The sequence below is a fragment of the Gracilibacillus dipsosauri genome (assembly GCF_003176895.1).
In the GTDB taxonomy this organism is placed as follows: domain Bacteria; phylum Bacillota; class Bacilli; order Bacillales; family Amphibacillaceae; genus Gracilibacillus; species Gracilibacillus dipsosauri.
In genome coordinates this window covers 115,344-171,906 of the sequence record NZ_QGTD01000004.1, presented here as the reverse complement: position 1 = coordinate 171,906, position 56,563 = coordinate 115,344, and the positions used below count along the sequence as shown (strand labels likewise).

Here is a 56,563-nt window from a genome sequence, read left to right as displayed (position 1 = left end):
TGAAGCGAATATTGAATTTGTGGCAGATGTCCGCGCCATTCCTGCTAGTCGTAAGCACCCTCAGTACACAAAGGATAACATGAGAAAATGGCTACAGAATGCCGGAATAGACTATCATCATTTTCCGTTGCTTGGTGGAAGACGGTCTCGATCAGGAATAATAGGAGAAAGCCTCAATGCAGGTTGGCGAAATCAATCTTTTCATCATTATGCTGATTATACATTAGGTGATGAATTCAAACGAGGTTTAACGCAACTTCTACGAACGGCAAAAAAGTGTCAGCTTGCTTATCTATGCTCGGAAAAACATCCAGCCCGATGTCACCAATTAATAATTAGTAACTTTGCAGGCAAATGGCTGGAATGTGTATCATCTGATGGATAATTCAAATGGTCGAACAGAAATCATAGCACATGAACTTGGCAGATGGGGAGCAAATCCAATCATAGAAGAGGATGGAACAGTCGTCTATCCAAAATAGAACCAGATACCCTCTATCAAGGTACCTGGTGAATGAAAATCTATACTAGATCACAGGCCTCTGCTGGCATCCAATGAGCATCTTTTCCATCCCATTTCACATTACAGCCTAAAGGATTGGTTAATGGGGTTGTAATACGTTTACCAGCTAAGTGCTCACTAAGCGCATTTTCTAAATCATTCACGGTCGCCTTTTCTGACTGTCGCGGGTTGTCGAGACCTCTTCCTGTGTAGATCAATTCTCGGTTTTGATTAAACACGAAAAAGTGTGGAGTTCTTAATGCTCCATATGCTTTTGCGATTTCTTGTGTGGAATCATGTAAGTAGATCCAAGGGAATTGATTTTCCTCCATGCGCTTCACCATGCCTTCAAAGGAATCATCAGGATTGGTGTTTGCACTATTGGAGTTAATTGCAACAAAGGATACACCATTTTTTGCAAATTTCTCCGCTGTTGCCCTTGTAACTTCATCTGATCCGATTACAAATGGACAATGATTACATGTGAAGAAGACAACTAAAACCTGAGCATCATGAAAATCTGACAAGCTGTATGATCTCCCGTTTGTGGCAGGAAGCTTGAAATCTGGCGCCTTTTGCCTTAATTCTAACGTAAATGCCATTAAAAATCCCCTCCCATTGTACTGTATATGAAAAATATACCAGATTATCAGAAAAGGAACAATAGCTTATGTTGGGGCTCATGAATCCAATTACATTGGCCATACTAACATTAATAAGCCGATTATTTGTTTTTCATAACGACAGGTTTGATAATAGTATTTGCAAGACTTGAATGTAATGAGAAGGAGTGGATTTGGTTGAAAACAAAAGCGGTGATCATAAAACAATATGGTAGTAAAGAGGTGCTAGAGGAAGGTTCCGTAGACTTACCTGAGCTAGGAAATCATCAAGTGCTAGTTCGAGAAAAGGCCACTTCCATTAACCCGATAGACTGGAAGCTTCGAGAAGGTTATCTGAAGCAAATGTTTGATTGGGAATTCCCGATTATTCTTGGTTGGGATGTCGCTGGAATCATCGAAGCGGTTGGATCTGAGGTAACAGAATGGAAGGTGGGGGATGAGGTATTTGCTCGTCCTGACACGACGCGTTTTGGAACCTATGCCGAGCATACCATTGTCGATGAACATTTGTTAGCTAAAAAGCCTGCTAATGTTTCCTTTGAGGATGCTGCAGCAGTTCCATTAGCTGGTTTAACTGCTTACCAAGGTTTATTTGATCATGGTTCCTTACAAAAAGGAGAAAAAGTGTTAATCCATGCTGGGGCTGGTGGTGTCGGTACCTATGCGATTCAATTAGCAAAGGATGCTGGTGCTTATGTTTACACAACGGCGAGTGAAAAAAATCATGAGCTGCTAAAATCTTTAGGAGCGGATGAAGTAATTGATTACCGAAAAACAGATTTTCAAACTGTTTTAAAGGATATAGATTTGGTACTAGATACGATGGGTGGAGAAGTACAGCATAACAGCTTTGAGGTTCTTAAAGAGGGAAGCGGACGTTTAATTTCCGTTTTAAATGAACCAGATCAAGACAAGGCAAAGCAAAAGAATGTTACGGCCAAAAGTATTTGGCTTCAGCCTGACGGTCAACAGCTTAGTATCCTAGCTAAATTATTAGAGGAAAACCGGATGAAAAGTGTTGTTGGCAGTACATTCCCACTCTCCCAAAAAGGGCTATATGATGCACACGCCTTGAGTGAAACCCATCATGCCGTTGGTAAAATCGTAATTACGGCTGATTAACAGTCTTATAAGAAATAAGCTCTATCATTCAAGGTAGAGCTTATTTCATGATTAGCTATTTTTACAAAGGAAAACTAGGAGCTAAACACTTTCTTTCTAATGATTATTTCAGCGATAGCTAGGTTGAGCACCCAGCATAGCCAGACCGCAATTGTATATGAAAGGCTATAAGGAAGGTTAAGTGCATTATGCGAAATTGCTACCAAAATATAGATGGTTATATTGGCAAATGAAAGAAAGAAACTTCGAAGTATCCATTGCCTATGTAAATTGATTTTCTTCCTTCTAATCGCCACATATCCAAGGATAGTTATTCCGAGCCATAATGTATTTAAAATAAGAAAGCCTAGCGTACTTGGCCACCCCCCTGTTGCAAAAAAACTAACATAGACACCTGGTAGGAAATTGAAAAGAATAGATAAAACATAGATTCGACCATTCCAGCGATGGAAACGGATTGATTGAATCCGAATTTTTTTGATCACTCCTAGTGGCCCAGTCAAAAGTGAAATAATCGCAAGAATAATATGGATACGAATCATGATTATCCATAAGGATTCATTCGTTAGTATTTGATCCTTCCTGGCAATAAACTTTACAAATTGAGGGTCTACAATAAAATTCTTTGATAATGTATGAAATATCCACATGAGTGGGATAAGGAGAATCAGTATTCGAATAGATTTGTTCATAAGCAAGCTTCCTCCATAAAAGTTAGAAAAATAGGTGACGATTTGTCATCAAAAATAATGCAGCAACAATGGTTAAAAAGGTGAACCAACTATAGCAGATTAGTGGAGTTCGATATGTCAATAAAAGCTTCTCAAGCTGTTTAGTAAGAATAACCTTTTTTAGCTTAGCATGTATTATTCCTATCATGGCACCAATAAGGACAAGTAGTAGGATGGATGTCACAACCCATATGACAGACGGGTAGGGTGGATACCCTATAACCATCCATCCACCAGTTAGGAGCAAAAAGGCTAAAGCATAATGTCCAACTCGAGTGAAGGCGAGAGTGGTTTTTAATCCGATTCTTAATTCATTGCCTGTAAGAGTATATAGCCACCTCAATATTATTGGAAGGCAAAGAAAGCTACCGAGGAGTAAGGCGCTAAGTACATGAGCAAATATTAAAAGTAAATACATGACGACCGTCCTCTCACAAACGATGTCCTGCTAATTTAGATGAGGGAAGCATACCGGCCTTTGCTTCCCCATGCATCTCATGACCATTGACTGAAACAGTACATTTTAGTGTGAGACGCATTGGCTTCGTTACTTTCATAGACCATCTTAATTGACTTCCATCCAACACAAGATTATCTAAGATGATCGAATCCCCTCCTTGTGTTGCTTTACCTGCTAGTTGTCCTTCTTTCATATATAGATTAAATAATACAGATTGGTTACCTACTGGGGTTGCAATCGTGGTATCCCATTTTCCAATAAAACGCTTTATTTCATTAAGCTGGATAGTCGTATCGATTACTTTTTCAGATTCTACTTGCTTAATTTCTTTAAGTTTTTCTCCTTCTTTTTTCCAAACTGTGCCTCTACGTTCATATTCAAACAATTGTTCTACAGCGAGTGCAATTTGTGGCCCTAGCTCTCGTTCCACAAGGTACAAAGCCACATCTAATCCTGATGTAACTCCACCTCCAGTTACTAAGTCGCCATCGTCTACGACACGAGCTTTTACGGCAATCGTGTTTGTTGCGGTTAAAAGATCCATTCCCATATGATGCGTAACGGCATGGCGACCCTCTAATAAACCATTCATGGATAAAATAATTGAACCACCACAAACGGTAGTAATCAAAATATCTGGTGTCATCAACGCTTTTTTCAGAAGGCTGCTTAAATCTGTGTCAGCTGCTTTCTTTAATCTAGCAGGAATTTCATCCATTGTTCCGGAAGCTCCAGGAATAAGGATAAGTCCTTTGCGCGTTAAATCAAGCTTACTACTCGCTTGAAGGGTGATCTGATTTGATCCACTTAATACTGTACGCTCTCCTTCAGCAGATACAAGCTGTAGGTCAATGTCCTTTTTGGAGAACATGGCAGCAGCTTCAAACACTTCGAATGGTGCAATTACATCGAGTAAATCAAACCCATCAAATAATACAATTTGAATATTCATCGTTTTCCCTCCCGAATATTCCTTTTTAATGAGATTTATCAGTCTTTGATACTCTGCTTCTTCCAATTGCCCTTTAGCTAACCGCTTTTTAAGTTCTAAGATAGTATTTTGGTCAGTACGATAACGTTTTTGAATTTCAAAAACTCGAATAGCTACAAAACAGAAAAGCGTAAGACAGAATAAAAAACCATATGGAAAGAAATCCATTGAATAACCTCCTTTAGTTAATGATCATCTGAACCACATGGAAAGAATAACAATAAAATGTCTCAAATGAGGGTACAAAAATATCACAAAATCATCACAATACAACCTACTGAATTTGTTGCTTAATGCAAAAATGATAAACTTAAGATAAATGAAGTGGAGAGGGTAGGAACGATGATGGAGAAATTAGATACCGTTCTGGTCGTAGATGATGATGAAAGTATTGTGGCGCTATTAAGAGACTTTTTGGAGAATGCGTCCTTTTATGTGAAAACTGCTTTTAACACCGACGAGGCATTAGCTGTGTTTCATCAGAGTGTTGTTGATTGTATGATCCTTGATATCATGATGCCAGGTCAGAGTGGTTTTGATTTATGTAGGGAGATCCGGGAACAAAGTAATATCCCTATTCTTTTCCTAAGTGCTCGAAGTGACGATGTGGACAAAATTCGCGGCTTGGCACTTGGTGGGGATGATTATATAGTCAAAACGGCTTCGCCAGGGGAGATTGTTGCAAGGGTGAAGGCGGTTTTACGGCGATCTGGCTATAGAAAGGAACAGAAAAAGAAGGTTTTATCATATGGGTCGCTTCATTTGGATATGGCCTCGAGAGAAGTATTACTGGATGGTGAGAATATCATGCTCACACCTAAGGAATATGAGTTACTAAAATTATTTGCCGAACATCCCAATTACGTTTTTACTTATGATCAATTACTTGAAAAATTTTGGGACGGGGTCGGTGATAAACATACAGTTCGTGTTCATCTAAGCCGTCTTCGTGAGAAGATAGAGCTTGATCCAAATGATCCAAAATTCATTGTCAATGTATGGGGTGTTGGCTATCGATTTAAAGGAGAATAAAATGAAAACTATTCGTATTCGAAAGTTTACCATGCTAAGCTTATTCCTCATTCTTTTATTGCCATGGATATTTTATGTAGCTGCCAACTTTTTGGAAACAAAGTCGTTCAATATTAGTGGGGATGAAGCTAATCAAAAAGATATAGAGACAGTCGTTCAACAGATTGAGAAAAACTCAGGAAATTGGACAGATTCCGCTTGGCAAAACCAAATAAGCCAACAATTAGAAAAGATAAATATGGATGTGGTGATTCTATCTCCGTCCGATCAAGAAATTTTCCAAACAGATGATGAGGAGGTTTCAAAATTTAGGGTGAAAGAACATTTTTCAATTCTACAGGACGGAAAACTGCTCGGAAGGGTAGTGATATATCAATCAAATTCGAGAGTGATTCCTTTGATCGCAGCATTTGTAGGATTAATGCTTTCTTTTTTTATAGTTGGATTTGAAATGCGAAGATTTATTCTCAAACCGCTTGAGGAAATGAGCGTTAGTGCTCGAGAAATTGCGAATGGAGATTTGGATGTCAAGTTGCCATCGTCCCATATCACGGAAATAGCTGAGGTGAATGAAGGGTTTAAAGTGATGGTAGGCGGTCTTAAGGAAGCTTTCCAGAAGCAAGTGGAACTGGAAGAAGAGCGTCGTTTTGTAGTTGCTGCTGTTGCACATGATTTACGAACACCGTTATTCGCTTTAAGAGGTTATTTGGATGGATTGGAGCAAGGGATTGCGGATTCCCCAGAGAAAATGGCGGAATACCTGTCGGTTTGTAAAGAAAAATCAGCACAATTGGGTCGACTGGTAGAGGAACTTTTCACCTATACAAAGGCGGAATATTTAAACATTGAGCTTGAAAAAATAAAGGTTGACCTAGCCAGTATAGTACAGAGGTCGATTGGGAGTTTGGAAACACAAGCTGAAAGAAAGTTCATTTCTATAAGAGCTGGGGGTTTTGATGAGAATTGTCTGGTTATGGCAGATATACACTCATTAGAGCGTGTGCTAAATAACTTATTAGATAATGCGGTCAGATATACTCCTGAACACGGTAAGATAATGATCGATTGTTATAAGTGTAAAAATAAAGCTTTCTTTACTATCCGGGATACAGGAGCGGGCTTTACTTCTGAGGAGCTACAACGTGTGTTTGAACCTCTTTATCGTGGGGAAGCATCGAGAAATCGTTCAACAGGTGGAATAGGATTAGGATTATCGATATGTAAGAGATTGATGAAAAGACACGGAGGTGATCTGCTTGCAGATAATCATCCAGACGGAGGAGCAATCTTAAAAGGGTGGCTACCTTTAGTTAACTAATGTACATCTTTTCATTGCACTAAACTCCCAAAAGCCTCACATTTCTTCAAATTTCGAGATGATCAATCCCTTATTGTTGGATGTCATGCTTTTGGTAAAAAAAATAATTCTAGTTTTATGGAAATACATATTTTTTTAGGTAAAGAAACATTGCGTAAACATTACAGTACACAAGATTACAAAAATGTTTACATGTACACATTTAACGTATACATGTTTACAAAAGTGTGTACATGTTGTAATATAAGGAAGTGTACACAAGTGTAAACAACATAAACATTTTCGTATACAAGTGAAGTCTTTCGTGAAAAGATTACAATTATCTTTCTTTTTTACGAAAACCATTGAAGGAATACAGATAATAAAATATTCTTTTTTTAAGGCTTTATTTTTAGAAAGAAGTCTAAAAGCAAATGATGAGAGGATGGATACATATGAGTCAATCAAGAATAGCAGCAATTGATGTAGGAAATGATTCGGTTAAAGCAATATTTGGAGAAATGGAAAGGGAAATTAACATTCCAAATATTGTTGCCATCGATACAGAAGACCGTCCAGTAATCGGAATTGAAGAGTTAGATCAGAAAGATCCTCTAGAAGGGTTGCACATTCGTATACACTCACCGGCATTAAAAGAGAATAACACTATTTATCGTGTTGGTCATTTGGCAACAAAGGCAGGAAATTCAACAGAGCTAGATCCTGGTAGCAGCAAATCACAGGAAGACCAAACATTAGTCATGTTATTTACTACCATTGCTTTAGATGCAGTAGAGGCTTTTAAGTCGAATACCAATCAAGTTGTTGATGCAAATTATACATTAGGAACAGGATTACCACTTCGAGAAGTGAAGGAAGGAAAAGATGCAGGCTATCGTTCCAAGCTGATAGGTTCCGTTCACCAGATCGAATTTCTAGTGACACCACAGCATCAAGGTAAGAAAGTAAACATCAAGTTTGATGAAGCAAAAGTATATCCGGAAGGGTTCGCTGCGTTTATTAACCTAGTGATGGATGAGGACTTGAAGATTATTAATAAGAAATTAATAGATAAGCAAATTCTTATTCAAGATATTGGCGGTTTATCTACCGATATTGCGGTGATTAGAAACAGAACTGTAGATGACGATAAAGCGCAAGGCTTTAACTTAGGAGTATCTGAATCACTGGAAACCATTCGTGAGGAAATTTTTACAAAGCATGGGGTCGAATTAGACAGTCGACGAGATGTCGTGGATATTATTACGAGAAAAAATGACCGAAATCACATCATGGTAAAAGGAAGTCGGACAAGCGTCCATGATATTACAGATAGAATTCTCTTAGAATTGGCAAAGAAACAATACCGTCTTTTACGAAATGTATGGCAAAAAAATTCACAAACCGAAATCTGTTATTTTGTCGGTGGTGGATCAAATGTCATTAAGGAATACTTAAAAACCTTAAACAACAATCTAGACGGCTACAATATCGAATTTTTTGAGGATGAAAAAGAAAGTATTTGGATGATGGCGAATGCTTACTATAAGCTGATTGCCGAATTTTTAAAGAAATCTAATAAAAAGGAACAGAAAAAAGCCTCTGCTCAATCATAAGGTGATAACATGAATAAAAATAATGAAATCAAAAGGGGTCAGACGATATCCTTTCGTATCCCTTCTGAAACTCCTGATTATATTTTAAAAGAATTACAGCATTTAAAGGAAAAAGAAAGACGGAATTTTTCGAGTAAAATAGCTGAGTTTGTCCTGAAGGGTGTAAATGAAGGGACATCGAAGGAACAAGAAACGATCACCATTCCACTTCCGAAACGCCTAACGAAGGCGCAACGTAATTGGATTAAGCATGAGCATTCCGAGGCATTGCTAGGAAGTATCATGTATCATCTGTTAAATGACCCAGTTCGCTCTACATCCCTACTCGCCTCCATGAATAGTAATGCTACAAATATTGATGAGGCATTATACTTACAGGAAGAGATGCTAGAAGAGTCTGAGCAACAAGAGCCAGAGCTTGAGAACGAGACAACTCGAACAAAAGTAAATCACAAAGAGCTTGACGATGATCTAGATGCGATTGATTGGAATGAAGCATTAAGCCAAACGCGTGATTCAGAAGAAGCAGAGGAGCCGGAAGAGGAAGACCTTGATGATCTCTTAGGAGACTTTTTAAGTAAGATGAATAAATGATTTATGCTAGAAAGCTTTTGAACGTCCGCTAATATGATTAGCGGACTTTTTTATGCGTTTGGAAAGTATAGAATTTTTGTAAGAAGTAATGCGACATAGCGAAAATTTTGAACAATTCTCATCTAAAACTAATGAACTTTTCATAAGACTCTCATTCTTCTCTCATTTTTCAAAACTATAATCAATTTGAAATAAAAAAGATAAAGTGGGAGGCTATCAAGTATGAAGATTGTTATTATACCGTCAGGGTTCAAGGAGTGCTTGAGTTCAGAGGGGGTTGCGAAAGCCATGAATAACGGGATACAAAGGTTTGATCCGAATGTAGAAACAATGGTGATTCCCATGATTGATGGTGGGGAAGGATTTGCTCATACGATTATAAAGCTAAAAAAGGGGGAACTGATTTACCGAGAAGTAATTGGTCCGATTGGTGAAAAGGTTCGGAGCCATTTCGGAATATTTCAGGAAAATGGAAAAAAGACAGCAGTAATAGAAATGGCAGCTGTGGCTGGTCTAACGCTTATTCCTAGAAATAAGAGAAACCCTTTAAAAACAACTACGTTTGGTGTGGGACAATTAATAAAGTCTGCTTTAGATTTGGGTGTAGACGATATTTTGATCGGTTGTGGTGATTCAGGGACATCGGATGGAGGAGCGGGTATGGCAGAAGCCCTTGGAGTTCGTTTCCTTGATAAATATCATCAAGCATTAAATATTGGTGGTGGGGGAGACTTACATTCCATTGAAAATATCAATATCTCAGGCATAGATCCGCGGCTTTCTAAGGTAAAAATCGATGTGGCATGTAACTGGTATAACATTCTTTGTGGGCCAAGAGGCGTAGCGCGTGTGTTTGCTCCCCAAAAAGGAGCGAACCCTGAAGAGGCTGAGCAATTGGCGCGTAATTTAGAGTATTATGCTCAATTAATTTTACAGCAAATGGAGGTGGATGTAAGAACAACGCCAGGTGGAGGGGCATCGGGAGGCTTAGGAGCAGGTCTAATGGCATTTACTGGTGCTACATTACATCCCCGTTTTGACATTATCATGCAATATATACAATTAGAAGAACATATCAAAAATGCAGATTTAGTATTAACCGCTGAGGGCTGTTTGGATTATCAAACGCCGAATGGGAAAATACCAGCAGAAGTGGCACGGATTGCAGGAAATTTAGGAGTTCCTGTTATTGCCATTACGGGAACGATTGGGGAAGGAGCAAGCATCAATTATACGAATGGTATTCATGCATATACGAGTATTATTCAAAGTCCAACTTCTCTAGAAATAGCAATGAAAGATGCTTCAAGGTTAATCGCTGATAGTGCCGAGGCTGCTGTGAGGCAAATTCGCATCGGCTATCAAATGGCAAAACGTAAATATAAGCGAGAGATAATATGAATGCTACTACCAGAATTGAAAGAAGAAAATCTACTTCTTATCAGATATTCAAAAAAACTCTTTTAGCGATGCCTAACTATTCCTATATTCTCTTAAGCTTATTTATAGTAGTATGCTTTGCGATCTTCTTTACTAGTTCTTTAGATTACAAAGGCAAGGTAGCGCTGATTGTTTTTGTGATAGCGATGATCTTATGGATTGCGACAAAGCTTCCTGCGGGTTATGTAGCGCTTGGAGCCATACTATCGATTATTCTTTTAAAAGGAGCAGACGCTAGTCTCTTATATGATTCTTTTTCATTAGAGATTGTTTGGCTGATGATAGGGGCTTTCATCATCGGGGAGGTGATAAAGGTTTCTGGTTTAGCAAATAGAATAATCACTAATATTATGAAGAACTCTGCTACTTCCAATAGTGTTTTATTTCATGTGCTGATAGCTTTACTTCCATTATCTATTTTCATTCCTTCTACATCGGGGAGGGCGGCGATAACATTGCCTGTTGTAAAGGAATTAGCTCCTTTCATTCAAGACGATAAACATAAACAAGTCCTTGCGATGTTTGTGCCGACTATCATTCTTATGACAACTTCAGCAACCCTTATCGGAGCTGGTTCCCATCTAATTGGTGTGGAGATATTAGAGAAAACAACTGGTGAAACGATTACTTATTTAAATTGGCTCATTTGGGGAGTGCCATTTGCTATATTTATTAGTTTTGTCAGTTATTTAGCTGTGAGACTTTTATGGATGAGAGGAAAGTCTACCCCTCTACTTTCCTTAACGAAGAAGCATTCTATTTTTACAAAAAATGAAAAAATAACAGAAAAAGAAAAGAAGGCTTTAATTTTTATCGGGACACTATTCCTTCTATGGGTGACAGAGGGCATTCACGGACATGATATCGGTTTTATTACAATCATGGGAGCATTAGTGTTTATGTCACCTAAATTTGGTCTTCTATCATGGAAACAAGGGGTAAAATCCGTATCATGGAATTTGATCTTATTTGTATCGGCAGCAACAGCATTAGGAATAAATCTTGTGGAAACAGGAGTTGTAGACTGGATTGAATCCTCTATTTTTCAATTCGTGACAAGTTTTTCTAACTTTTCTGTTTGGGGAATGCTTTGTTTTATCTTACTTGTTTCCATTACTAGTCATTTGTATATTACTTCCCATACCACAAGAGCAATTGTTTTAGTTCCTGGGCTATTGATGCTTGGTACCTCGTTTGGTTTCAATGGAATCGCTGTTTTATTCTTGAGTTTAGTAGGGATGAATTATTGTTTAACCTTTCCGGTAAGTTCGAAAGCTTTGCTTGTTTATTTTGAAGAGGAAAAAATCAGTTATAAAGCAAAAGACTTAATGAGGTTAAGTTTCCTATTAATGCCGATATATTTTATTAGTATACTACTATTTTATTACACCTATTGGGATTGGACAGGTTTGACCTTATAATAATGAAAACGGAACTGCCATATAGACAGCTCCGTTTTCATCAAGATTTCTTCATTTTGTCTCTAAGCAGCAGCAGCGCTTTTATTTTTTGTATAATATCTTTCACTTCTCATAATTAACGCCCCTACTACAACAAATGCCATAATAATGATTGCCATCACCACATATCCATTCTGGAATCCGATTGATCCATAAAGAGTACCCATTACGTAGGAGAAGATCGTAATTCCAACTTGTTTTGCGAAATTAAATCCAAGCATGTAGACGGTGGCTGATAGGCGAACATCAAATACGCCAGTGATATATTTCATAATCGAAACTAGCATTAAAGGCATTTCGATTGCTGCTAGTAACCTCCAGAATGCTAACATCCATACCTCTGTCAAATAAGCAGAACCAAGAACACGGACAAATAAAACGATTCCTGCTAGAATTAGTCCATTTTTAGCCCCGATTTTATTAATAAACCATGGAGCGAGAATCATAAAGCCTGCTTCCAGGAATACTTGTACAGAAGCAATACGGCTAAAGACAAGCTCTCCTCGAGATGCATCATCAAAGAAGCTAGCAAAATAGTTCGGGAATTGCTGATCAAAAACATCAAACATTGTCGCGATCCCGATCATCATGATACAGAATCCCCAGAAGCTTCTATTCTTAAATACATTCAAAATATTTTCCTTCGTAACCGGTGATTCCTCTTCTTCTACCTCTGGTGCATGAACCTTTTCTTTTTCTTCCTTTTTCACACGAAGTGCCCATAATAGCACACCAAGAATGACTGCAGATACGGTACACGCCCAAAAAATACTGTATGGATTTCGAACAAACATGATACCACCGATAAATGCAGCAGTACCACCTGCTAGTGAACCGAATAAACGAACATGTCCATATTCGTAGTTACTGGCACGGGTTGACCGTTCGATGTAGGCTTCGACAACACCGACACCGCCATTTAAACATAAACTTAAGTATGCCCCACCAACAATGGCGCCAAAGATTGCGTTCATTTCTAGTAGTGGAAGAAAAGCAAATTGAACAAATGGTCCGATAAATAAAAGGCATAAAACAACAAAACCGAATAAATATTTTTTAAGACCTAATTTATCTTGGATAAGACCATAGATAGGTTCCAAAATAAGTGCAGTCACGGCCATAGCAGAGAACACTAGACCTGCGACGCTAGTGCTGAGGTTCGCTGTTTTGTCTAACCAAAATGGTAAAAAGGCAAATATTAATGCCCAGATCATGAAATAAAAGTAATACATCCCGCCAAAGTTCCAGAACTTTAACTGTTTTATGTTTTTCATTGCTGACTACTCCTTCTTATTTTAAGACTTCTGGTGTTTGTGGTGTCCATCTATCATCAGGAACAGGTTCTCCGAAGATAGGATTCCCTTGTTCATCCCATTCTATCTTTTGAGCTCTTGCTTGACGATTCGGTTCATAAAGTGGATCACCAACTAAATCGGTATAATTTCTTGCGTGGTAGACTAAGATGGTTTCGGCGCCATCTTCAGATTCTGTAAAAGAATTGTGTCCAGGTCCGTATTGACTATTCTCTGGACAGCTTTGGAAGACTGGTTCCTGGCTTTTCGTCCATGAATTCGGATTCAATAAATCGTCATCTGCATTGGCAGTAAGTAATCCCATGCAATAATCAACACCAGTTGCACTTCCGGAATATGTGATAAAAACCTTTCCATTCTTGATTAAAACAGCTGGTCCTTCATTCACCCAAAAGCCTTTGATTTCCCAAGAAAGTTCCGGTTTTGTAAGCATGATAGGTTCTGTTTTTAATGTCCAAGGATTTTCCATCTTTGCAATATACAAATTGGAATGCCCTTTAATCTCTAAATCCTGCTGGGCCCATACATAATAGAGCTCGTCCTTGTGGTGGAAAATAGTTGCATCTAATGCAAAGGTAGACATGCCTGTCTCGACTTCCCCTTTTTCGACCCAGTTTCCTTCCATCGGGTTATCTGATGCGTTTTCAAGAACGTACATTCTATGGTTGAATGTATCATCATCAATGTTCGTGTCTGGAGCAGCAGCGAAATAAATATACCATTTGCCGTTTGCTCGATGAATTTCAGGTGCCCAGATTAATTCACTTAATGGACCGCTTTCATGCTTCCGCCAAACAGCCACTTCCTTCGCGTCATGTAGTTCATTAAGCGTTTTCGCTCTTCTTAATACAATTCGGTCATAAAGTGGATGAGATCCTGTGAAATAATAATAGCCATCTGAGTGCTTATAAACGAAAGGATCAGCACGCTGTAAAACAATTGGATTCAATATTTTCTCACACATATTTAAACACCCCTAAGTAATGAAATTAGAAAGATTTGAAATAGTAAAACCTTTTCATAATGAACAATATCTTTCTATATAAGTAATTTTGTAAGTAATAGTTTGTGCAATGAAAAGGATAACACTTATACGTATAAGTGTCAATTAAATTTTTCAATAAGTTATTTGTATCTTATATCTAGTTAAATAAAGAATTAGATATTGTTAATGTGGTGTGGCTTATCAGCTGTGGAGTGGATGATTCGTACAACTATTTGAAAGCGTTTTACAATATGTTCGTATAAGAAGGGAAGAAATCATTAGTCTTTTATATTTAGATGTAAAATAATTTGATATTAAAATATTTAATGTTAAAATAAATAAAGAATTACTCAACTATAAGATGTTGCAATGATAAGAAAGGGAGTGCTTATATTGAGACTGGAAGGCAAAGTTGGAATCATAACAGGCGGTGCTTCTGGGATTGGCCGAGGAATCGCTCTTGCTATGGCAAAAGAAGGTGCACATATTGCGATAGTTGATATTAATGAAGAAAAAGGCAATCAAACCCTGAGGGACATATCGCAATATAAAGAGGGTATGCTATTTATTAGAGATATTTCGAAGAAAGCAAACATCCATCCAATCATTAATGAGGTTATCGATAAATTCGGAAAGCTAGATATTCTTGTGAATAATGCACACGCTTCTAAGCAGGCTTCTTTTGTCGAAACAACGATGGAAATGATGGAGCTGTCCTTTGGTACAGGCTTTTATCCAACCTTCCATTTTATGAAGGCTGCATACCCGGAGTTGAAGAAATCGAAGGGGAAAGTGATTAACTTTGCTTCAGGTGCAGGAATTTCTGGTCAGCCAACCCAAACATCCTATGCTGCGGCAAAGGAGGCAATCCGTGCGATCACTAGAGTGGCTGCAAACGAATGGGGGCCAGAAGGAATTAATGTCAATCTTATTTCACCGATTGCTTTAACGGAAGGGGTAGAGGCTTGGAGTGAGAATCATCCAGAGCTATATGAACAAATGGTCAACAATATCCCGCTTCGTCGCTTAGGCCAACCAGAAGAGGATATCGGACGAACTGCTGTGTTTTTAGCAAGTGATGATTCCCATTATATTACCGGCCAAACCATTATGGTCGATGGAGGCTCTATCAAAATTTATTAATCGAGGAGGAAAAGAAATGGGACGTTTAGACAATGAAATTGCTATAGTAACAGGTGGTGCATCAGGTATTGGTGAACAAATCGTGGATCTTTTTAGTCAGGAAGGAGCAACTGTTATTGCAGCAGATATCAATGAAGCTGCATTAGAGAAGGCGAACAACAAGGACAATGTAGTTGGAATGAAATTGAATGTTGCATCAGATGAGGAATGGGCGCAAGTTGCTAAAGAAATTAAGGAACGCTACGGCCATATTGATATTTTAGTAAATAATGCCGGGATCTCTTCGGAGAAAGCATTCAAGGATATCGATTTAGAGGATTGGCAAAAAATGCTCGCAATCAATGGATTTGGCCCATTTGCTGGGATTAAACATATCGCACCATACATGTCGGAACAAAAGCAAGGCTCCATTGTAAATATTTCTTCGTATACTGCGCAAATCGGCCAAGGCTTTAACCATTACTCTGCTTCTAAGGGTGCTGTACGGGCACTATCCAGAGCAGCTGCTACCCAGTTTGGTAGAAGTGGAGTCCGTGTAAACACCCTTTTTCCGGGGATTATCGATACACCAATGACTCAAGGCTTATCTGAATCAAAGGAATTATTAAACCAATTAATACAAGCCACCCCACTACAACGATTAGGAAAGCCAGACGATATCGCAAAAGCCGCCTTATTCCTAGCTTCAGATGATTCATCTTATATTACAGGTGCTGAAATTGTAATTGATGGAGGCTTTTCTGCTCAATAGAATAAGCTAAAACCAGTCACGAGAGAGGTGGCTGGCTTTAGATGTTGGTTTAGTTAATTCTAGCTTACCACATTGACAACCCTCGTCATCTCCTATATTATAGTTAGGAAAAGAATACTCGAACGGAAGAGGTTCATAGCTGAAACCCTCTATAAAAAACTATGGATGTTACGAGAATGCCATGTCCATATTAGGATGTGGCTTTTTTGTACGTTAGGAAAAAATAAAATTTTTGCAAGAAGTAATGCCATGAAGCGGAAATTTTGAAGTCCAAAGTAGTAAAAAAGCTAACGCATCTGCTAAAAGGGAGCGAATGCGAGGTTTTCTAGTACGTTAGGGCGAGTGCCTAATATCCGAAGTGAAAATAGTTTAGCTATGAACTTTCTTGTCATGTTTGGGAGCAGGTACAAGGAGGTTTTTTTATGTCTGGGAGAAGTCATGAACAAGGATTACAAGACCTAAAGCAATTAGGGAATCAAGATACACAATATACGGATGATTATGCCCCTGAGGTGTTAGAAGCAGTGGATAATCTACATTCTGATCGCGATTATTTTGTAAAATTTAATTGTCCAGAATTCACGAGCCTATGTCCGATTACAGGTCAGCCTGATTTTGCGACAATGTATATTTCTTATATACCAAATCAGAAGATAGTTGAGAGTAAATCGCTGAAGTTATATTTGTTTAGCTTTCGAAATCATGGGGATTTTCACGAGGACTGTGTCAATATTATCATGAATGATTTAATTCAATTACTAGATCCTCGTTATATAGAGGTGTGGGGTAAATTTACTCCGCGTGGTGGCATATCGATTGATCCATGGTGTAATTATGGAAAGCCAGGGACGAAATATGAGGAAATGGCAACACATCGCCTAATCAATCATGATTTAAATCCTGAAAAAATTGATAATCGTTAAAGGGGATTGCATATGAAGCAGGACAAAGCAATTGTTGTTTTTAGTGGTGGTCAGGATAGTACGACTTGTTTGTTTTGGGCCAAGGACCGTTTCAAAGAGGTAGAAGCGGTAACCTTTGATTATGGTCAGAGACACGCTCTGGAAATTGAGTGTGCAAAGGAAATTGCAGAAGAGCTTGGAATCAAGCATCATATTTTAGACATGTCCCTTCTTAATCAGCTAGCACCAAATGCATTGACTCGTGAGAGCATGGAAGTAGCAGAAGGGGAGGAGGGGGAGCTCCCATCCACCTTTGTGCCAGGAAGAAATTTGCTTTTTTTATCCTTTGCGGGTGTGTTGGCGAGTCAAGTAGGAGCAAAGCATCTCGTGACAGGTGTCTGTGAAACGGATTTTAGTGGTTATCCAGATTGCCGTGATGTTTTTATCAAATCATTAAACGTTACGTTAAACCTTTCCATGGACGATAATTTTGTTATTCATACGCCATTGATGTGGCTCGATAAGGCGGAAACGTGGGAGCTTGCAGATCAACATGGTGCACTGTCGTTCGTTCGGGAGAAAACATTGACATGCTACAACGGAATAAAAGCAGACGGATGTGGGGAATGTCCAGCATGTAAGCTTCGTAACAAAGGGTTGGAGCAATACTTAGAAGCGAAGAAAACGGAGGAATTATAGTATGTTAAGAGTGTTTCTATATTTACTTTCTATTGTAACGGCAAATGTCGTCACAGCGGCATTGATGCCATTGCAATTTGGTATTTTTATTATTCCAATGGGAACCTTGTTCATCGGAGCAACTTTTATTTTTCGTGACCTGGTTCAAAACAAGTATGGAAGAGGGAATACTTATTTATTTATTCTGACCGCATTAATATTATCTGCTATCGTTTCAGCATTGCTAGGTGATTCATTAATGATTGTCGCGGCATCTGCACTTTCATTTATTATCTCAGAAACAGCAGATACTGAGATTTATACGCGATTGAAGTTACCGATCGCCTGGCGCGTGTTTTACAGTGGAATAGTCGGTGGCTTTTTTGATTCTGTTGTATTTGTCCTAGTTGGACTAAGCCCACTTGGAGCTGGAATGCTTCCTTGGGAGGCTGTGACAGCAGCGATCCTTGGACAAATCATCGCCAAAACAATCATTCAGATGATTGGTGCGATCATATTGAATCAAGTATATATAGTGAAACAAAAAGATATGGTAGCAGAGTAAAGTAGGAGAGTTGTCCGATAAGGATGACTCTTTTTTCATGAAATTGGGGTAAACTAAATATACTGTTATAATAAGATGAGGTGATGGAATGGAAAAATCTTTTGTACGAGAATCATTAGCAATTAAGGTATGTCATGTATTCATTTCCGATACGAATAATCATGGAACACTTTTTGGTGGCAAACTAATGAGTTATATTGATGACATTGCATCCGTTTCCGCGATGAGGCATTCAAGAAAACCTGTTGTTACAGCGTCTACTGACTCAGTTGATTTTCTAGCACCTATAAGCACTGAAGAGTCAGTCTGTTTAGAGTCCTTCGTCACATGGGCAGGAACTAGCTCGATGGAGGTTTTTGTCAAAGTGATAGCCGAAAACCTTTTAACAGCCGAGCGAACCATTGCGGCAACAGCTTTTTTAACTTTTGTAGCCGTTGGGGAAGATGGGAAACCAGTTCCAGTCCCAGGCGTTATACCAGAAACAGAAGAAGAAAAATACTTACACCGAACAGCAGAACAACGTGTCGAAGCAAGGAAACAAAGAAAAGCATCAAGTAAGGAATTAGCACAGTATATGGATAAAAGTAAGCTGTGGGAGTAGTTGCAAAAAAGTAGGAGCAACTTGCAAAAAAATTCGCTCAGCTGCAAAAAAGTGGGAGCAAGTTGCAAAAATATTCACACAGACGCAAAAAAGCGGAAGCAACTTGCAAAAAAAATCCACGCAGCTGCAAAAAAGCAAGACCCACTTGCAAAAATCAAAATCACAGCCTCCCTCGTTACGACGGAGGCTGTGAATAATTAAATCTCTCTCTTCCTCTTTCTCTTAAACAAGAAAGTACTTGCTCCTATCAGTAGTAAAATCAATCCACCTAATAAAAAGTTGAACGTACTAGTCGAGGTATCTGGTAATTCCTTCTCTTCCTTAGCGTCAACCATCGTTTCCATATCTTCTTCAAATACGGTAAATGTGCTAAAGTGATCGATTTTTGCTGTCACGTTGCCATTCTTATATTCTCCGCCTACTACTTCCCATTTCTCTAATTGTGGATTTAAATAGAAGATTTTTAGAGAATTTGAGTGTTCGGCCACGGCTTTGTTGACAACAAAGGAAACTATGATATTAGAATCAAATTCACTTATTTCCTTGTCGCCTTGAATGATGTTGAAATCATAGACGGCACTTAAGGCATCTTCTATTTGTTCTAATTTTTGGAGAATAATGTCCACAGCTTGATTGCCGTTTGTAAAAATGGATGCAGGTATTTGAAGGGTGACGTCCTTCTTTTTTATCATGATTAACGCATGAAGTTGCTTTAACAGCTTCACTTGCTCCTCTGTTAAAAAAATGGCTATCGAAGAGCTATGTTCGCTTAAATCAATAATTAATTCACCATTATATGCTAATTGGTCGAAAATGGCATCATTCACCGTGGCCTGATTATCCTCTACCTTTGGCTTGGTTATAACATTGGGTTCAAGCTCCGGTTTTTCCTGACCTGGATTTTTCGGAGTTGGTTCATCATCCGGCTTTTCGATGTCTGGTTCCTCAGGGGTTTCCACACCTTTCAGAGTTAATTCACCAAAAACTGATGTATCCTGATAGCTTGTGCCTGTGGTGTCATTCCAAGTTGCGATACTTTGGCGCGCACCTTCATTTCCATCATTAATTTGGACATCGAATCCAATTTTTGTTTCATTTACTGGTGTGATTGTTTTAAAAGGAATCTTAACCTCAACGATATAACCATCATGCGTTTGGTTTGTTGCAGACTTAACCCCTTCGGCAATACTTCCAGGATTAAAAGATGCTTCGTTGTCAAAATTAACTCGGTATTGCCCGTCATCCACTTCGTAATAAGAAGTCTTCCCATTGTTCTCATCGACAAAGACTTCAATGGAATCCTGCTCCCAGGCATTTTCACTTGTTTTATCAAGTGCAGAATCCTTTACTTCTACTAGTACATATAAATTTTCCTTATCCCAGAGTGCTTTTGCAGTACCATTTGCCCCTTGCCATGCCATTTGATACCGATTCACCTGAAGCTCGGCTGCATTGCTCCATGAATCATCAACTGTACCATCGATCTTTGGAGCCCCGAATGCTGCGGTGCCTTGATTTGCTTCTTTTTCCTCTGGCTCATGCTCAGCGAGGAATTTTTCTGGATCGATGACGGCATAATAGGCTGGTTTTGCTTGTAAATTTTTATCAAACAATAATGGGCTTTGTTCTGCTCTCCAGCTTGTAGCATCATTCAATCCCCAGAAGGTAACACGAGAAATATGCTCCTTGTGTTCCTTATAGAGCTTAAACAGCTGGGCATATAAATAGCCCTGCGCATTTGCCTGTCCCTCCGTAAGTTCATTATTAGTACCAGCTGTAATGTCTAGCTCAGTCACCCCGACTTCTACACCGAGAGAAATAAATTTCTCTAAAGAACGTCGGACATTTTCAGGGTTTGTATTCAAATTATAGTGTGCCTGCATGCCAATGCCATCAATCAATAGCTCTCCGTTATTTTCTGCTCCATAGTTTTCGTTAATCTCTTTGACCATTTGGTAGATTGCTTCTGCTTTATTTTGATTATCATCATTATAATCATTGTAGTATAGTGGAATATTCCAGTCGTTTTCTTCTATTACTTCTTTTGCTGCACGAAAAGCCTGTTCAATATAATCAGGTCCAATAGCCTTATACCAGCCAGATTGGCGTAAGGATGCCTTCCAATCAGATGGATTCGGAGGATTATCGTTCATCGCCTCATTCACGACATCCCATGAGATTACATTTGGACCAAAGTGCTCCACTGTTGTTTGGACATGCTTTCTTAGATTGTTTAGTGCCTCTTCTCTGCTCAATGGTTGACCATTTTCGTCAGAATGGAGCCATTCCTCTGACTGCTGGTGCCAAACAAGCACATGTCCATGGATTTGAAAGCCTTCCTCTAGTGCTTTGTCTACAAGCTCATCTTCTGCTGTAAAATCAAATTTTCGCTGCTCATTATAAGCATAGGCTGGCTTCATCGCATTCTCGGCTGTTACTAACTGATGGTGCTTTTTTAAGAGCTCGAGTCGAGAGCCTTCTAATTCTGCGGTGGAAATAGCATTACCGATGAGAAAATCATCCTTATAGACATCCTTTATAGAAGGTAAATCCTTCTCAATATCCGTACCACCAGAATTAGCTGGTTCAAATGTAATATCATCCATATAGAAGGAAGCTGTACTGCTTGTGCTCTCGACATAAATGGTTAAGTAACCATCTCCTGTACTATTATATCGATAACTCCCTTGTAGCTGTACCCAACCATCTTCTGTAGTGATCGTTTTTCCATCCAAATTATGATAGCTTGCATTGTCACCTTGCCCAACCTGTGTGGAAAGCTGTAACTCAGTGCTTTCTTCTGAGAGCAGCTTCACCCACACAGAAATGTTGTATTCCTCTCCCGTATCTATATATGGATCGACTCGCAATGCGGGACCGTGCCATGTCTCTGTTCTTTCTTCTACTTTTAGTGCAAAGGAACCGCCTTCTGTGTGATTAGCTTCATCGGTTACAGCCAGAACTTCTGTACCAGATCTACCCTCGATTCCTTCCATTGATTGGTCCTCATAATCGATGGTCGAAAATTGTTGGACAGGAGGCTCTTGCTCCTCTGGTTTTTCTTCTGGAGCTGGACCACCAATCCATTGCGCGATTTCCTCGAGCGTTGTATCCATTAAGACATAATGTCGACCCATTGCATAAGGACTGCCATCTGGATAACCTACTTTAAAGGCATATTTTATACCATTTTCTTTATTAGCTGCTTCTGCTTCCCCGTTGTAAGTACCATATGGATACGCCATAAGTACAGGATCTTTGTTAGTGATAGATTTCAAATATTGATTAGCTGCAGCAATTTCAGCTGATGCTTGCTCTATGGCAATCTCTTGATGCCAAACGTACTCTTGATCATGTGTTTTCGAATGGTTTTCTAGACTGATGCTTTCTTCATTTACAAGACTTTCTAACTGATCCTTTGACATGCTATAATCTCCATCAATCCAATCACTAACAACAAATAGCACGGCCTGCATGTTATATTGCTTCAAAATAGGTAGTGCGTTTGTTACGAAATCAGGAGTAGCATCATCAAAGGTTAACAAGATTGGTTTTTCTGGAGCTTCTTCCTCCCCATTCATGATACGAACATATTGCTCTGACGATAACGTATTATAGCCATTCTGATGCAAATATGCCATGGTTTCTTTAAATTTTTCCAAACTAGTATCTGTCCATTCAATTGTCGGATTCTCCACGATCCGATGATAAAGAAGGACAGGGATATCTTCCTTTTCCTGTGCATGGATAGTAGAGGGCATCCATCCAGCTGGTAAAACTAATAAAGATATAAGCAGTAATGATGTCATTTTCTTAAAATTCTTACTCATTAAGCAATCTCCCTTCTTTTTAAACGCTTACATAAGAACCACAACTCTTATTATATCGTTTTGATTTTTAACAGATAACCAGAAAAATTAAAGAAGCTTCTTTAAAAATTTTAGAAATTTCCATAGAATAGATATTACCTTACATAATTCTGTCAGAGGAGAGATGAAATGAACCCACCAATTATTCGAAAATTATTAACAGGCAAAGTGAAAAAATTAGGAAGTCCAGAAGCTAAAGACAAAATGGATCGTGAATGGGAGAGTGCTATTTTTAAGCAAAGTGTAGAAGGGAGGAAGTGGCTTAGCAAAACGGGACTAGCAGGTGATGAGGTAGCAGATACGAAAAATCATGGTGGTCTGGAAAAAGCAATTTTTGCCTATTCAACCCATCATTATGACTATTGGCGCAAAGAACAAGGGATAGAAAAGATTGGAATAGGTGCAATGGGGGAAAATTTAGCGGTAGAATCTTTAGATGAACAGCGTGTTTGTATAGGAGACACCTACCGATTTGGTGAGGCAGTTATCCAAGTGGCTCAACCGAGAAGGCCGTGCTGGAAGCCTGCAAGACGATATCGCATCATGGATTTTGCTCTGCAGATACAGGAGACAGGTAGAACAGGGTGGTATTTTCGCGTATTGGAAGAAGGCTATGTTCAAGCAGAACAGGAATTAATTTTGCTAGAGCGACCTTACCCTAAATGGACGATTGCTCAATGTAATGAAGTGATGTATCGTAAAAAAGATGATTTAGCTCTCGTAGAGGAACTAGCTTCCTGTCCATTCTTAGCGGAAAGCTGGAAGGAGACCCTGTCGAAAAGGTTGAAAGGAAAGAAGACATCCTCTAGTGATAAACGTGTATTTGGTCCAAATAAAAATTAGAAGTGAACCTTTCTATCTACTTACTTGTATAAGTAAGTAGAAGAAGGAAAGGAAGGACAATATGACATTAGGTTGGTTAATCAGTACAGTTGTTGTGGTGATCTTAGGAAATGTTTTCGCAATATTTATCGCTACGTTAAACAAAAAGGTGGTCAAGGATTCACAAGGCAAAATTGATTTTAAGAAAACAGATATTTATTTTCAATGGACGAGATGGGATAATATTAATATTGTAGTTGCAGGATATACGTATCTCTGCCTGATTGGTTTATGTATTGTTTTACTTCGCGGAGATAATATTGAAAGCCCTTGGGTGCAATTTTTTCTTCATCAGACCGCTATATTTTCTTTACTCACCATTATTTGGCTTATCTCTAGAATTGTTTATGTACTTAAGGGAATAAAAAAACGGTGGCCAGATGAATTTGAATAAGGCGGAGCAAGAAGAACAATACAGCCTTGAGGAATTGTTCGTTTCTTACAAAACCCCTATCTATCTTTTTATCTACCGTTACTGTCAGGAGGAGCAGCTAAGTATTGATATCGTCCAGGATACCTTTTTGCGTTTTCATAAATATCAACATCAATTTGATGCGAGAAAATCCTCGATCAAGACCTATTTATTTCGCATGGCCTATCAATTGATGATTAATCGGTTGAATAAGAGGCAACGCTGGAAGAAGCTTTTGCCATTTTTATACCAGAAAGAAGCCCAACATGAAAGCATGTCGTCTATTGATAAACTTACGATCCAAGAAGCTATCAAGCAATTACCTGAGCATCAGCGTGCAATCATTTTATTAACCTATTATCATGATTTAAGTCAAAAAGAAATTGCGAAAATACTAGAAATACCTATTGGGACCGTCAAATCAAGATTACATGCTTCGTTGAAAAGATTAAAAGAGCTATTGGAGGGAACGGCATGAATAAAAAAGAAATACCAGAAGAGCTCAAAGAAAGGTTAGAGGAGTTTCATGTAGAAATCCCTCAGATACCACTGAAAAAAAACAAGCTAGATCAGCTAGCAGACTGGATCTGTAAGCCTGTGAAGAGTCCTTTGGAGTTCCTTTCCATACATGAGAAGTCTACGATCAAGCTTGGTTTATATCCATTGTTTGCGATATTCATCCTACTTCTACCTACGATGTTTTTAATCTAATCAAGGAACAATCCTACACTTCCCTTAAGACCATATAAAGTTTATAATAGTCTTTATATGAAAAGGAGTGTTTGCGATGCGTGAACAATGGTCATCCAAAATTGGGTTTATTATGGCTTCCGCTGGTGCTGCGATTGGACTAGGTGCCATTTGGAAGTTTCCATATCAGGCAGGACTAAATGGAGGAGCAGCATTTTTCCTATTATTCATTGTCTTCACCCTTGTGATTGGATTATCGATGCTAATATCAGAATTTGTAATTGGGCGTGGCGCGAAAAAAGAAGCGATCACGGCTTATAGAACCTTAGCGCCAAATAGCCATTGGAAAATGATCGGTCAGCTAGGTGTATTAGGCTGCTTTCTATTGCTTTCCTTTTATAGTGTGGTAGGTGGTTGGGTCTTGATTTATAGTGCTCAGTCTGTTGTTGGTCAAGTAATTAAGGATGGAGCGAATTATGAGCAATTATTTGGCGCTGTCACCTCCTCGCCCGTCATTACGTTAACAGGGTTAGCGCTGTTTTTACTCATTAATGTTGTTGTCATTTCTTTTGGAATAAAGAATGGGATTGAAAAAGCGAATAAATATATGATGCCATTATTGTTTTTATTTTTTATTATCCTTGTCGTTCGTTCCCTCACTCTAGAAGGGGCTGCGGAAGGGATCTCTTTTATTCTAAATCCAGATTTTTCTAGCCTAACAGGAGAGGGAATTCTCTATGCGCTTGGTCAATCCTTTTTTGCTCTAGCAGTGGGTTTTTCTTGTATGGTTACCTATAGCTCTTATTTAGGAAAAGAAGTGAGTATCCCGGCATCTGCTTCCTCTGTTGTCGTGATGAATATTTTCGTCTCCTTATTAGCGGGATTAGCTATTTTCCCGGCAGTGTTTGCCTTTGGAATTGAGCCTACAGAAGGGCCGGGCTTATTGTTTATTATTTTGCCGACAGTATTTGCTCAAATTCCTTTCGGGGAAGTATTCTTCTGTCTATTCTTATTATTATTTTTATTTGCGACTTTAACGTCCTCCTTTAGTTTATTAGAAATTATCGTATCTGCCTTCACGGAAAATGGAAAAAGATCGAGAAAGAAAGTGACCTGGATTTCAGGACTTGTTATGTTCATTGCGGGTATTCCAGCAGCCCTGTCCTCCAGTATTCTAAAGGATTTCATGGTCTTTAATAAAACAGTATTTGATGCAACAGATTATTTAGTGAGTAATATTTTGCTACCACTCGGAAGCTTACTTATTGCGATGTTTATCATTCATCGAATGGATAAAGCGCTGGTGGAAGAGCAGTTTAAGATGTCTAACAACCTATCCAATGGCTGGTATCGAATCTGGAGAGTTGTCATGACTTGGATTGTACCGGTCACGATTCTCGTAGTGTATGTGAATTTGATCGGGATATGGAAGTTATAACCATCTCAAGGAGAGATGGTTATTTTTTTATGACAGTGGTAGAGGAAAGATTAACAAGGTTTTGAATCGTATCACCTACTGGACAATGCTCCTCTAAAAATGTGACAAATTCCTCCACTTTTTCTTTTGGAGCATCAGTATCAATGTAAAAGGTTGAGCTTATTTCCGAATATCCTGGGCGCACATCCCCCTTATCGAAAAATCCGTCCAGATCAATATCCCCTTCTAATTCAACACGGAAATTCTTTAGATCAATATCAAATTTTTCAGCATACGTACGTGCCACAATCGATTGGCAGGATCCTAATGCAGAAAGTAATAATTCTACTGGGTTCATTGCAGTATCAGTGCCACCAAGGGATGCAGGTTCGTCAACCATCACCTTATGTCCTCGGGATTCCGTTTCTACTAAAACCTTTTCCTTTAATGTTGCTGTTGCTTTAAATGTGTGAATAGCCATGCTTGCCTCCTAAAGTAAGATGTGAAAAAGCCCTTCTCTAAAAAGGGGAGAAGGGCTGATTACCGATAGTATAATTGCTTTCCTTCTCATCTTTCGTATTAAAATACGTCTGAAGTTGGCACCATACTTTGAATAAAAGTTGGTTGCCGAGAGATCATAGGGTCAGTCCCTCCCCCTCTCTGGATGAGAAATATCCATATAGTTTCATAGACTATATCATGAAAAAAGAAAAACATCAACTTAGTGAAGAACAGGTTGTCGAAAAAATATATTTTGCTCATCTCGCTATGGAGAGGAGAGATAGTCAAGATAAAAAGATATATCTTGGCAATCTAGCTAGGAAGAGGAGCGTTCACCAAGATATATTGCAAACAGCCCCTCATATGCTAATCAAAATAGATTTATAGAAAAAAGAAATATTCGGAACATTAATGCAATCGATTGCGCTATAAAATAATTTCAGATATAATATGAATTGCTCGATTAAAAAAGTAATAGTATTTATATATCGTAACAAAAAACCATTTAGAACAAATGAAAGCTTATGTGCAATCGATTGCATTTTGAAAGCGGATAAATGAGAGGTTTAGGTTTAAGGAGGATATTATGTTAGCAGAAGAAATTAAGACAGAAGAAGAAAGCAATGTAAAACAACAATTACCGAATCTACCAATCAGTACGATATGGTTGATTAGTTTTGGTTTTTTAGGAGTACAAATGGCATTCTCCTTGCAAAGTGCCAACATGGGGCGAATTTTTCAAACGATTGGAGCAGATCCTACTAAATTAGGATTTTTCTTTATATTACCGCCACTTGCAGGGTTAGTCGTTCAACCGATTGTTGGTTATTTATCCGATCGAACGTGGATGCCGAGGCTCGGCCGGAGAATCCCTTATTTACTCGTTGGTTCCATTGTCTCTGTAATAGTTATGTGTTTATTGCCGAATGCGGGAAGCTTTGGTTTTGGGTTTGGTTCCATGCTTGCTTTAATGTTTGGGGCGGTAACGATTTTATTTATGGATCTCTCATCTAATGTTGCAATGCAGCCATTTAAGATGATGGTAGGAGATATGGTCAATGAAAAGCAAAAAGGATTCGCTTATTCGATCCAAAGCTTCCTATCGAATAGCGGGGCTGTTTTAGCTTGTATTTTCCCATTTTTACTAACTGCAGTAGGTGTTTCCAACACTGCGCCTAAGGGAGTTGTCCCACCATCAGTGGTTATTTCCTTTTATGTCGGTGCGGTAGTTCTAATCATTTGTAGTTTATTTACGGTATTTAAGGTGAAGGAATATTCCCCTTCGGAATATGCTCTTTACCACGGAATAAGAGAAGATGCGCATAAGAAAAAAACGAGTATGTTTGGCTTACTCCGCAGTGCTCCAAAAGTATTTTGGACAGTTACACTTGTTCAATTGTTTTGTTGGATGGGCTTTCAATATCTTTGGACATATGGTACAGGTGCTGTTGCGGCGAATGTGTGGAATACGACAGATCCTTCAAGCTCTGCTTATCAAGCTGCAGGTAACTGGTTCGGCATCTTGTCCGCAGTACAATCCGTAGCTGCAGTACTATGGTCACTTGTACTATCACGTATTTCTAACCAAAGAAGAAAGCTGGGTTATGCGATTAGTTTAGTGCTTGGAGGAATCGGATTTAGTTCCGTATTCTTTATCCATCATCAATGGCTTTTAGTTATCTCCTTTACCCTAATAGGAATCGCTTGGGCAGCCATGATGACCTTTCCATTTACGATTCTTACAAATGCATTAACAGGGGAAAATATGGGGACATATCTCGGTTTGTTCAATGGTAGTATTTGTTTACCACAAATTATTGCCTCTTGTGTAAGCTTTGCCATTTTTCCATTACTTGGGTCGTCGATGCCTGCCATGATCTTATTATCAGGAATTTTCCTCATAATTGGGGCATTGTCGGTTGGAACAATCAGAGAAACCTTAGCAAAATCGTAAGGGAACAGATAAGCATGGACGAACATATAAAAAAATGGATACATCCATTTTTTCAAATAGATTAAAAGATAAAGGAGAATAGAGATGCGGACTGTCAGTAGAAAGTGGTGGAAGGAAAGTGTTGTCTATCAAATCTATCCGAGAAGCTTCATGGATAGTAATGAGGATGGAATTGGAGATCTAAAAGGAGTAACATCAAAGCTCGACTATTTGAAAGACCTAGGAATCGATGTCATCTGGATATGTCCAATGTATAAATCTCCAAATGATGATAATGGCTACGATATTTCTGATTACCAAGATATTATGGACGAATTTGGGACAATGGCCGATTTCGATGAACTTCTAGAAGAAGTGCATAAGCGGGAAATGAAGCTGATTTTAGATTTAGTCATTAATCATACGAGTGATGAGCATCCATGGTTTATCGAATCACGCTCTTCAAAGGATAGTCCAAAACGTGATTGGTATATATGGCGTGATGGCAAAAATGGTAAGGAGCCAAATAATTGGGAATCGATCTTTAACGGATCTGCATGGAAATATGATGAAAAAACAGATCAATATTTTATGCACATCTTCTCTGAACGTCAACCAGATTTAAATTGGGAAAATCCTAATGTAAGAGAAGCATTATATGAGATGGTGAACTGGTGGTTGGATAAAGGAGTCGATGGCTTTCGCGTTGATGCTATTTCCCATATCAAAAAGGAACCTGGCTTAAAGGATATGCCAAATCCCAAAAATTTAGACTATGTACCATCCTTTTCAAAAATGATGAATGTCGAGGGGATTGATCCATTTCTATCAGAATTCGCACAAAAAACGATCCATAATTACGATATTATGACAGTTGGAGAGGCGAATGGCGTTAAGCTGGAGGATGCGGACAAATGGGTTAGTGAAGAGCATGGCTACTTTGACATGATTTTTCAATTTGAATTTTTAGGTCTATGGCAAAAGGATGGAGACGGCACTGTAAATGTGCAGGCATTAAAAGAAAATCTATCGAAGTGGCAGGCAGGTCTTGAAGGGAAAGGCTGGAATGCTTTATTTATCGAAAATCACGATCAACCTCGCCGAGTGTCCACATGGGGAAATGACCAAGAGCTTTGGAAGGAAAGTGCTAAAATGCTAGCTGCCTTGTACTTCCTCATGAAAGGAACCCCATTTATCTATCAGGGTCAGGAAATCGGTATGACGAATGTTCAGTTTCCATCGATAGAGGATTATAATGATGTCGGCATGATCAATTACTATAAGTTAGAAACAGAAAAAGGACGTCCACATGAGGATATTATGCAAGTCATCTGGAAGCAAGGACGCGATAACTCCCGTACTCCTATGCAATGGCATGCTGGGGCAATGGCAGGCTTCACTACATCGAATAAAACGTGGATGAAGCTGAACCCGAATTATGTGGATATTAATGTCTCGGATCAAATGAATGATCCTGACTCCATTTTGAATTTTTATAAGGCTTTAATCAAGTTAAGAAAAGAAAATGAGGTTTTCGTTTATGGAAGCTACAAGTTGCTGTTAGCCGATCACCCTAGTCTCTTTGTTTATACTCGTACATTTGGCGAGAATAAGGCATTAGTGATCAATAATTTCTCTGAAAAACATACGGAATGTAAGCTTCCGGCTGAAGTTTCTATTATTTCCTCACAGCCTGTTCTCCACAATTATGAAGTAGAAGAGGAGAAATTAGTAGAAAAAATGACATTAAAGCCTTACGAAACAAGGGTATATTTATTTAACTAAAAGAGTAGGAACCCGGATATTTTTCCGGGTTTTTTATTTTAACATTCACGCGATTATTTAAACACTTCTGGAATCATCGTAAATCCATCCACAATGGTGTCCTCTTCAACCTCAATCATTAAATACCGTCTTCCATCAATTTGTATTTGTTTAACAAATCGCAAATCCTGTGGACTTACTGCTACATTAGCTATCTTTGTATTAATCTTAATAGATTTTGAGGTGAATTTTGGCACAATGTTTCTCGCTTTTAGCTCATAACCCTTATCATCCACTACATTTTTAAAGGCTGTTTCGACCTTTTCTGTGTCCACATCCTCTAGGCCACTCGTCTTCAATACCTGCTCCACATCCCTGTAATCTAGCTTCGGTGGCTCTTCCTCTTCATTTTCCTCCACCACACGATTGATTTCCTCATACATACTAGCAAGGGTCGATGTATTAATTTGATGGCCAACAGCGTCGCGAACAATTTCCTCGAATACAATTTTATCATCCTTGGCAGTCAAGGTTTCCTCGGCATTTAAAACCTCCTCAATGAAGTGAGGATCTGGTTCATTCGCCTTCCCTGTAGCGTAGAGAATACGGTTCACATCAGCAGCATTTTCCGTAAAACAAGGGAATAGAAAACCGCCAACTGGTGCCTTAAGATTAATCACAGGGTCAACGACTACATTATATTTAAATTCCTTCTCTACATAATCAAATACGAGCTCTTTTTTTGGATCCTGTGTTTTATTTAAACTACATAGAATAAAGGAATGGGAATAGACAGAATCTCGTTTACTTTCCTCGGCATCATCATTCCCACGCTTCATTGGCTTTAAGTATTCTCCGCGAATGAAGGTGACGACAATATCCATTTCATACTGCTTTTCATCAAGCATTTTCTCCACTATTTGTAGCATTTGTTCCTTCCAGGCATCTGTTTCACTGCTTAACAAACCTTGATGTAGAATAAGCTGACTACTATTTTCGATACCGGATAGAAATTTCAGCTCAAATAACTTTTCATCGATTGTGCCTGTCAGCACTTTTTTGAAATTGTTCATAAATAATTCCTGCTGGTCTTGATCTAACATTTCAAAGGGCTGACTTTCCTGATGATAAATTTCGCTGGACTCCTTCATGATATACACATTAAAAATATCATGTATTTTCAATAAGTCATTGTCTAGCTTGAATTGCTTTCGTATATTGGCTATATCTTTTTTGTTCATTTTATTTCACTCCTAGACTGTTATTATAACTGAAAAAAGAATCGAAAACTATTAATCTAGCAATATATTTCAGAAGGATGATACAGTATAATGAAAAGGATAAATGTTATTTTTTGCTAAGGAAGAGGGATGGAAATGCAGGAATCGATATTATTAGTTGAGGATGATCAACAAATCCGAGAAATGGTGGCCAATCATTTGCAAAAAGAGAGCTATGAGGTTATTTCCGTCGATGATGGTCAGAAGGCCATCACGCTATTTTCGCAAAATAAATTTGATTTAGTCATATTAGATCTCATGCTTCCTACCTCTAACGGAATAGATGTATTACAGCAAATAAGAAAGGAGAGCCTCTTGCCTATTCTGATCATGTCCGCAAAGGATAGTGATGTCGATAAGGCGTTAGGGCTTGGCTTCGGGGCAGATGATTATATCGCAAAGCCTTTTTCGTTAATCGAAATGACAGCAAGGGTGAAGGCTGCATTAAGAAGATCGAAGCAATATAGTCAAAACCATCCACCAGAAATCGTTAAGGTATTCGATTTAGAGATAGATCTAAATAACTTTACTGTACGAAAAAAAGGTGACGAAATATCTTTAACTGCAAAGGAGTTTCAAATATTACGTCTTTTAGCAACCAATCCGAACCAAGTCTTTACAAAAGGTCAGCTCTATGAAAAGGTTTGGCAGGAAGCGTATTATGGGGACGAAAATGTCATCAATGTTCATATTCGAAGATTAAGAGGTAAGATAGAAGACAATCCCTCTTCCCCAAAGTATGTGAAAACAATTTGGGGAATTGGATATAAACTGGAGATGAGACAATGATCTATCTACTAATTGTGGTGATAGTCGTCCTGCTGCTGCTTGTTTTTAAGCTATATCATGAAAAAAAGAAGATAAGATATCAGCTTAGTTATATGACAGAAAAAATGAATCAGATTATTTCGAATCCATCTGCTGAGCGCTTACTTTTAATGACAGAAGAAAAGGAGCTTAGAAATCTATTAAACGAAATCAATCGCTTGCTGGATTTTCACCATCAATACATTGCAGATAATGCAAAGGTGAGGATGTCGATGAATCGGATGTTATCGAATGTCTCACACGATCTGAGAACTCCTTTAACCGTCATTTTAGGCTATTTAGAAACAATGGAGTATGACAAAAAATTGACAGATCAAAAGCGAGGTTCACTTCTAACTAAAGTACGTCGGAAGGCTTTGGAAGTGTCAGATTTGATCAATAAATTTTTTGATCTAGCAAAATTAGAGTCTGGTGATTGGCAGTTGGATATCCGTAAAGTTCATCTGAATGAGGTTTGTGCAAAAGCAATCGTTGGCTACTATGATACCTTAAGCTCCAAAGGCTTTGCAGTTGAAACTGATATTCCTCAGGAACCCATTTTCCTTTACGCAGATCCAGAGGCGATTACGCGGATACTAGATAATTTATTAACAAACGCGATTCGCTATGGGAAGGACGGAAAAATGGTAGGGATTGCTTTGGAGCAGGATGAAGACCATGTCTATCTAAAGGTATCAGACCGCGGAAAAGGAATAAAAGAGCAAGAGAAGCAACGAATCTTTGAGCGTTTATACACACTAAATGATTCCAGAAGTCGACAAGCAGAGGGTAGTGGAATCGGGCTAACGATAGCTAAACATTTAACCGAACAAATGAACGGACAAATTACATATGCCAGTACGCCTTATACGAAAACCGTTTTTACGGTTCAATTTCCTAAAGCCTTAAATGCTTCTTTTCTAACTTAAGAAAATCGTAAGAATTGCGTAATAGAAATGACGGTTTCCTCTGATATAGTGAAGCTAATCAAAGTAAGGGGGATGTTACATGACTTATATGCTTAGGACCAGACAGCTTACGAAGCTCTATGGAGGAGTAGAGGTAGTCTCGAAGGTGAATATGAATGTTCGGCGTGGAGAGATTTATGGATTTTTAGGACCGAATGGTGCTGGGAAAACGACCTTAATGAAAATGATCACAGGCTTAGTTCGCCCAACCGAGGGAGAAATAGAAATAATGGGGGAAAAGCTTCAGACTCAATCGTATGAAATGTTAAAAAAGATTGGAAGTATCATCGAATACCCTCGTTTTTATGAAAGGCTCTCGGCAGAACAAAATCTCGAGCTTCATTGTGAATACATGGGCTACTATAAAAAAGAAGCCATTGCTGAATCTCTACAGCTCGTAAACCTAGTTAATGTGGAGAAAAAGCCAGTTAAGGAGTTTTCCTTAGGCATGAAGCAAAGGCTCGGTATCGCAAGAGCGATTATTACAAAGCCTGAATTTCTCATCCTTGATGAGCCGGTAAATGGATTAGATCCAATCGGCATGCATGAAATCCGTGATTTGTTTTTCAAGCTTAGTAGACAATATGGTATGACACTTATCATCTCTAGCCATATACTTGCAGAAATGGAACAAATCGCAGATACGATTGGTGTGATTCGTGAAGGTAGATTAGTGGTAGAAGCTCCTTTAGAGGATATACGAAATAAACAAACGGATCATCTAGAGTTGATGGTTTCTAATCATACAGGAGCTGCTTTTGTACTTGAAAATGAATTGAATTTGACTAATTTTAGATGGCGTGAGGATAAAGGAGTGTTTCAGATTTATGATCATAAGGTTAATCAGAGTGACATTGTCGAGGCGATGGTTAGGAGAAGGATAAGGATTGATTCGATTTATCAAAGAAACCAGTCTCTGGAGGATTATTTCCTACAATTGATGGAAGGGGTTGAAGTAAATGGTTAATCTTATGAAGCTGGAAATGAGACGAGTTAACATAAGAAATGTATGGATTAGCTTTCTATCGATCAATGCGGGGATCATCGGTATACTACTTTTGTTTGAAATTGATCCTGAAATAACGAAGGAATTTTATACGAGCTATGATGATGTATTTTTCTTTTTGGAGTTGATGGTTGCCGCAGCATTTGTTATTTACGCCTCTGTACTACTCTCTCAGCTAATTGTCGAGGAGTTTAGAGATAAGACGGTCTCTGTTCTGTTCATGTATCCAGTCAACCGCAAAAAGTTACTATTTGCTAAACTTATGGTTGTTAGTATGCTAACCTTTCTATTTATCGTTAGCTCTGGCATCATTGTTTTTACTGGATTTTACTGGATAAATGAGATAAATAGCTACATATTGGAGCCCTTATCCAGCCAATTTTTACGTGAAAAAATCATTCATCTTATCGTGATGGCCATAGCCTGTGCAGGAATGTCTCTGATTCCTCTAGCATTCGGCATGATCAAATATTCTGTTCAAGCAACGATTACCTCATCCATTCTGATCATCGCCATCTTATCCTCCTCTGTAGGAAATGGAACGAATTTATTTTCCTTTATTGGTGTACCTATTTTCTTAGGAATGATTGGTTTTATGATTGCAGCTATGGTAATCAGTAAATCGGTGAGGAAGGATTTTTAATAACAGGAGGGTGATGCTAAATGATTATCTTAATCGGCGGAACAAGCTGTACGGGAAAGACCTTTCTAGCACAGAAGCTTTTAGAAAAATACCGAATCCCATATTTTTCAATCGATCACCTAAAGATGGGGATCTATCGAAGTGATCGTGATTGCGGCTTTACTCCACTTGACGAGGATGAGATCATCACGGAAAAATTATGGCCGATAATTCGTGAAATGATCAAAACAATGATAGAAAACAACCAAAGTGGGATTATAGAGGGATGTTATCTTTTACCAGAACAAGTAGAGGCACTAAGAAAGAAATACCCTGAGGATATTATCTCCTTTTACCTGATTTTCTCTACTCCTTATATTCGAGATCATTTTGATTCAGGCATTATCAAATACCGAAATGTGATAGAAAATAGAGGAGCTAAAGAAGATAGGCCCATCACTCAATTTATCGAAGAACACGATAAGCTGAAACGTAAATGTATACAAAATGATGCGAAATATTTTGAGATAGAGCAAAATTACGAAGAAGAGATGATGTTTGTTTATCAATTTATAGAAGAAAAAGGCCATTAAAAAAGGTTAAAACTGATACAACTCTAACAGTTTCTCACCGATTTTTTTAATATCTTTTTCTAATGCTAGCTTGTATCCATTTTCCGTCAAATCTCCTAATTCTCCTGCGAGCATTCCATTAATCATGCTTTTGAATTGATCAAAATGCTTTGCCTTGTAGACCGTTTTCCCGTTGGTTAACCATTTATTATAAATCGGAATATCTCGGACTAACACAGGAGTTTTCGCGGCCAATGCTTCAAGTAAGACAATCCCTTCTGTCTCTTCATGAGTCAAAAATAAAAATAGATCACTTCCACAGTAAGCATCCCTAATCTCCTGTCTATTAATATAGCCCGGGAAATATAGATTAGGGATATTTTGATTCATCGCATGCTTCACCTTTGCAGGAACCAATTTCAAAGGGGTGTAACCAAACCAATAAAACCGGTACTCTGGCATTTGCCTCGCGAGCTCAATAAAATCTAAGATTCCTTTTCGTTCCATAAAATGCCCAACAGAAAGGATGACCTTGTCCTGTTCAGATATTTGATATTTTTTTCTGAAGCGATTTCGTGCAGCAGTGGTTGGGCGAAAGAAGCTTGTATCAATCCCATTAGACAAGCTGAAAATAGGAGGATTTAACCTATAGCTAGATAGTATTTGTCGCGCATAATCTGTAGGAGTGATTATAATATCTGCTCGATTATAACAAAAGGTAATCCATTTCTTAAAAAGCGGTGCTAACCAATTGGAACCAATAAAGGAATTGCGAAAATCCTCCATTGTGGAATGGGCATAGTATACGACCTTCTTCCCCTTTTGCTTCGCCCACCAGCTCATCATTAGCGAGTTAGGAAAGATCGTATTGATATGGACGATATCGAAGTCCTCATGATGATTTGCTGTATGTGGAATATTCAAAAGCTCCAGTGCTTTCTTCTGATGGCGCATAGCTTGTCCGATTCCACTTTTGCTAATTAGCCTTTCAGAGCCAGCATATAATAACACTTTCATAATACATGTCCCCCTATGTAACAAAAGATGAAATGTAGCGAAATAATAGTTCCAATCCAAAGCTATAAATAGCAATGGGGAGAGGTTTTCCAATCAGAATAATAGCTGTAAACTTTTTAAAAGACATTTTCGTTGTTCCAGCAAGGTAACAAAGAAAATCGTCTGGTGCAATCGGCATAAAAATCGCCACACCAAAAAGTAGCGGAAATTGTTTATGCTCTACCCAGCTTCTATATTTATTTCGAAGCTTTTCTTTAAAGAAAAGGGTCAGTACGGTATGGCCATATTTTTTGGCTATGCAAAAAGCGGCTAGAGAACCTAAGCAGATTCCGATATAGTTATAAAGCAAGCCGAAGATTGGTCCGAAGATTAGAATTCCACCAAGACAACCAATCCCACCTGGTACTATAGGGAAGACCACCTGTACAAATTGAAAAAGGATAAAGAAGATGGGCGCCCAAATACCAAATGGATCTAGAAAGGCCTCTAGAGCCTCTTCTGAATAAAAAAGCTTTGTTTGTATGCCATAGATAAAAAAGGCAAGACAAACCACTAAGCTTAGAATGGTAAGGATATGATAAATCGTTTTAATGGTTTTTGGATTTAGTTTCATGAATTCAAGCTACTTTGATTAAAATTTGGCAGACTATCGTGATTTTTTGGGTGTTCCTTGATCGCCTGAAAATAAATGCTTTCGATGTTTTGAGCAAAGGCAGTCGAGGAAAAATTCCGCACAGCGCTTTCTACCGCGTTTTTAGAAAACTGTTGCCATACTTCCTTATCGGAAATAAGCCATTGTAATTTTTCTTTAAAATCCTCATAGGAGGAATACTGCCACCCATTTCGTTCATTCACAATAACATTGTCCAAGCAAGGATCCTCGCGACAAATAGCCGGTAGTCCACTTGCTAATGCCTCAATATAGGTTAGTCCCTGTGTTTCACTATTAGATGCACTAACAAAGGCATCGCCTATCTGGTAGTATGTCGCTATTCGCTCCGGTGATACCATCCCAGTAAAAATAACGCGGTCAGAGATATTCTTTTTATTAGCATAATTTTCAAGTGAATGTCTGTGAGGACCGCCCCCAACAATCAATAAAACGAGATTCTGTCGATTTAAGCGTGCAAAATAACGAATGATTTCTTCTAAATTTTTTTCTTTTGCTAATCTGCCGACAAACAATAAGAGCCGTTGGTTTGGAGATAAGCCGAGCTGCTGCCTAAGCTGTTGTTTCGTTCTATTTTGTATTTTTTTCGTGAATTGGTGTAAATAAATACCTGTTGGAATGACACTAATCTCTTGCGTAACCCCATAACCTTTTAATAACGATTGAACCTTATCGGTTGGCGCAATCACATATGTAGCATGCTTCAGTACTTTTTTGGTAAAGACGGCAACCATCGCTTTTCCCCATTTGCGATTAGGAGAAAAATAATGGGTGTAATCCTCATAAACGGTATGATAAGTATGGATAATGGGTGCACCACAATGTTTGGCTATATACTTGGCTAAACGGAAGGTGCTAAATTCGCATTGTGTATGGATGACATCCGGTTGCCATGCTATTAATTCATCAAGATATTTATCATTGGTGGATAAGGTGATTCTAGCACCTGGATATATTTTACCAATGCCTAATGAGCTTATATATGTCACTTCATTTTGCCGAAATGATTTCTTTTGGTTAGATAGGGTGAGTATACGAACATCATGACCTAAGTGCTGTAATTCCTTTTTTAAGTTGATGATAGATGTCACTACTCCATTAATAACAGGAGAATACCATTCGGATGTGATTAAGATTTTCATTGTAATCCCCCAATTTCTTCCCATCAAAAATAATCAGCTGGTGATGGATGAGTTAAGTACCTATGGAAACAATATGCATCCCCATCTCTAAATAGTATAGAAGAGTTTTTTTAAGGAGATATTAACCAAAAGTTAAATATTTGATAAATTTACTAAGCTAGGAACTGTAAAGCTTTCGTAAAAGATTTCATATTTTCTTTCTGTTTGGACAAAAATAGCTATAATAGTGATTGAAATACTTACTTATAGAAGGTGTTTGTTTGAGGAAATCGTTAAGTTGGATCATAATCTTACTCATGTTTTTGTTGATAAATACAATATGGGATGGGAAAAAGGAGGAAGCTGTAACTGTAATGAATAGGACAGAGGACTCTTTGTTGTCCCCTAATCGAATGCTGAACATTGCCCACCGTGGGGCTTCTGGTCATGCACCGGAGCATACGATGAAGGCCTATCAGCTTGCAATGGAAATCGGAGTCGACTATTTGGAAATTGATTTGCAAATGACGAAGGATGGCAGACTTGTTTCCATGCATGATCCCGATGTTTCGCGAACTACGGACGGAAGTGGTTTAGTAAGTGAGTATACATTAGCAGAACTTCAGAAGCTTGATGCGGGTGCTTGGTATAATCAGAACAATCCAGATAAAGCGAATAAAGATTTTGTTGGATTAAAAGTCCCTACATTAGATGAAATATTCGAGCATTTTGGGAAGAAAGCGAATTATTATATAGAGATTAAACAACCATCTCAGTCTCCAGGTATGATCTCTTCATTACTAAAAACATTGAAAAAGTATGATCTGTTAGACCCGAATAATCGGGAAGGATCTGTTATTATTCAATCCTTTAGTGAAGAGAGCCTACAGCAAATTCATCAAAGAGCCCCTTCGATACCTCTGATTCAGTTGAAGGGGGAAGCTATTACCAAAAAACAGTTGGAAAAAATAAAGGAATATGCCTCAGGAGTTGGGGTAAATGCGAAGTTAGTTGATAGAAAATTTGCCTCGATGGTGCGAGATGCAGAGCTCCTCTTACATGTCTATACGGTGAATGAAAAAGAACAAATGGTGCAGCTACTGGAATGGGGTGCAACAGGCCTTTTTACGAATTACCCTGATCGGTTGAAAGAGGTTTTAAAGGAGATTCATTAAAGGTGTGTTCACAGCGCACCATTTTTCCTATGAACCGAACTCGAGGCCAAAAAAACTAGTCGAACTCACAATAACGCAACCAGAAGCCACAATAAAACTAGATAAACTCACAATAATTCATCCAAATACACAATCTAATTAAATGAACTCAACATGTTACCAAACAAAATCCAAAAAACTCAGTTCCAGCACTTTAATGATAAGCCCGAAGGTGTATTTAGCCTGTAAGAAATTCCCTCCCCTTTCGATCCCAAAGCATTCAATTTCTGAAAGTAATGACGAATAATTTGATATATCAAACAAAATGAAACCGCTTTATAATAAATAGATAAAGAAGAAGGGGGAATATCGGAATGAAGAAAGTGAAGCAAGTTTTTGCAATTATTCTTGTACTTACTCTCTTGTTTGGATCATCTCATTTACAACATATAGAGGTAGCAGCAGTAATAGAGAATAATTTATTAACCAATGGGGGATTTGAAACAGATTTCTATCAGGATGCATCCTGGCAGGTGAGTGAAGTCAACTGGGACAATATAACAATCAATGCAACTGGCGAAGACTCTGTCGAAGGACATGCTGTTAATTACTGGGTAAAGGATACGGCAACAGAAGAAGAATCCTTCACCATTAGCCAAGTAGTTTCTTCCTTACCAGCCGGTAGCTACCAATTATCCGTTCGTTCGATGGGTGGCTCAAAAAACGAAGCTGGTGAGGTTGCGCTTTTTGCTGGCTCCAATAAGGCTGATCCAGTAGCAACAACTGGTTGGGGCAATTGGGAAACGAATAGTCTTACATTTGAAGTGACAGAGGATACAAAAGACTTGAAGGTTGGGGCTACTATTTCGGGAAAGCCGAACGCATGGGGGAACCTAGACAATTTCCAATTAGTCAGCATAGATGAACAAACCCCACAACCTGTTCCAGCTGATATTTTTGTGGAACGTGTAGAAGGTATAGCTAAGGATTTTATTAAAGGGGTGGATGTTTCTAGTATCCTTTCCTTAGAGCAAAGTGGTGTTACGTTTTATAATGAGAAAGGCCAAAAGCAGGATATCTTTACAACATTAGCCGAATCTGGCGTCAATTATGTTCGCGTTAGAGTGTGGAATAATCCATATGATGCAGAGGGAAATGGTTATGGTGGTGGAAATAATGATTTAGACAAGGCCATAGAAATTGGAAAAAGGGCGACTGCAAATGGAATGAAGCTTTTAGTTGACTTCCACTATTCCGACTTTTGGGCAGATCCTGCGAAACAACAAGCACCAAAAGCATGGCAGGGACTAAGCCTTGAAGACAAGAAGCAAGCTCTCTATCAATATACGAAGGATAGTCTACAAGCAATATTAAATCAAGGCATTGATATAGGAATGGTGCAAGTAGGAAATGAAACAAATGGAGGCATTGCAGGTGAAGATGATTGGACACATATGTCTGCACTTTTTAATGAAGGCAGTCGAGCAATTAGGGAAATAGATCCCAATATTTTAATCGCTTTACATTTCACCAACCCAGAAACAACTGGCCGCTATGCCAACATTGCCCAGACATTAGCAGAAAATGAAGTGGATTATGATGTTTTTGCAAGCTCCTATTATCCATTCTGGCACGGCAGCTTAGAAAATTTAACCAATGTGCTTAAACATGTGGCAGATACTTATGATAAACAGGTAATGGTTGCTGAAACCTCTTATACTTATACAGAAGAAGATGGCGATGGTCATGGAAACACAGCGCCAAAGGACAGTGGCCAAACCTTAAATTACCCTATTAGTGTTCAAGGACAAGCCAATGCATTAAGAGACGTATTCGAAGCAGTGGTGAACGTAGGGGAAGCAGGGATTGGTGTCTTTTATTGGGAACCAGCCTGGCTTCCAGTTGGTGATCCAGATCATATAGACATAGAGTCCAATCAAGCATTGTGGGAAAAATACGGATCAGGATGGGCGACAAGCTATGCAGCTGAATACGACCCAGAAGATGCAGGGGAGTGGTATGGTGGTAGTGCTGTAGATAATCAAGCATTATTTGATTTCTACGGAAAACCTTTACCTTCCTTAAATGTTTTTAAATACTTAGATACTGGTGCTATTAGTGAAAGGCAAATAGATCAAATTGATGATATTTCCCTTAGCTATCATCTTGGAGAAGAAATTACCTTACCCAGCACAGTTACCGTCCTCTATAATGATGGCAGTGAAGAAGCAATAGAGGTGAGTTGGGATCAAGAAGCCTTAGAAAAAGCTAAGGCTGGCGGTGAAGGTAGCTACACCATTACGGGAACGATTGATGGTGGTCTAACCGTACAAGCCTATCTAACGATTCAATCGAAAAATTATGTCCAGAATCCTAGCTTTGAAGATGCGGATACAAGTATGTGGAATCTCACCTTTGCTAATGGATTACCACCACATGCATCGATAAAGGAAAATAAGTCTAATTCCAAAACAGGTAATTATTCGTTAGATTTCTGGTCAGATTCAAACATCGATTTCAAAATAGAACAAACAGTTACTGGGCTAGAACCAGGATATTATCGTCTATCGATGTCGCTTCAAGGTGGAGATGCTGAAGATGCAGAGATGTTTCTTTTTGCCTCTACCAGTGAAAGGAATTATCGAGTAAATACAGCAGTAGATGGCTGGGTGAACTGGAAAACTCCGATAATGGAAGAAATTCTCGTAACAGACGGAAGCTTAACGATTGGTGCTAGTATCACCGCAGAACCTGGGGCATGGGGGACAATAGACGACTTTCAATTACAGAAGATAGCCGATTATCAACAAACCATTGACACAACAGCATTAAATGAATTGATTGAAAAAGCCAAAAAAGTGAAGAAACGAGATGTGACTGTAGCATCGTTCCAAGCATTACAAAAAGCAATCAAACAAGCAGAAGTATCTATCGCAACGATCACCACAGATAAAGAATTAAAACAGGCATTAGCAGAGCTTGAAAATGCAATTCGTGCATTAGAGGAAGCTTCCACCGAACCCGTTCCAGAAGATCAAGAAAAGATCACAGATAGCGAAAGGGAATCTGAAATAGAGGAAAAGGAAATGAACCGTGACCAAGAAGGCTTCGTTCATACTAGCGAAGAACGAGAGAAAGCCTTACCGAACACAGCAACGAATCAATATAATCTAATGGTCATTGGTTTTCTCTTACTATTGCTAGGCTTTACTAGTTATTTCTATAACCAAAGGAAAAACAAAATCAAGGCATAAACAAAACAGCTCCCCACCGATAATGTAAATCGGAGGGGAGTTTTTCAATAGAGATTAAAGCGGTGGATTCTCCACACCCAATTTACCCCAATCCTCTTTTGGTGGGCCATAAACCCCGAATGGCTTTAAACCAGCTTGGCGCATTAATACCGTGATTTGTCCTCGATGGTGGACAATGTGTTTAATTAATCCCATTAAAATCGTGGCATTGGATTCCTCTCTACCAAACGCATCTTGTACCTGTGATAGCGAATCATCTGTCCACTGCTCCTTTAACTCAATCGATACACGAGTACTTGTCTCCTTAAAAACTTCTGCGATTTTTCTTGCTGATGCTGGCACAGTATCTACATCTTCAACTGAATCGATTACAAGACCGAAATCTGATAAATATTCCGGTATGCTTGTCGTTAAATGCCAAGCAATTCTGCCAATGCTGCGACCCTCCGGATAAACTTGTTGATACAAGGATTCCTCTGTTAGGCCCTCCAAAACCTCTTGTGTGAGCATTGCTTCCCTTTCCCATTCTTTCCTAAAGTCCTCAATAGATAAATACATTTAAATTCTCCTTTACAGAACATTTGTTCCTATAAAATTATCACTTCCTAATAGTTATGTCAAGGGAGAAAACGTAAACAATTTGTAATAAATGAGTAAAATATCCTTCCGCCTAACTAAAAAATTGCTTGAAGCCAACCCTTTCCTCATTCCTCTAGTAGTAATATTTGAAGAAGATATTTCCATTTAAATGGCGAAGGAAAGGAATTCCTGTTTTAGACAGCTTATTATCGTGGTATGGATAGGTAAGCTGATAATTTATAGATCTCGCGTTTGTTCCTACAACAAATGTGAAGGAGGTCCCCCATGAGTATCCAAAAACAACTGATAGCTCAAGCTTAGCGGAGGTGATCGACAGATTACTGAATAAAGAATTGTGATTGATGCCTATGCAAGAGTTTCATTAGTGAGAATTGTGATCTTAAACGTAGAAGCAAGAGTAGTTATGGGATTACTTCAAGATGGAGCCAGTGAAAAATCGGAGAATGAAAGCCATTCAAAAAGGAGATTGTTATGATAGCACAAAAGCAAGAAAATAGTAACCAAAACTCACTAGGATACATTTTTATTGGTGGACTTGTTGGGGCATCCCTTGGTTTGTTATCTAACCCTGAAACAGCTCAAACCATCTGCAAAAAGATACAAGATTCAGAAGCAACACAAAGGCTAGCACAAGAGGTCGGAAGGAATGTACAGGGAATCCTTACCCAACAGGCTATGCTGGCACTAAAGCAAGCAGCACCTGCCTATTTAGGAAAAAATCGCTTTGCAGGAAAGCCAGAGGATCCATCCTATCAACAATTAAAACAAGAAAACGAGCAAATGAATGAAAGACTAGAACAAATAGAGGAAAAAATAGATCAGCTTTTAGCAGACAACCAATAATACGCCGTTTATAAAGGAGGATCTTATGGAGAATCCAGTAAAGAAGACGGCAAAAAAAATAACGAAACAAGCAGTTGAGAAAGCCCCTGATGCTTTAAAGGAGAAAGCGAAAGAGAAGCTCAAAGAAAAAGCAGAGGAAAAAATTCAAGAAAAGACGCAGGATAAAGCGGAAAAGGCATCGGAAAAGCTAGCAGAAACCGTTGAACAAAACGCGACAAAGGCTCATGACAAGGCAGCAGACGCAAAGGATAAAGTCCAGGATATTTTATTATCTGTGAGAGATAAGCTGAGTATGGTGAAGGAAGCCGGAGAAAGCTTTCAAGAAAGTATTTCCGAGGACGAATCGAAGCTAAAGAGCTACCGCGAGGTCAAGGGAATCAGTAATGTAAAGAACGCAAGCAATCTAAAGGGAGCAAGTGATATAAAGAGCTCGACAAAGGTAAAATCCTTAATGGATATTAATTAGTAAAGACTACTAGATTCTTAAAATACGACAAGTAAAGGAGAATAATCATGGCTGTTCAAAAAACAACTGATAGTTCAAGCTTGGCAGAGGTAATTGACAGAATTCTAGATAAAGGGATCGTGATTGATGCCTATGCAAGAGTATCAGTAGTAGGTATTGAAATTCTAACAGTAGAAGCACGTGTCGTTATTGCAAGTGTGGATACATGGTTGCGCTATGCGGAAGCCGTTGGGTTATTAAGAGATGAAGTAGAAGAGAATGGACTACCATCCCAACGTAATGAGCGCAGCAATACAGCGTTTGGTATTTAATCAAAGGGTGGCTACTAGCCACCCCCTGTTCTCAAAATGGAGGTAACCATGAAGATAAAAGAAATTATGAATAATGTCACAGATTTTTTTCAAGAGCATGTTGCACCGCCTCATAAAATTACATCTGTAGAAAAGCTAGAAGAGGGTGGATGGAGGGTAACAATCGAAGCAGTCGAGGAAAAGGAATATATGAAAAAATATGCGAAGGATGAAATGCTCGGGACATATGAGGTTTTAGTAGACAAGGACAAGGAAATTACGTCATTTAAAAGACTGGATATACGGTACAGAAGTGCTATTGGCGTAGAAAGCTAGAAGGGAGTTATGTAAATGTCAAACCAAGATAATGCTGGAATCTATATCTTTTGTGGGATACAAACAAACGAAAAAGAGGAATTTGGCCCTGTCTCGTTTGATGGAAAGGAATATGACACGTTTACGATACATTATCAGGATGCTGCCATGGTGGCGGCAAAGGTACCTATGAAAATCTACCCTCCAAATAAGGAGAATCTTTTCATGCATCAACAACTAGTATCTAAAGTGATGCAGAGCAAGGATGTAGTCATTCCGATTAGCTTTGGAAATGTATTTCATTCAACAGAGGATGTGGAGGTACTACTAGAAAACCTTTATCCACAATTTGCACGATTATTTCCAGAAATTAAAGGAAAAATGGAGCTTGGCTTAAAGGTAATTGGGAAAAAAGACTGGATAAAATCTCAAATGAATGAAAGTCAAAAAGTAAAGCGACTTACCAGACAAGTAAATGGGAAGTCGGCGGAAGCGAGCTATTATGAACGAATTCAATTAGGTGGAGCAACCCAAGAAGTCGTCTCCTCTCTTATTCGAGACATAGAAGCCGACATTTATGCCCCATTAAAAACAAAGGCAGAGGCAGCGAAGCTCAATGACCCGATCGGTGATAGGATGCTATTAAATGCTTCCTTCTTAGTAGATCGGGATAAGGAAGAGACCTTCGATCAGTTAGTGAATGAAGCCCATGAAAAATGGCAGGATAAAGTTGAATTTAAGTACAGTGGTCCGTGGCCTGCTTATAATTTTGTCCAAATTCACCTAGCAGTTGAGGAAAGTTGAGATCATGCTACACAAATTAGTAACAGCCCCTATGCGTCTTGTCAAAACAATCGGTGAAAAGGTACAGGAAGAGGTAGATCAAGAATTATATGACCTTCCAACCATTCAACAAAAACTCATTCATTTACAAGCCATATATGAGCAAGGAGATCTTCCAGAAGTAGAATTTAAGGTAAGAGAGGCTGACTTGCTAACAAAATATGAGAATGCGAAACAAAGAGAGTTAGAGCAATGGGAAGAGATGACAAAGAGAAGAGATTAAGGAGAAATACGATGGAACCATTCATTTATTTATATGCTTTTATTCCAGAGGAGGAAGTTGAGAGCAAACCATTAGCTAACATGGAAGGTTTTGATAGGCAGAACAACATTTATACGGTCACTATTGATGGGATTAAGGCAGTAGTATGTCGCCTCCATAGTGAGGAATATTCTGAAGAAGTCATCCAAGAAAAAATAGAAAATGATATGGAATGGCTTCAACAAAAGGCCTATTATCATCACCAAACTTTGATGAAGCTATACGAGGAGTACACGTTAATTCCATTAAAATTTTGTACGATTTACCAAAATGAGGAGAGCTTGCGTCAGAAAGTAGAAGAGAAATTAGACGATATGAGAGAAATCCTCACCCAATTGAAGGAAAAGGAAGAATGGAATCTAAAAATCTACTGTAATGAGGAGAGCTTAAAGAAGATAGTAAGCCAGGATAATCCCACGATTGCGGCAAAAAAGGAAGAAATAAATCAATTGCCGCCAGGAAGGCAGTTTTTTGAAAGGAAAAAAATCGACCAACTAATCATGGACGAACTAGATTTGGAAAAGGATCGGATATGTGAGGTGGCTCATGAGCAGTTAAATCAATACGCCGAGGATGCCGTCATTAAAAAGAATTGGAGCAAAGAAATGACAGGGCGAAAGGAAAATATGGCTTGGAATAGTGTTTTTTTATTAAAAAAGGATCAAGTGGAGCCATGCTTAGAAGAGTTAGAGCAAGCCGAAAAGGAATTAGAAACAAAAGGCTTCACTCTGGAGATAACTGGTCCATGGCCAGCCTACCACTTTGCAAGCTTTTAAGAGAGGGATGCCAACATGCCAAGAAAAGAATCCATAGAGAACAAGGAGATTGCCCTAATTGATATTTTGGATGTGATCTTAGACAAGGGGATAGCGATTAAAGGGGATTTAATCATTTCGATCGCAGGCGTCGATCTTGTTTATCTAGATTTACGTGTCTTGATTTCGTCCGTAGAGAAGCTTGTACAGTCCTATGAGGGAAATGGCGCAGTCGTTTCCTCACAGCAATTGGATAAGCAAAGGAGGGAACTAACCGATGCAACCGAGTAATCAAGCAAATGGCCGTATTAATTTAGACCCAGACAATGCAGAAGAAGGTCTTGCACAGCTTGTGATGACGGTCATTGAATTGCTTAGGCAAATAGTTGAGCGACATGCCATTAGAAGAGTTGAGGGTGGTCACTTAACAGAGGAACAGATCGAAAATCTAGGTGTTGCGCTCATGAATCTAGAGGAAAAAATGAAAGAATTAAAAGATATTTTCGGATTAGATGCAGAGGATTTAAATATTGATCTTGGGCCATTAGGAAGATTGATATGATAAGGAGGTGCTAATCTATGCCAGTAGAGAACCCAGTACAATCGAACACGATCGTCGATGTATTAGACAAAATCTTAGATAAAGGTGTCGTTATTGCTGGGGATATATCTGTTGGAATTGCAGATGTAGAGCTATTAACGATCAAGATTCGGTTAATTGTTGCCTCAGTAGATAAAGCCAAGGAAATAGGAATGGATTGGTGGGAGACAGATTCTTATCTCACTTCACAAGCGAATGATTCCAGTAAAGTATTGAGGGAAGAAAATAAAAGGCTTCAAGAGAGATTAGATCAGCTCGAGGAAAAGATAAAGTAAGTCTTAACAACCATCAAGGAGGGAAAATGAATGACTAAACTATCGACAAAAAAGCTACCAATTAAACGTACGATCACAGGTGGTGTAGTGGGAGCGACGATAGGCTATCTTGCGACACCAGAGAATGGCAAGAAGCTGTTAACACGGATAAAGGATACAGAATGGAAGGACAAAGGCAGACAAATAGGAAAAGCAACAAAAGGAAAGGTAGTCGATTTAAAGGAAGCAGGGATGCAGAAATCCAAAGAAACAATCCAAAAGGTGAAGGACGCCAATGTTTTTACAAATAGCCATGAGAATCAAGAAGAAGAAACAGAATTAGTGAATGAGGATAGCTTTATCGAACTAAAGGAAGAGAATAAAAGACTTCAAGAACGATTAAAGGGACTGGAAGAAAAAATAAATAATCTCACAGTGACAGAAGAGGACGAGACCAACACAAAGGAGCAAGCGAATAAAAATAATAAAACAACCAAAAAAACAACCTCCACAAAAAGAAAATCCACAAGCAATAAAAAGGCGAATACTTCCGTTACCAATAATGATGATACTAAATCCGAGTCAGGGGAGTGAAAGAAATGAGTGCAAAAGAAATAGATAGTATTCTAGCCTTTTTGGTTGAGGCTACGAATAAGCATCGCTTTTCTTTAGACATTACCTTAAATGTGAATGGATCTATCGTATCTGGAACGACAGTATCTGCAAAAGGATATTTTGAGGGTTTAAGTGATGCCTTTGAGGATGGAAATGATATTTCTAAAAAAATTAGTGAACAGCTCTCGCAAGCAAGTGAAGCAGTAGATGATGGTGGGAGTGAGATGGCTCAATTTATCCATTTGAAAAATGCCAAGGTCTATTGTGGAGATAGTAAACCAACCCCGTCAAGCGGTAAAATTCTTTGGCGAGGAAAATTACAGGAAATTGATGGTTTTTTTCTAGGTAAAATATCAGAGGCTAGGTCAAGCACTTCTTCTAAAACAAAATCATGACCAAAAGGAGATGGTTCCTTAAAGGAGGCATCTCCTTTAGATTATGGTTTCAAACGTTCCACCACATGTTGATTATATTTTTGAAGAAGCTTCCCAAATGCTAGTTGTTCTTCTTCCGACCAATCCTCTAATATCTTACCTAATCTTTCAAAACGTCTTTGTTTATTTTTATCAAGCTCCTCTTCTCCTAATGTGGTGATTTGATAAAAATAGGCTCTTTTATCCTGTGGATTAGGTATTCGTTGAACATAGCTTTTCGATTCAAGTGCTGCTGCTTGTCTACTAATGGTAGAGATATCTAATTGCAAGGCTTCTGCCAAGCTCTTCACCCCTGATGGTCCATTGGATGATAAGATTCGTAAGATAATATAAGCAGAGCGCTCAAGCTGATCATTTCTTTTCTCAGAAATAACGATCCTTCGAATAAAATCGGTAATTTCCTTTTCAATTAATTCAAGTGATGGTTGACTCACAGACCGATGCCTCCTTTCATTTATTAGGAGCTTATTTCTATTATATCAAACTTGACAAAAAATGATATTTAGTTGTATTATACAATAATATTGGTTGTAATGCGCAACTAAAATGGAAAGTTTAGATGAGGAGTTTTTAGATGTCCATTCATACCGCAACAGAGTCTTCCTTGGAAACAAAACCTAGTATTCTTACTCAGCCTAAAGCAGTGTGGGCTGTTTTTTTCGCTTGTATTATTGCTTTCATGGGCTTAGGACTTGTTGACCCCATTTTACCAGCCATTGCGAGTCAACTCCACGCATCACCAAGTGAGGTAACCTTATTATTTACGAGCTATAATGCGATTATGGCGATTGCTATGCTCGTTACAGGTACGATTACTTCGCGAATCGGGATGAAAGGTAGCTTGCTTGCCGGGATTATTATTATTGCTTTATTTTCTGCCTTGGGTGGCTTATCTAATGGAATTTGGGAACTAGTTCTACTACGAGGGGGATGGGGCTTAGGAAATGCGCTCTTTGTCGCAACGGCATTAAGTGCTATCGTCACACTTTCTCCAAGTGGGAATGCGAAAGCAATTATTTTATACGAAGCCGCGATTGGTCTTGGGATTTCCGTCGGGCCACTGATTGGCGGAGCATTAGGGGCGATTTCTTGGCGTGGCCCATTTTTAGGTGTAGCGTCCTTAATGATTATCGCCTTTTTAGCGTTGAGTCTGCTGATGCCAAGCACAAAACCTCGACAATCTTTAGCACGAAAAAAAGTCTCTCTATTGGATCCCTTTCGTGCATTGAAGCACCGCTCACTCTTTGTACTTGGCATGACGGCCGCATTATATAATTTTGGCTTTTTTACATTACTGGCTTATGCTCCATTTGTTTTACATTTAGATGAGCATGGCTTAGGTTATGTATTTTTAGGTTGGGGGCTATTACTAGCGATTACCTCCGTATTTATGGCACCTAAACTACAAAAATGGTTTGGCACGATAAGGTCTATGTGTATGATGTTAATTTTATTCGCTATGGTGCTTTTATCGATGGGTATCTGGAACTCTACCCAGTCACTACTTATTGTGGCAGTGATACTTGCAGGCGGTCTACTAGGAAATAACAATACATTGATTACAACAGCGGTCATGAATGCCAGTCCTGTAGAACGTCCAACTGCATCGGCCGCGTATAGCTTCTTGCGGTTTCTAGGTGGCGCGATTGCTCCATTTACGGCTGGGAAATTAGCAGAGATCTACAATTCAAGTGTTCCTTTTTATGTAGGTGCAGGCTTTGTATTTTTATCGGTCCTATTTATATGGATGAATCGAAGCCATGTCCAACATGTAGATGAGGTAGAAAGTTCTCATTAAGAAGCAGGCTGTCCTTCAGAGGACAGCCTTTTATGTTTACAGATTAACTCTGCCTATCCTTGCCCATTCCACAACGGAAAAAGGTTTGTAGCTGCATATAGCGATAAAGTAGGTGGGCGTGTCTCCCCTTTTCTGTACGATGGTTCACCATGGAACGAATTTGATGTAGAAAAGCTTTGTCACAAGCACATCGATTGGGATTTCGCTGATAGCATTCATCATGCCGCTTACAAGCTGCATCTACCTCATTAATAGGTGCACCAGGACCACTACAGCCGGGCCCACACCAATTGTACCCTTTTGGTATACATAGACGAGGCTTACTTTTTCTTTCGGAAAACAAAGGAATCACTTCCTTTCTGTTCTTAATGTAGTTTATTACATTGGATAATTGCTTGTATATGCTCCTATCTCCATCAAAATTATATTGGTCATGTTTGCTTCTGCTATCGTCAGGGAATAGGATTTATGGCAATATTTTAAGGAGGAGGAAGAAACAACATGAGTAATGAACGAAATGTGAATGGGGCAGACAATAAGAAGGAACAATTAGAACAGTTTACAACCGATGACCGTCATAAGAAAATGACAACAAATCAAGGGTTGAAGGTTTCTGAAGATGAGTTTTCCTTAAAAGCAGGGGAACGTGGTCCAACGATCATGGAGGATTTTCATTTCCGCGAAAAAATGACACACTTTGACCATGAAAGAATTCCTGAAAGAATCGTACATGCTCGTGGTTATGCTGCTCATGGTGAATTTCAAGTATATCATTCAATGAAGGAATATACGAAAGCAGGTTTCCTCCAAGATCCAGATAAGACAACACCAGTTTTTGTACGTTTTTCTACCGTTGCGGGTAGTAAAGGTTCTGGTGAATTAGCTAGAGACGCAAGAGGTTTTGCAACAAAATTTTATACTGAGGAAGGCAATTACGATTTAGTCGGTAATAATATACCAGTATTTTTTATTCAGGATGCAATCAAATTTCCAGACTTAGTGCATGCGTTAAAGCCTGAGCCACATAATGAAATGCCACAAGCTGCCACGGCCCATGATACATTTTGGGATTTCGTTGCTAATAATCAGGAATCGGCGCATATGGTGATGTGGGCAATGTCTGATCGAGCTATTCCTAGAAGCTTTCGAATGATGGAAGGCTTCGGAGTTCATACCTTTCGTTTTGTGAATGAAGAAGGAAAGTCCCATTTTGTTAAATTCCATTGGAAGCCCATTCTAGGTACGCATTCGGTTGTATGGGACGAGGCCCAAAAGCTCAATGGTAAGGATCCGGACTTTCATCGAAGAGATTTATGGGAAGCGATTGAAGCAGGAGATTATCCTGAATATGAATTAGGGGTACAGATGATTCCAGAGGAAGATGAATTTAAATTTGATTTCGATATTTTAGATCCAACCAAGCTCTGGCCAGAGGAGGATGTTCCTGTTCAACTGATTGGGAAAATGACATTGAATCGCAATGTGGATAATGTCTTTGCAGAAACAGAACAGGTCGCCTTTCATCCTGGACATGTCGTCCCTGGGATTGACTTTACCAACGATCCATTGTTACAAGGTCGATTATTTTCTTATACAGATACACAGCTGATCCGTTTAGGAGGACCGAATTTCCATGAGCTTCCGATAAATCGTCCGGTATGCCCATTTCATAATAATCAGCGGGATGGTTATGGCAGACAGACGATTAATCGTGGACCAGTAAGCTATCATAACAATTCACTGGCACAGAACACGCCAGAAACATCGACAGAAGAAGAAGGTGGCTATAAGCATTATGATGAGAAAGTCGATGGTCATAAGATCAGGGCAAGAAGTGGAAGTTTTAAAGATCATTTTTCTCAAGCTACCCTATTCTGGAATAGTATGAGCAAGGCGGAGAAGGAGCATATGATCAATGCCTTCAGTTTTGAGCTTGGGAAGGTAGAGAATACCTCTGTAAGGGAGCAGGTTGTGGAGATGTTTTCCCATGTAAGTACTGAGCTCACACATGGATTTGCGAAGGCAATAGGGGTAGAACCACCTAAGGAAAAAGAGATCACCGTGACAAAGTCCTCCCCAGCACTAAGCCAGGAGAATACAGCAAAAAGACCAGAAACACGGAAAGTTGCTGTAATAGTCGGAAAAGGCTTTAATGGTGCAGAGCTTCAAACGGTTGTTAACACATTAAAGCGAGAGGGGATTCATGCTGAAATTCTAAGTAATACTTTAGGTACAGTCAAAGGTTCAGATGGCGTGGAATTAGCAGTAGATCAAACCTTTTTAACAGCAGACTCTGTCCTGTTTGACGCAGTCTATGCAGTGACTGGAAGTGAGGAGGATAAAAGCTTTTATAAGAAGGCTGTCTTATTTGTTTATGAGGCATTCTCGCACTTTAAACCAATTGGGGCAACACAAGAAGGCCAAAAGCTTTTAGAGGTAGATGAAATGAAGCATAGTCCTGGTGTGATCATTGAAGATGAGCCACAGGAATTTGCGAATCAATTTATCGATGCAATAGCATCACATAGGTTTTGGAATCGAAAGGTTTTGTAATAAATGAGGAAGCCAGGGGGTTTAAAGCCTCTGGTTTTTTTTGTGATTATTTCTCATATTTTTTCTGCTAATGGGAAAAGCTATTCCTTGACGTATTTCATTTGGGGGGTAGTGTAATGAGCAATAATCATCATAATACGAATAGATTAACTTCAGCAGAAATGGGGAAGCTTTGGGTGGCTTATACAGGGAATACGATGGCGACATGTGTGCTTAGTTACTATCTTCAGCATGTCGAAGATCGAGATATTAAAAAGGTTGTGGCAAAAGCATTAAAGCTAAGCGAAAAGCTGGTAAATAATATTAGAGATATATTCATGCAAGAAAAATTCCCTGTACCAATTGGTTTTACTAGTGAAGATGTGAACTTAGGCGCACCTCGGTTATTTGCGGATGAGTTTTATCTCCATTACTTGAAGTATACAAGTAAGGCTGGTATGAGTATTTATGCTATTGCTATCCCCATTATGACGAGAAAAGATACGAGAAACTTGTTTATTGAAACGTTTCATGAAACAGAAAAATTGATCAATGAGGTAAATGATACATTAATGAAGAAAGGCTTCTATACACCGCCGCCTCAAATCCCAATACCAGAAAAGGTGGACTTTATCAGCAAGCAAAATTATTTAAATGGGTTTTTTGGAGATATTCGATCCCTTCATGCACTAGAAATTGCCCATCTGTATGATGATAATGAAAATAACACAGCTAGTAAGGCTTTATTAATTGGTTTCAGCCAAGTAGCAAAAAATGAAAAAGTGAAAAAATTTATGTTAAAAGGAAAGGAAATAACGGCTAACCATATTGAGGCATGTTCACAAATGCTGAATAAGGAACATTTGCCAACCCAACCTTTACTAGATGACTTAGTAACGACTTCTAATTTTGCTCCTTTTTCCGATAAGCTAATGCTTTGGCATAAAATAGACATGTTCTCCATGAAGATTCGATCCTACGCTAATGCTGCATCACTCAATGGAAGGCGTGACCTAGGTGTGATGCACGGTCGGTTTATGGTGGATATAGGGAAATATGTGCAGTCTGGTGCCAATATTATGATTGACCATGGTTGGATGGAACAGCCACCAAAAGCAACGAATCGTAAAGAACTAACAGATAATAAGGAATAGTTTTGGTGTTCCATCAAAATGCGGACATCTAAAGACAAAGGAACACATTCGCGAGAGAAGCGAATGTGTTCCTTTGGAAAACAATGTTTAGACTTTTGATTTAATCTTATCCAATAATCGTACTTTCCCAGTGCCTTCACATGTAGAGCAAGCAAGCTCCCCTTCGCCTCCACAATTCTCACATTTGTGAATGCCATAATCAATACCTTCTCCTGAGCATTTGCGGCAGCGGACTAACCCTTCACCATTACAACTGTTACATCTCATTGTTAATTCCTCCTTTTGAATTTTAAAACAAATGAGACAACGACTTGTTGTATAACAGGTATTGCTAGTTAATAAATACCCCGTTTATCACTTGTTAATCCTAAAAATTGGATTTGTTTATAAAATGTAACATTGTTGTAATAATAACGAAAAAGCTAAAATGAAAATTCCATTCTGGCTTCCTTCTTTCGCTTAAGAGGAAGTCCATGATCCGCCATTAATATGAATAGCCTGTCCTGTCATATAAGAGGACTCGTCGGAAGCTAGCATCACATACGGCCATGCATGCTCTGATGGTTGACCAGGTCGTCCCATTAAACCATCCTGACCAAATTCCTCTACCGCATCTTCATCAAACGATGCAGGGATAAGTGGTGTCCATACAGGTCCTGGTGCAACGGAATTTGCTCGGATCCCTTTTTTGGCTAAGCTCTGAGCAATACTACGGGTAAATGCTGTGATGGCTCCTTTTGTTGCGGAATAATCCATGAGTATTCCATTCCCTTTATAGGCATTTATTGACGAAGTACTAATGATGGAATCACCAGCTCTCATATGTTTTACTGCAGCTTTCGTTAAATAGAACTGTGAGAAGAAATTTGTACGGAATACCTCTTCCATTTGTTCATTCGAAATGTCTAATACATCTTCTTTGATATATTGAATGGCGGCATTATTCACAAGAATATTTAGTTGTCCAAATTCGTCTACCGTCTTCTCGACAAGATGTACACAGTGTTCGGGATCTTTAATATCCCCAGGCAAGAGTAAGCACTTCACACCCTCTCTTTCGACTAACTTTTTGGTCTCTTCGGCATCATTATCTTCATCAAAATAAGAGATGGCAAGATTGGCTCCTTCCTTTGCATAAACAATCGCAACTGCACGACCAATTCCACTGTCTCCACCAGTAATAAGAGCCGTTTTGCCCTTCAATCTACCGACACCTTTATAGTCCAATGGCTTATGTGGCAATGGATTCATTTGTGATTCGATTCCTGGCTGTCTCTCTTGCTTCTGTCTCGGTGTAGATCCGTTTTGCATGTCTCTTGGATTCATTGTTTTACCTCCTATTCTTCTTCGTATAGCTCTGTCACGTCTACTTCAAATACTTCATCCGATTGTTTCGTATATCTTACTAAAACATTTTGGGTATCGTCATCTACATCAATAATATAGACATATTGTCCATTATGAAGGACATCTTTCATCACCGGATCATCCTTGATCTCTTTTGCACGCATTACATTCATGTTCATTACCTCCTTTGATCGGTTTGTTCTTCCTGTTTATTTCATTACCGCGATGGAAAGATTTTAAACATTTCCTCGGTAATTGCAATATAAATGTAAAAAGCTCGTCAAAGAGACGAGCGGAATGCTAGCAATAGTAGGTGAATTTCATTTCTATATTTGCTTCTATTTCTATTTGTCCAGGCTCGATTGGGGTAGTAGCATTGCTTGCTTTCAAGCTATAGGCTTGGAAGGGCTGTGGTCTACTAGGCATGAGCTCGGTAATGTGGAAGGGAACAGGAAAGAGGTGTACACGAATCGTTTGCGTTATGGTTTGTGCTTTTTGATAAGCGTTTTGTATAGCTAGCTGAAGTGCTTGTTGATAGTAGCGATGATGATCACTTAATGTAAATACGATATTAGAAATTTGATTTGCTCCATTTTGAACGGCTGTGTCGATTATTAGTCCGGTTTGAGCTAAATCTGTCACTCTTATCGATAGCCTATTGGTTACCTGATAACCTTTAAGGATAGGATTGCCATTCTGATAATCGTAT

Annotated in this window: 62 protein-coding genes, 1 pseudogene and 2 riboswitches (2 of these 65 only partly in view); of the genes and pseudogenes, 44 read left to right on the top strand and 19 right to left on the bottom strand. The window is 38.8% G+C overall.

Annotated features, from left to right (window positions below; translation table 11 throughout):
* Positions 1-385 carry the 3' portion of a DUF488 domain-containing protein gene (locus DLJ74_RS02560; protein ID WP_342767704.1) on the top strand. 62 nt of this gene lie to the left of the window's left edge, so only the last 385 of its 447 coding nucleotides appear in the window; the start codon falls outside the window, past its left edge; its stop codon occupies positions 383-385.
* Between the two features lie 137 nt (positions 386-522).
* Here the strand turns inward: DLJ74_RS02560 and DLJ74_RS02555 are convergent, their stop codons facing one another.
* The gene (locus tag DLJ74_RS02555) at positions 523-1,104 is read right to left on the bottom strand and encodes a thioredoxin family protein (protein WP_109983230.1); all 582 of its coding nucleotides are present in this window, start codon (positions 1,102-1,104) and stop codon (positions 523-525) included.
* A 198-nt stretch (positions 1,105-1,302) separates the two neighbouring features.
* Here DLJ74_RS02555 and DLJ74_RS02550 point away from each other — a divergent pair, with 198 nt between their 5' ends.
* A complete protein-coding gene (locus tag DLJ74_RS02550) occupies positions 1,303-2,247 on the top strand; it encodes an NADP-dependent oxidoreductase (RefSeq protein ID WP_109983229.1) in 945 nt (314 codons plus the stop codon).
* Positions 2,248-2,321: 74 nt separating this feature from the next.
* Here the strand turns inward: DLJ74_RS02550 and DLJ74_RS02545 are convergent, their stop codons facing one another.
* Genes DLJ74_RS02545 through DLJ74_RS02535 form a run of 3 tightly spaced genes read right to left on the bottom strand, consistent with a single transcriptional unit; the run spans position 2,322 to position 4,390 of the window.
* Positions 2,322-2,939 carry a DUF2306 domain-containing protein gene (locus tag DLJ74_RS02545; protein WP_109983228.1) on the bottom strand — a complete coding sequence of 206 codons (618 nt, stop codon included), beginning with the start codon at positions 2,937-2,939 and terminating at the stop codon, positions 2,322-2,324.
* Positions 2,940-2,961: 22 nt separating this feature from the next.
* The gene (locus tag DLJ74_RS02540) at positions 2,962-3,396 is read right to left on the bottom strand and encodes a hypothetical protein (protein WP_109983227.1); all 435 of its coding nucleotides are present in this window, start codon (positions 3,394-3,396) and stop codon (positions 2,962-2,964) included.
* A 13-nt stretch (positions 3,397-3,409) separates the two neighbouring features.
* Positions 3,410-4,390, bottom strand: a complete 981-nt coding sequence (locus DLJ74_RS02535; protein ID WP_109983462.1) for a DJ-1/PfpI family protein — start codon at positions 4,388-4,390, stop codon at positions 3,410-3,412.
* Between the two features lie 384 nt (positions 4,391-4,774).
* Between DLJ74_RS02535 and DLJ74_RS02530 the strand changes: the two genes are divergently transcribed.
* The 6 genes from DLJ74_RS02530 to DLJ74_RS02505 all read left to right on the top strand — a co-directional run bounded on the left by DLJ74_RS02530 (position 4,775) and on the right by DLJ74_RS02505 (position 11,829).
* Positions 4,775-5,461, top strand: coding sequence for a response regulator transcription factor (locus tag DLJ74_RS02530; protein ID WP_109983461.1), 687 nt, complete (start codon positions 4,775-4,777; stop codon positions 5,459-5,461).
* Between the two features lies 1 nt (position 5,462).
* Positions 5,463-6,779 (top strand): sensor histidine kinase, encoded by a 1,317-nt coding sequence (locus tag DLJ74_RS02525; protein ID WP_109983226.1) that lies wholly within the window; start codon positions 5,463-5,465, stop codon positions 6,777-6,779.
* A gap of 434 nt (positions 6,780-7,213) precedes the next feature.
* The gene (locus tag DLJ74_RS02520; protein ID WP_109983225.1) at positions 7,214-8,374 is read left to right on the top strand and encodes a ParM/StbA family protein; all 1,161 of its coding nucleotides are present in this window, start codon (positions 7,214-7,216) and stop codon (positions 8,372-8,374) included.
* Positions 8,375-8,383: 9 nt separating this feature from the next.
* On the top strand, positions 8,384-8,968 hold the full coding sequence (locus tag DLJ74_RS02515) for a hypothetical protein (protein ID WP_054788137.1): 585 nt from the start codon (positions 8,384-8,386) through the stop codon (positions 8,966-8,968).
* Positions 8,969-9,190: 222 nt separating this feature from the next.
* Positions 9,191-10,369, top strand: coding sequence for a glycerate kinase family protein (locus DLJ74_RS02510; RefSeq protein WP_109983224.1), 1,179 nt, complete (start codon positions 9,191-9,193; stop codon positions 10,367-10,369).
* Positions 10,366-11,829, top strand: coding sequence for an SLC13 family permease (locus DLJ74_RS02505; RefSeq protein WP_109983223.1), 1,464 nt, complete (start codon positions 10,366-10,368; stop codon positions 11,827-11,829). The genes DLJ74_RS02510 and DLJ74_RS02505 overlap by 4 nt, the downstream gene beginning before the upstream one ends.
* Positions 11,830-11,891: 62 nt before the next feature.
* Here the strand turns inward: DLJ74_RS02505 and DLJ74_RS02500 are convergent, their stop codons facing one another.
* Positions 11,892-13,142: an oligosaccharide MFS transporter gene (locus DLJ74_RS02500; protein WP_109983222.1), complete on the bottom strand. Its 1,251-nt coding sequence runs from the start codon at positions 13,140-13,142 to the stop codon at positions 11,892-11,894.
* A 16-nt stretch (positions 13,143-13,158) separates the two neighbouring features.
* Positions 13,159-14,145 carry a glycoside hydrolase family 43 protein gene (locus tag DLJ74_RS02495; RefSeq protein WP_109983221.1) on the bottom strand — a complete coding sequence of 329 codons (987 nt, stop codon included), beginning with the start codon at positions 14,143-14,145 and terminating at the stop codon, positions 13,159-13,161.
* Between the two features lie 414 nt (positions 14,146-14,559).
* Between DLJ74_RS02495 and DLJ74_RS02490 the strand changes: the two genes are divergently transcribed.
* The 6 genes from DLJ74_RS02490 (at position 14,560) to DLJ74_RS02465 (ending at position 18,806) form a co-directional block, all read left to right on the top strand.
* Positions 14,560-15,309, top strand: a complete 750-nt coding sequence (locus tag DLJ74_RS02490) for an SDR family NAD(P)-dependent oxidoreductase (RefSeq protein WP_109983220.1) — start codon at positions 14,560-14,562, stop codon at positions 15,307-15,309.
* Positions 15,310-15,325: 16 nt separating this feature from the next.
* The gene (locus tag DLJ74_RS02485) at positions 15,326-16,060 is read left to right on the top strand and encodes an SDR family NAD(P)-dependent oxidoreductase (RefSeq protein WP_109983219.1); all 735 of its coding nucleotides are present in this window, start codon (positions 15,326-15,328) and stop codon (positions 16,058-16,060) included.
* A gap of 122 nt (positions 16,061-16,182) precedes the next feature.
* Positions 16,183-16,229, top strand: a riboswitch (PreQ1 riboswitch).
* A gap of 253 nt (positions 16,230-16,482) precedes the next feature.
* Entirely contained in the window at positions 16,483-16,983 is a 501-nt protein-coding gene (gene queF / locus DLJ74_RS02480; protein WP_109983218.1) for a preQ(1) synthase, read from the top strand.
* Positions 16,984-16,995: 12 nt separating this feature from the next.
* Positions 16,996-17,661, top strand: a complete 666-nt coding sequence (queC, locus tag DLJ74_RS02475) for a 7-cyano-7-deazaguanine synthase QueC (RefSeq protein WP_109983217.1) — start codon at positions 16,996-16,998, stop codon at positions 17,659-17,661.
* A 1-nt stretch (position 17,662) separates the two neighbouring features.
* Entirely contained in the window at positions 17,663-18,205 is a 543-nt protein-coding gene (locus tag DLJ74_RS02470; RefSeq protein WP_109983216.1) for a VUT family protein, read from the top strand.
* 88 nt (positions 18,206-18,293) lie between these two features.
* On the top strand, positions 18,294-18,806 hold the full coding sequence (locus DLJ74_RS02465) for an acyl-CoA thioesterase (RefSeq protein ID WP_109983215.1): 513 nt from the start codon (positions 18,294-18,296) through the stop codon (positions 18,804-18,806).
* 197 nt (positions 18,807-19,003) lie between these two features.
* On the opposite strand, the gene DLJ74_RS02455 is transcribed toward DLJ74_RS02465, so the two are convergent.
* Complete coding sequence (locus DLJ74_RS02455) at positions 19,004-22,636, bottom strand: endo-1,4-beta-xylanase (protein ID WP_109983213.1); 3,633 nt, start codon at positions 22,634-22,636, stop codon at positions 19,004-19,006.
* Positions 22,637-22,804: 168 nt separating this feature from the next.
* Here DLJ74_RS02455 and DLJ74_RS02450 point away from each other — a divergent pair, with 168 nt between their 5' ends.
* From DLJ74_RS02450 to DLJ74_RS02430, 5 genes are all read left to right on the top strand, one after another.
* Complete coding sequence (locus tag DLJ74_RS02450; RefSeq protein ID WP_109983212.1) at positions 22,805-23,518, top strand: MOSC domain-containing protein; 714 nt, start codon at positions 22,805-22,807, stop codon at positions 23,516-23,518.
* A gap of 61 nt (positions 23,519-23,579) precedes the next feature.
* Entirely contained in the window at positions 23,580-23,951 is a 372-nt protein-coding gene (locus DLJ74_RS02445) for a hypothetical protein (protein WP_109983211.1), read from the top strand.
* The gene (locus DLJ74_RS02440; protein WP_109983210.1) at positions 23,938-24,447 is read left to right on the top strand and encodes an RNA polymerase sigma factor; all 510 of its coding nucleotides are present in this window, start codon (positions 23,938-23,940) and stop codon (positions 24,445-24,447) included. The genes DLJ74_RS02445 and DLJ74_RS02440 overlap by 14 nt, the downstream gene beginning before the upstream one ends.
* Entirely contained in the window at positions 24,444-24,680 is a 237-nt protein-coding gene (locus tag DLJ74_RS02435; RefSeq protein ID WP_054860066.1) for a hypothetical protein, read from the top strand. The genes DLJ74_RS02440 and DLJ74_RS02435 overlap by 4 nt, the downstream gene beginning before the upstream one ends.
* Positions 24,681-24,756: 76 nt before the next feature.
* Positions 24,757-26,097, top strand: coding sequence for a sodium-dependent transporter (locus DLJ74_RS02430; RefSeq protein ID WP_425454559.1), 1,341 nt, complete (start codon positions 24,757-24,759; stop codon positions 26,095-26,097).
* Positions 26,098-26,116: 19 nt separating this feature from the next.
* Here the strand turns inward: DLJ74_RS02430 and DLJ74_RS02425 are convergent, their stop codons facing one another.
* On the bottom strand, positions 26,117-26,557 hold the full coding sequence (locus DLJ74_RS02425) for an OsmC family protein (protein ID WP_109983208.1): 441 nt from the start codon (positions 26,555-26,557) through the stop codon (positions 26,117-26,119).
* Between the two features lie 83 nt (positions 26,558-26,640).
* A riboswitch (SAM riboswitch) is annotated at positions 26,641-26,747 on the bottom strand.
* Positions 26,748-27,163: 416 nt separating this feature from the next.
* On the opposite strand from DLJ74_RS02425, the gene DLJ74_RS02420 reads away from it, so the two are divergent.
* Both DLJ74_RS02420 and DLJ74_RS02415 read left to right on the top strand, forming a co-directional pair.
* Positions 27,164-28,531 (top strand): SLC45 family MFS transporter, encoded by a 1,368-nt coding sequence (locus DLJ74_RS02420; RefSeq protein WP_109983207.1) that lies wholly within the window; start codon positions 27,164-27,166, stop codon positions 28,529-28,531.
* Between the two features lie 84 nt (positions 28,532-28,615).
* Positions 28,616-30,295 carry a glycoside hydrolase family 13 protein gene (locus tag DLJ74_RS02415; protein ID WP_109983206.1) on the top strand — a complete coding sequence of 560 codons (1,680 nt, stop codon included), beginning with the start codon at positions 28,616-28,618 and terminating at the stop codon, positions 30,293-30,295.
* Between the two features lie 53 nt (positions 30,296-30,348).
* On the opposite strand, the gene DLJ74_RS02410 is transcribed toward DLJ74_RS02415, so the two are convergent.
* Positions 30,349-31,515, bottom strand: a complete 1,167-nt coding sequence (locus DLJ74_RS02410; protein WP_109983205.1) for a DUF4317 domain-containing protein — start codon at positions 31,513-31,515, stop codon at positions 30,349-30,351.
* 135 nt (positions 31,516-31,650) lie between these two features.
* Between DLJ74_RS02410 and DLJ74_RS02405 the strand changes: the two genes are divergently transcribed.
* From DLJ74_RS02405 to DLJ74_RS02385, 5 genes are all read left to right on the top strand, one after another.
* Positions 31,651-32,343, top strand: a complete 693-nt coding sequence (locus tag DLJ74_RS02405) for a response regulator transcription factor (RefSeq protein ID WP_109983204.1) — start codon at positions 31,651-31,653, stop codon at positions 32,341-32,343.
* Positions 32,340-33,290 carry a sensor histidine kinase gene (locus DLJ74_RS02400; RefSeq protein WP_109983203.1) on the top strand — a complete coding sequence of 317 codons (951 nt, stop codon included), beginning with the start codon at positions 32,340-32,342 and terminating at the stop codon, positions 33,288-33,290. The genes DLJ74_RS02405 and DLJ74_RS02400 overlap by 4 nt, the downstream gene beginning before the upstream one ends.
* A 79-nt stretch (positions 33,291-33,369) precedes the next feature.
* Positions 33,370-34,296, top strand: a complete 927-nt coding sequence (locus DLJ74_RS02395) for an ABC transporter ATP-binding protein (RefSeq protein ID WP_109983202.1) — start codon at positions 33,370-33,372, stop codon at positions 34,294-34,296.
* Entirely contained in the window at positions 34,289-34,978 is a 690-nt protein-coding gene (locus tag DLJ74_RS02390) for an ABC transporter permease (RefSeq protein ID WP_054860069.1), read from the top strand. The genes DLJ74_RS02395 and DLJ74_RS02390 overlap by 8 nt, the downstream gene beginning before the upstream one ends.
* A gap of 20 nt (positions 34,979-34,998) precedes the next feature.
* Complete coding sequence (locus DLJ74_RS02385; RefSeq protein ID WP_054860070.1) at positions 34,999-35,550, top strand: P-loop NTPase family protein; 552 nt, start codon at positions 34,999-35,001, stop codon at positions 35,548-35,550.
* A 6-nt stretch (positions 35,551-35,556) separates the two neighbouring features.
* Here the strand turns inward: DLJ74_RS02385 and DLJ74_RS02380 are convergent, their stop codons facing one another.
* The 3 genes from DLJ74_RS02380 to DLJ74_RS02370 are packed head-to-tail and all read right to left on the bottom strand — an operon-like array spanning position 35,557 to position 38,358.
* Positions 35,557-36,546, bottom strand: coding sequence for an LTA glycolipid anchor biosynthesis glycosyltransferase, IagA/BgsA family (locus tag DLJ74_RS02380; RefSeq protein WP_109983201.1), 990 nt, complete (start codon positions 36,544-36,546; stop codon positions 35,557-35,559).
* Between the two features lie 13 nt (positions 36,547-36,559).
* Complete coding sequence (locus DLJ74_RS02375) at positions 36,560-37,159, bottom strand: TVP38/TMEM64 family protein (RefSeq protein WP_109983200.1); 600 nt, start codon at positions 37,157-37,159, stop codon at positions 36,560-36,562.
* Positions 37,156-38,358 carry a glycosyltransferase family 4 protein gene (locus DLJ74_RS02370; protein ID WP_109983199.1) on the bottom strand — a complete coding sequence of 401 codons (1,203 nt, stop codon included), beginning with the start codon at positions 38,356-38,358 and terminating at the stop codon, positions 37,156-37,158. The genes DLJ74_RS02375 and DLJ74_RS02370 overlap by 4 nt, the downstream gene beginning before the upstream one ends.
* Positions 38,359-38,711: 353 nt before the next feature.
* On the opposite strand from DLJ74_RS02370, the gene DLJ74_RS02365 reads away from it, so the two are divergent.
* Together DLJ74_RS02365 and DLJ74_RS02360 are read left to right on the top strand one after the other, a co-directional pair.
* On the top strand, positions 38,712-39,512 hold the full coding sequence (locus tag DLJ74_RS02365) for a glycerophosphodiester phosphodiesterase (RefSeq protein ID WP_181397413.1): 801 nt from the start codon (positions 38,712-38,714) through the stop codon (positions 39,510-39,512).
* A 353-nt stretch (positions 39,513-39,865) separates the two neighbouring features.
* A complete protein-coding gene (locus DLJ74_RS02360; protein ID WP_109983460.1) occupies positions 39,866-42,745 on the top strand; it encodes a glycosyl hydrolase 53 family protein in 2,880 nt (959 codons plus the stop codon).
* Positions 42,746-42,799: 54 nt separating this feature from the next.
* On the opposite strand, the gene DLJ74_RS02355 is transcribed toward DLJ74_RS02360, so the two are convergent.
* Positions 42,800-43,303 carry a DinB family protein gene (locus DLJ74_RS02355; RefSeq protein ID WP_109983197.1) on the bottom strand — a complete coding sequence of 168 codons (504 nt, stop codon included), beginning with the start codon at positions 43,301-43,303 and terminating at the stop codon, positions 42,800-42,802.
* Positions 43,304-43,593: 290 nt separating this feature from the next.
* Here DLJ74_RS02355 and gvpJ point away from each other — a divergent pair.
* The 13 genes and pseudogenes from gvpJ (at position 43,594) to gvpU (ending at position 48,984) form a co-directional block, all read left to right on the top strand.
* Positions 43,594-43,820: pseudogene (gene gvpJ / locus DLJ74_RS20340) on the top strand (gas vesicle protein GvpJ).
* Positions 43,817-44,188, top strand: a complete 372-nt coding sequence (locus DLJ74_RS02350; protein WP_109983196.1) for a coiled-coil domain-containing protein — start codon at positions 43,817-43,819, stop codon at positions 44,186-44,188. The pseudogene gvpJ and the gene DLJ74_RS02350 overlap by 4 nt, the downstream one beginning before the upstream one ends.
* A gap of 25 nt (positions 44,189-44,213) precedes the next feature.
* A complete protein-coding gene (gvpQ, locus tag DLJ74_RS02345) occupies positions 44,214-44,654 on the top strand; it encodes a gas vesicle protein GvpQ (protein WP_109983195.1) in 441 nt (146 codons plus the stop codon).
* Positions 44,655-44,701: 47 nt separating this feature from the next.
* Positions 44,702-44,965 (top strand): gas vesicle structural protein GvpA, encoded by a 264-nt coding sequence (gene gvpA, locus DLJ74_RS02340; RefSeq protein WP_054860102.1) that lies wholly within the window; start codon positions 44,702-44,704, stop codon positions 44,963-44,965.
* Positions 44,966-45,013: 48 nt separating this feature from the next.
* Entirely contained in the window at positions 45,014-45,280 is a 267-nt protein-coding gene (gvpO, locus tag DLJ74_RS02335) for a gas vesicle protein GvpO (protein ID WP_109983194.1), read from the top strand.
* Between the two features lie 15 nt (positions 45,281-45,295).
* Positions 45,296-46,063, top strand: coding sequence for a GvpL/GvpF family gas vesicle protein (locus tag DLJ74_RS02330; protein WP_109983193.1), 768 nt, complete (start codon positions 45,296-45,298; stop codon positions 46,061-46,063).
* 4 nt (positions 46,064-46,067) lie between these two features.
* Positions 46,068-46,325 (top strand): gas vesicle protein GvpG, encoded by a 258-nt coding sequence (locus DLJ74_RS02325; RefSeq protein WP_054788113.1) that lies wholly within the window; start codon positions 46,068-46,070, stop codon positions 46,323-46,325.
* 11 nt (positions 46,326-46,336) lie between these two features.
* A complete protein-coding gene (locus tag DLJ74_RS02320; protein ID WP_109983192.1) occupies positions 46,337-47,140 on the top strand; it encodes a GvpL/GvpF family gas vesicle protein in 804 nt (267 codons plus the stop codon).
* A gap of 15 nt (positions 47,141-47,155) precedes the next feature.
* Positions 47,156-47,410: a gas vesicle protein gene (locus DLJ74_RS02315; protein ID WP_054788112.1), complete on the top strand. Its 255-nt coding sequence runs from the start codon at positions 47,156-47,158 to the stop codon at positions 47,408-47,410.
* Entirely contained in the window at positions 47,397-47,681 is a 285-nt protein-coding gene (locus DLJ74_RS02310; protein ID WP_109983191.1) for a gas vesicle protein K, read from the top strand. Before DLJ74_RS02315 ends, DLJ74_RS02310 begins: the two co-directional genes overlap by 14 nt.
* 17 nt (positions 47,682-47,698) lie before the next feature.
* Positions 47,699-47,995, top strand: coding sequence for a gas vesicle protein (locus DLJ74_RS02305; RefSeq protein ID WP_054788111.1), 297 nt, complete (start codon positions 47,699-47,701; stop codon positions 47,993-47,995).
* 30 nt (positions 47,996-48,025) lie between these two features.
* Positions 48,026-48,568: a YtxH domain-containing protein gene (gene gvpT / locus DLJ74_RS02300; RefSeq protein WP_109983190.1), complete on the top strand. Its 543-nt coding sequence runs from the start codon at positions 48,026-48,028 to the stop codon at positions 48,566-48,568.
* Between the two features lie 5 nt (positions 48,569-48,573).
* Entirely contained in the window at positions 48,574-48,984 is a 411-nt protein-coding gene (gene gvpU / locus DLJ74_RS02295; protein WP_109983189.1) for a gas vesicle accessory protein GvpU, read from the top strand.
* A gap of 41 nt (positions 48,985-49,025) precedes the next feature.
* Here gvpU and DLJ74_RS02290 read toward each other — a convergent pair whose 3' ends face one another.
* Positions 49,026-49,457, bottom strand: coding sequence for a MarR family winged helix-turn-helix transcriptional regulator (locus tag DLJ74_RS02290; RefSeq protein WP_109983188.1), 432 nt, complete (start codon positions 49,455-49,457; stop codon positions 49,026-49,028).
* A gap of 140 nt (positions 49,458-49,597) precedes the next feature.
* Here DLJ74_RS02290 and DLJ74_RS02285 point away from each other — a divergent pair, with 140 nt between their 5' ends.
* Positions 49,598-50,821: an MFS transporter gene (locus tag DLJ74_RS02285; RefSeq protein WP_109983187.1), complete on the top strand. Its 1,224-nt coding sequence runs from the start codon at positions 49,598-49,600 to the stop codon at positions 50,819-50,821.
* A gap of 43 nt (positions 50,822-50,864) precedes the next feature.
* Here the strand turns inward: DLJ74_RS02285 and DLJ74_RS02280 are convergent, their stop codons facing one another.
* Positions 50,865-51,164, bottom strand: a complete 300-nt coding sequence (locus tag DLJ74_RS02280; protein WP_054788109.1) for a phospholipase — start codon at positions 51,162-51,164, stop codon at positions 50,865-50,867.
* 158 nt (positions 51,165-51,322) lie between these two features.
* Here DLJ74_RS02280 and DLJ74_RS02275 point away from each other — a divergent pair, with 158 nt between their 5' ends.
* Together DLJ74_RS02275 and DLJ74_RS02270 are read left to right on the top strand one after the other, a co-directional pair.
* Positions 51,323-53,374, top strand: a complete 2,052-nt coding sequence (locus tag DLJ74_RS02275; protein ID WP_109983186.1) for a catalase — start codon at positions 51,323-51,325, stop codon at positions 53,372-53,374.
* Positions 53,375-53,490: 116 nt separating this feature from the next.
* The gene (locus tag DLJ74_RS02270; protein WP_109983185.1) at positions 53,491-54,507 is read left to right on the top strand and encodes a DUF3231 family protein; all 1,017 of its coding nucleotides are present in this window, start codon (positions 53,491-53,493) and stop codon (positions 54,505-54,507) included.
* An 87-nt stretch (positions 54,508-54,594) separates the two neighbouring features.
* On the opposite strand, the gene DLJ74_RS02265 is transcribed toward DLJ74_RS02270, so the two are convergent.
* The 4 genes from DLJ74_RS02265 to DLJ74_RS02250 form a co-directional block, all read right to left on the bottom strand.
* Positions 54,595-54,774, bottom strand: a complete 180-nt coding sequence (locus DLJ74_RS02265) for a hypothetical protein (RefSeq protein ID WP_109983184.1) — start codon at positions 54,772-54,774, stop codon at positions 54,595-54,597.
* A 192-nt stretch (positions 54,775-54,966) separates the two neighbouring features.
* Positions 54,967-55,833 (bottom strand): SDR family oxidoreductase, encoded by an 867-nt coding sequence (locus tag DLJ74_RS02260; RefSeq protein WP_109983183.1) that lies wholly within the window; start codon positions 55,831-55,833, stop codon positions 54,967-54,969.
* A gap of 11 nt (positions 55,834-55,844) precedes the next feature.
* Positions 55,845-56,027 carry a small, acid-soluble spore protein, H family gene (locus tag DLJ74_RS02255; RefSeq protein ID WP_054788108.1) on the bottom strand — a complete coding sequence of 61 codons (183 nt, stop codon included), beginning with the start codon at positions 56,025-56,027 and terminating at the stop codon, positions 55,845-55,847.
* Between the two features lie 127 nt (positions 56,028-56,154).
* Positions 56,155-56,563 carry the 3' portion of an SIMPL domain-containing protein gene (locus tag DLJ74_RS02250; protein WP_109983182.1) on the bottom strand. 239 nt of this gene lie beyond the right edge of the window, so 409 of the gene's 648 nt are visible here — the last part of the coding sequence; its start codon lies off the right edge, out of view — the gene reads right to left on this strand; the stop codon is at positions 56,155-56,157.

Bases quoted from the DNA above. Each gene is read 5' to 3' on its own strand.
- DLJ74_RS02360 (WP_109983460.1), top strand. From the start codon at position 39,866: ATGAAGAAAGTGAAGCAAGTTTTTGCAATTATTCTTGTACTTACTCTC.
- DLJ74_RS02535 (WP_109983462.1), bottom strand. From the start codon at position 4,390: ATGAATATTCAAATTGTATTATTTGATGGGTTTGATTTACTCGATGTA.
- DLJ74_RS02350 (WP_109983196.1), top strand. From the start codon at position 43,817: ATGATAGCACAAAAGCAAGAAAATAGTAACCAAAACTCACTAGGATAC.
- DLJ74_RS02320 (WP_109983192.1), top strand. From the start codon at position 46,337: ATGGAACCATTCATTTATTTATATGCTTTTATTCCAGAGGAGGAAGTT.
- DLJ74_RS02395 (WP_109983202.1), top strand. From the start codon at position 33,370: ATGACTTATATGCTTAGGACCAGACAGCTTACGAAGCTCTATGGAGGA.
- gvpU (WP_109983189.1), top strand. From the start codon at position 48,574: ATGAGTGCAAAAGAAATAGATAGTATTCTAGCCTTTTTGGTTGAGGCT.
- DLJ74_RS02385 (WP_054860070.1), top strand. From the start codon at position 34,999: ATGATTATCTTAATCGGCGGAACAAGCTGTACGGGAAAGACCTTTCTA.
- DLJ74_RS02485 (WP_109983219.1), top strand. From the start codon at position 15,326: ATGGGACGTTTAGACAATGAAATTGCTATAGTAACAGGTGGTGCATCA.
- DLJ74_RS02505 (WP_109983223.1), top strand. From the start codon at position 10,366: ATGAATGCTACTACCAGAATTGAAAGAAGAAAATCTACTTCTTATCAG.
- DLJ74_RS02545 (WP_109983228.1), bottom strand. From the start codon at position 2,939: ATGAACAAATCTATTCGAATACTGATTCTCCTTATCCCACTCATGTGG.
- DLJ74_RS02520 (WP_109983225.1), top strand. From the start codon at position 7,214: ATGAGTCAATCAAGAATAGCAGCAATTGATGTAGGAAATGATTCGGTT.
- DLJ74_RS02400 (WP_109983203.1), top strand. From the start codon at position 32,340: ATGATCTATCTACTAATTGTGGTGATAGTCGTCCTGCTGCTGCTTGTT.
- DLJ74_RS02260 (WP_109983183.1), bottom strand. From the start codon at position 55,833: ATGAATCCAAGAGACATGCAAAACGGATCTACACCGAGACAGAAGCAA.
- DLJ74_RS02405 (WP_109983204.1), top strand. From the start codon at position 31,651: ATGCAGGAATCGATATTATTAGTTGAGGATGATCAACAAATCCGAGAA.
- DLJ74_RS02510 (WP_109983224.1), top strand. From the start codon at position 9,191: ATGAAGATTGTTATTATACCGTCAGGGTTCAAGGAGTGCTTGAGTTCA.
- DLJ74_RS02540 (WP_109983227.1), bottom strand. From the start codon at position 3,396: ATGTATTTACTTTTAATATTTGCTCATGTACTTAGCGCCTTACTCCTC.
- DLJ74_RS02370 (WP_109983199.1), bottom strand. From the start codon at position 38,358: ATGAAAATCTTAATCACATCCGAATGGTATTCTCCTGTTATTAATGGA.
- DLJ74_RS02365 (WP_181397413.1), top strand. From the start codon at position 38,712: ATGAATAGGACAGAGGACTCTTTGTTGTCCCCTAATCGAATGCTGAAC.
- DLJ74_RS02530 (WP_109983461.1), top strand. From the start codon at position 4,775: ATGGAGAAATTAGATACCGTTCTGGTCGTAGATGATGATGAAAGTATT.
- DLJ74_RS02315 (WP_054788112.1), top strand. From the start codon at position 47,156: ATGCCAAGAAAAGAATCCATAGAGAACAAGGAGATTGCCCTAATTGAT.
- DLJ74_RS02455 (WP_109983213.1), bottom strand. From the start codon at position 22,636: ATGAGTAAGAATTTTAAGAAAATGACATCATTACTGCTTATATCTTTA.
- DLJ74_RS02270 (WP_109983185.1), top strand. From the start codon at position 53,491: ATGAGCAATAATCATCATAATACGAATAGATTAACTTCAGCAGAAATG.
- DLJ74_RS02265 (WP_109983184.1), bottom strand. From the start codon at position 54,774: ATGAGATGTAACAGTTGTAATGGTGAAGGGTTAGTCCGCTGCCGCAAA.
- DLJ74_RS02465 (WP_109983215.1), top strand. From the start codon at position 18,294: ATGGAAAAATCTTTTGTACGAGAATCATTAGCAATTAAGGTATGTCAT.
- DLJ74_RS02255 (WP_054788108.1), bottom strand. From the start codon at position 56,027: ATGAATGTAATGCGTGCAAAAGAGATCAAGGATGATCCGGTGATGAAA.
- DLJ74_RS02470 (WP_109983216.1), top strand. From the start codon at position 17,663: ATGTTAAGAGTGTTTCTATATTTACTTTCTATTGTAACGGCAAATGTC.
- DLJ74_RS02415 (WP_109983206.1), top strand. From the start codon at position 28,616: ATGCGGACTGTCAGTAGAAAGTGGTGGAAGGAAAGTGTTGTCTATCAA.
- DLJ74_RS02440 (WP_109983210.1), top strand. From the start codon at position 23,938: ATGAATTTGAATAAGGCGGAGCAAGAAGAACAATACAGCCTTGAGGAA.
- DLJ74_RS02435 (WP_054860066.1), top strand. From the start codon at position 24,444: ATGAATAAAAAAGAAATACCAGAAGAGCTCAAAGAAAGGTTAGAGGAG.
- DLJ74_RS02310 (WP_109983191.1), top strand. From the start codon at position 47,397: ATGCAACCGAGTAATCAAGCAAATGGCCGTATTAATTTAGACCCAGAC.
- DLJ74_RS02495 (WP_109983221.1), bottom strand. From the start codon at position 14,145: ATGTGTGAGAAAATATTGAATCCAATTGTTTTACAGCGTGCTGATCCT.
- DLJ74_RS02355 (WP_109983197.1), bottom strand. From the start codon at position 43,303: ATGTATTTATCTATTGAGGACTTTAGGAAAGAATGGGAAAGGGAAGCA.
- queC (WP_109983217.1), top strand. From the start codon at position 16,996: ATGAAGCAGGACAAAGCAATTGTTGTTTTTAGTGGTGGTCAGGATAGT.
- DLJ74_RS02445 (WP_109983211.1), top strand. From the start codon at position 23,580: ATGACATTAGGTTGGTTAATCAGTACAGTTGTTGTGGTGATCTTAGGA.
- DLJ74_RS02305 (WP_054788111.1), top strand. From the start codon at position 47,699: ATGCCAGTAGAGAACCCAGTACAATCGAACACGATCGTCGATGTATTA.
- queF (WP_109983218.1), top strand. From the start codon at position 16,483: ATGTCTGGGAGAAGTCATGAACAAGGATTACAAGACCTAAAGCAATTA.
- DLJ74_RS02330 (WP_109983193.1), top strand. From the start codon at position 45,296: ATGTCAAACCAAGATAATGCTGGAATCTATATCTTTTGTGGGATACAA.
- DLJ74_RS02450 (WP_109983212.1), top strand. From the start codon at position 22,805: ATGAACCCACCAATTATTCGAAAATTATTAACAGGCAAAGTGAAAAAA.
- gvpO (WP_109983194.1), top strand. From the start codon at position 45,014: ATGAAGATAAAAGAAATTATGAATAATGTCACAGATTTTTTTCAAGAG.
- DLJ74_RS02380 (WP_109983201.1), bottom strand. From the start codon at position 36,546: ATGAAAGTGTTATTATATGCTGGCTCTGAAAGGCTAATTAGCAAAAGT.
- DLJ74_RS02500 (WP_109983222.1), bottom strand. From the start codon at position 13,142: ATGAAAAACATAAAACAGTTAAAGTTCTGGAACTTTGGCGGGATGTAT.
- DLJ74_RS02275 (WP_109983186.1), top strand. From the start codon at position 51,323: ATGAGTAATGAACGAAATGTGAATGGGGCAGACAATAAGAAGGAACAA.
- gvpT (WP_109983190.1), top strand. From the start codon at position 48,026: ATGACTAAACTATCGACAAAAAAGCTACCAATTAAACGTACGATCACA.
- DLJ74_RS02420 (WP_109983207.1), top strand. From the start codon at position 27,164: ATGTTAGCAGAAGAAATTAAGACAGAAGAAGAAAGCAATGTAAAACAA.
- DLJ74_RS02430 (WP_425454559.1), top strand. From the start codon at position 24,757: ATGCGTGAACAATGGTCATCCAAAATTGGGTTTATTATGGCTTCCGCT.
- DLJ74_RS02555 (WP_109983230.1), bottom strand. From the start codon at position 1,104: ATGGCATTTACGTTAGAATTAAGGCAAAAGGCGCCAGATTTCAAGCTT.
- DLJ74_RS02325 (WP_054788113.1), top strand. From the start codon at position 46,068: ATGCTACACAAATTAGTAACAGCCCCTATGCGTCTTGTCAAAACAATC.
- DLJ74_RS02285 (WP_109983187.1), top strand. From the start codon at position 49,598: ATGTCCATTCATACCGCAACAGAGTCTTCCTTGGAAACAAAACCTAGT.
- DLJ74_RS02390 (WP_054860069.1), top strand. From the start codon at position 34,289: ATGGTTAATCTTATGAAGCTGGAAATGAGACGAGTTAACATAAGAAAT.
- DLJ74_RS02375 (WP_109983200.1), bottom strand. From the start codon at position 37,159: ATGAAACTAAATCCAAAAACCATTAAAACGATTTATCATATCCTTACC.
- DLJ74_RS02425 (WP_109983208.1), bottom strand. From the start codon at position 26,557: ATGGCTATTCACACATTTAAAGCAACAGCAACATTAAAGGAAAAGGTT.
- DLJ74_RS02410 (WP_109983205.1), bottom strand. From the start codon at position 31,515: ATGAACAAAAAAGATATAGCCAATATACGAAAGCAATTCAAGCTAGAC.
- DLJ74_RS02515 (WP_054788137.1), top strand. From the start codon at position 8,384: ATGAATAAAAATAATGAAATCAAAAGGGGTCAGACGATATCCTTTCGT.
- DLJ74_RS02525 (WP_109983226.1), top strand. From the start codon at position 5,463: ATGAAAACTATTCGTATTCGAAAGTTTACCATGCTAAGCTTATTCCTC.
- gvpA (WP_054860102.1), top strand. From the start codon at position 44,702: ATGGCTGTTCAAAAAACAACTGATAGTTCAAGCTTGGCAGAGGTAATT.
- gvpQ (WP_109983195.1), top strand. From the start codon at position 44,214: ATGGAGAATCCAGTAAAGAAGACGGCAAAAAAAATAACGAAACAAGCA.